The sequence below is a fragment of the Pseudomonas mendocina genome, assembly GCF_900636545.1.
Taxonomy (GTDB): Bacteria; Pseudomonadota; Gammaproteobacteria; order Pseudomonadales; family Pseudomonadaceae; genus Aquipseudomonas; species Aquipseudomonas mendocina.
In genome coordinates this window covers 2059071-2116054 of sequence record NZ_LR134290.1, presented here as the reverse complement: position 1 = coordinate 2116054, position 56984 = coordinate 2059071, and the positions used below count along the sequence as shown (strand labels likewise).

Genomic DNA, 56984 nt, shown 5'->3' with positions numbered 1-56984 from the left:
AATCTGTTCCTGTTCCATCTGCAGCGCCATTCCGACCACCACGCCTATGCCAAACGTCGTTACCAGGTGCTGCGCCACTTCGACGACAGCCCACAACTGCCCAATGGCTATGCAGGAATGATCGTGCTCGCCCTCTTCCCGCCACTCTGGCGCGCGGTGATGGACCCCAAGGTGCGCGCCTACTACGCAGGCGAAGAGCATCAACTGAGCGAATCGCAGTTGACCTGAACCCTCTCCTGTTCGAACACTCCCAGAAACCCCGGCAGTGCAGGCTCCCGGGGTTTCGTTTGCCTTCCAGAACGCACCTTGCGCACCAGCCAATCGGCGCCAGAGATCGGCGCGCGCGATCTAGGCGACCCTGCGACACATTGCACAAGCCCCACAGCAGAGCCCCTTACTGGCACGAAAGTCGCTACTCTCAGGTCATGACCGAACCCGTCGCGCTCATAACTGAAACGCACGGCGAGTAGCTGACCACAAGGTCAAATATTTGTTGACCCAAAAGTCAGAAAACCCTAGATTGCCTCCATGGCCAATCACGCCCGGGCCTTGCAACGCGTGCGCAGTACCCGGCGAGCCACCGATTCATAACAATAAAGTGCCTGGAGGTCGTCCTTGATCCAGTTTTTACTCAACCGGGAGCTGCGCACAGAGCATGCCCTGGACCCCAACGTCACCGTGCTCAACTACCTGCGTGAGCACGTCGGCAAAACCGGAACCAAGGAAGGCTGCGCCTCCGGCGACTGCGGTGCCTGCACCGTTGTGGTGGGCGAGCTCGAGGGCGAGCGCGTACGCTACCGCACCCTCAATTCCTGCCTCACCTTCGTCTCAAGCCTGCATGGCAAGCAACTGATCACCGTCGAAGACCTCAAGCATCAGGGCAAGCTGCACAGCGTGCAGCAGGCGATGGTCGATTGCCATGGCTCGCAGTGCGGCTTCTGCACCCCGGGCTTCATCATGTCGCTGTTCGCCCTGCAGAAGAACTCCACGGGGTACGACAAGGGCCAGACCCTGGAAGCCCTGGCCGGTAACCTGTGCCGCTGCACCGGCTACCGCCCGATCATCGATGCCGCCGAGCAGGCCTGCTGCCAGAAGCAACCGGATCAGTTCGATGCCTTCGAGAGCAACACCGTGGCCCAGCTCAAGGCCATCGCCCCGCGTGAAACTGCCGAGCTCAACAGTGGCGACAAGCGCTGCCTGGTGCCGCTGACAGTCGCCGACCTGGCCGACCTCTATGCCGCCAACCCCGAAGCCCGCCTGCTCGCCGGCGGCACCGATCTGGCCCTGGAAGTCACCCAGTTTCACCGCGAACTGCCGGTGATGATCTACGTCGGCCATATCGAAGACATGAAGCGCATCGAGGTGACCGACAGCGCCATCGAGATCGGCGCGGCCGCGGCCCTGTCCGACTGCTACGAAGCGCTGTCGCGCGAGTACCCGGACTTCGGCGAGCTGCTGCACCGCTTCGCCTCCCTGCAGATCCGCAACCAGGGCACCCTGGGCGGCAATATCGGCAACGCCTCGCCCATCGGCGACGCCCCGCCGCTGCTGATCGCCCTCGGTGCGCAGATTGCTCTGCGCCAGGGCAACACCCGGCGCATCCTGCCGCTGCAGGACTACTTCCTCGACTACAGGGTGACCGCGCGCCAGGAAGCCGAATTCATCGAGAAGATCATCGTGCCGCGCAAGCAGGCGAACCAGGCGTTCCGCGCCTACAAGGTGTCCAAGCGCCTGGACGACGACATCTCCGCCGTCTGCGCGGCCTTCAACCTGACCATCGTCGACGGCGTGGTCACCGAAGCGCGCATCGCCTTCGGCGGCATGGCCGCCATCCCCAAACGCGCCAGCGCCTGCGAAGCGGCTCTGGTCGGCTCGGCCTGGTATCCGGGCGTGATCGAACGTGCCTGCGACGCGCTGGGTGAGGACTTCACCCCGCTGTCGGACTTTCGTGCCAGCAAGGAATACCGCCTGCTCACTGCCCAGAACCTGCTGCGCAAGTTCTTCCTGGAGCAGCAGTCGCCCGAGGTCGAGACCCGGGTTACCGCTTACGCCTGATGGCGCAGTGAATTGATTCGCCACCGGCACGTCCGGCGGCATGCGAAGTTTTGGAGGCGAAGATGTCCAGTCATATCGAACACAAATCCCAGGAAGAGCTGGCCGCCCTGTTCCGCGCCGGCATGACCAGCGGCGTCGGCCGCAGCGTCAAGCACGAGAGCGCGGACAAGCATGTGTCCGGCGAAGCGGTCTATGTCGACGACCGCCTGGAATTCCCCAACCAGTTGCATGTCTATGCGCGCCAGTCAGACCGTGCCCATGCGCGCATCGTGCGCATCGACACCAGCCCCTGCTACGAGATTCCGGGTGTGGCCATCGCCATCACCAAGGATGACGTACCGGGCCAGCTGGACATCGGCCCGGTGGTCGCCGGTGACCCGCTGCTAGCCGATGGCAAGGTCGAGTACGTTGGCCAGGTGGTGCTGGCGGTAGCCGCTGACAGTCTGGAAACCGCGCGTAAGGCGGCCATGGCCGCCATCGTCGAATACGAAGACCTGGAGCCGGTGCTCGACGTCGTCGAGGCCTACCGCAAGAAGCATTTCGTGCTCGCCAGCCACACCCACCGCATCGGTGACTCGGCCAGCAAGCTGGCCAGCGCCCCGCGTCGCCTGCAGGGCACCCTGCATATCGGCGGCCAGGAGCACTTCTACCTGGAAACCCAGATTTCCTCGGTCATGCCCACCGAAGACGGCGGCATGCTGGTCTACACCTCGACGCAGAACCCCACCGAGGTACAGAAGCTGGTGGCCGAAGTGCTCGGCGTGCCAATGAACAAGATCGTCATCGACATGCGTCGCATTGGCGGCGGTTTCGGCGGCAAGGAAACCCAGGCCGCCGGCCCGGCGTGCCTGTGCGCAGTGATCGCCCATCTCACCGGCCGGCCGACCAAGATGCGTCTGCCGCGCATGGAAGACATGAGCATGACCGGCAAGCGTCACCCCTTCTACGTCGAGTACGACGTCGGCTTCGATGACGACGGCCTGCTGCACGGCATCGAGATGGACCTGGCCGGCAACTGCGGCTACTCGCCGGACCTGTCCGGCTCCATCGTCGACCGCGCCATGTTCCACTCGGACAACGCCTACTTCCTCGGCAACGCCACCATCAACGGTCACCGCTGCAAGACCAACACCGCCTCGAACACCGCCTACCGTGGTTTCGGCGGCCCACAGGGCATGGTCGCCATCGAGGAAGTGATGGACGCCGTGGCCCGCAGCCTGGGCAAGGACCCGCTGGAAGTGCGCAAGCTCAACTACTACGGCAAGACCGAGCGCAACGTCACCCACTACCACCAGACCGTCGAGCACAACGTCATCCACGAGATGACCGCCGAGCTGGAGGAAAGCGCCGAGTACGCCAAGCGCCGTCGCGAAATCATCGAGTTCAATCAGAAAAGCCCGGTGCTGAAGAAGGGCTTGGCCATGACCCCGGTAAAATTCGGCATCAGCTTCACCGCCACCTTCCTCAACCAGGCCGGCGCGCTGATCCACATCTATACCGACGGTTCGATCCACCTCAACCACGGTGGCACCGAGATGGGCCAGGGCCTCAACACCAAGGTGGCGCAGGTGGTGGCCGAGGTGTTCCAGGTCGATATCGAGCGCATCCAGATCACCGCCACCAACACCGACAAGGTGCCCAACACCTCTCCAACCGCCGCCTCCAGCGGCGCCGACCTCAACGGCATGGCGGCGAAGAACGCGGCCGAGACCATCAAGCAGCGCCTGGTCGACTTCCTGGTGCGCGAGTACAAGGTCACCCCGGAAGACGTCGAATTCCGCAACGGCCAGGTGCGCGTGCGTGATCACTTCCTGTCGTTCGAAGAGATGATCCAGAAGGCCTACTTCGGCCAGGTCTCGCTGTCGTCGACCGGCTTCTACCGCACCCCGAAGATCTACTACGACCGCGACAAGGCAGCCGGCCGCCCCTTCTACTACTACGCCTACGGCGTGGCCTGCGTGGAAGTGCTGGTCGACACCCTGACCGGCGAATACCGCATGCTGCGCGGCGACATCCTGCACGACGTCGGCGACTCGCTGAACCCGGCCATCGACATCGGCCAGGTCGAAGGTGCCTTCGTACAGGGTATGGGCTGGCTGACCATGGAAGAGTTGGTATGGAACGCCAAGGGCAAGCTGATGACCAACGGCCCGGCCAGCTACAAGATCCCGGCAATTGCCGACATGCCTATCGACCTGCGCGTGAAGCTGGTGGAGAACCGCAAGAACCCGGAAGACACCGTTTTCCACTCCAAGGCCGTCGGCGAACCGCCGTTCATGCTCGGCATCGCAGCCTGGTGCGCCCTGAAGGACGCAGTGGCGAGCCTGGCCGACTACAAGGTGCAGCCTCAGATCGACGCGCCGGCCACGCCTGAGCGCGTGCTCTGGGGTGTGGAGCAGATGCGCAAGCTGAAGGCTCAGGCCAAGGCAGCCAGCACTGCCGAGGTCGAACCGGCCTGATTCGTAGCCCGGATGAAATCCGGGGAACCCTGCCCCGGATTGCATCCGGGCTACGACCCAAAGCAAAGAGGTGTACAACAATGACAAGACACACCGAACCGAATAATCCACCCGCTCGCCCGGTACCGGAGCCGATTCTGGCCCCTTCGCCGAGCAACTGGCGCCTACCGCGCCCGGGACAGACCACACCTTCCTGGAGGCTGAGCAAATGAGCTGGATCAGCGCCCTCGCCGACCTGCAACAACAAGGTGAAGCCTGCGTTCTGGTGACCATCATCGAAGAGCGCGGCTCGACGCCACGTAATGCCGGCTCGAAGATGGTGGTCACCGCCGAGCGCATCTTCGAGACCATCGGCGGCGGTCATCTGGAATACAAGGCCATGGAGATGGCGCGCGAGATGCTCGCCAGCCGCAGCCAGGACACCCGCCTGGAGCGCTTCTCCCTTGGCGCGAGCCTTGGCCAATGCTGCGGTGGCGCCACCGTGCTGCTGTTCGAACCCATGGGCCAGCCACAGGCGCAGATCGCGGTGTTCGGCGCCGGCCATGTCGGTCGCGCACTGGTGCCGCTGCTCGCCAGCCTGCCGTGCAAGGTGCGCTGGATCGACTCGCGGGAGAACGAATTCCCCGAGCATATCCCCGCCGGCGCGCAGAAGATCGTCAATGAGGATGTGGTCGACGAGGTGGAGAACATGCCGCCTGGTAGCTATTACATCGTCATGACCCACAACCATCAGCTTGATCTGGAGCTGACCGCGGCGATCCTCAAACGCGGCGACTTCGCCTACTACGGCCTGATCGGCTCGAAGACCAAGCGCGTCAAGTTCGAACACCGCCTGCGCGAACGCGGCTTCGAGGAAACGTTGATGTCACGGATGCGCTGCCCCATGGGCCTGGCCGAAGTGAAAGGCAAACTGCCGGTGGAAATTGCCGTATCCATCGCCGGCGAAGTGATCGCTACCTACAACGCAAACTTCGGCCAGGACGTGAAGAAAGGCGAATCCAGCGTAGCCAAGCTGCTGCCGGCCTCGCGCCGGTCCTGATTATTGGTGCGCTGTGCGCACTACCCATTTTTTTGGTGCACCCAGCGCACCCCACTGATTGAGATTCACACGATGAGCAACACCCGCAAAGCCTACCGCGCAGCCATCCTGCACAGCCTTGCCGACCCGACCGTGGTCGGTATCGAGCAGTCCTATCAGTATTTCGAGGACGGCATTCTGCTGATCGAAAACGGCAAGGTCGCCCAGGTTGGTGCAGCTGCCGAGCTGCTGTCCAAGCTGACCGACGTCGAGGTCCAGCACTACCGCGATGCGCTGATCACCCCAGGCTTCATCGACACCCATATTCACTACCCGCAGACCGGCATGATCGCCTCCTATGGCGAGCAGTTGCTGGACTGGCTCAACACCTACACCTTCCCCACCGAGAAACAGTTCGAAGACAAGGCGCATGCCAGCGACGTGGCGGCGATCTTCCTCAAGGAACTGCTGCGCAACGGCACCACCACCGCCCTGGTATTCGGCAGCGTGCACCCGCAGTCGGTGGATGCCTTCTTCGAGCAGGCCGACAAGCTCAACCTGCGCATGATCGCCGGCAAGGTGCTGATGGATCGCAATGCCCCCGACTACCTGACCGAAACCGCCGAAACCGGCTATGCAGAAAGCAAGGCACTGATCGAACGCTGGCACGGCAAAGGCCGCCTGCACTACGCCGTCACCCCGCGCTTCGCCCCCACCAGTACACCGGAGCAGTTGGATCTGGCCGGTAAGCTGTTCGGTGAGTATCCGGACCTGTACATGCACACCCACATTTCCGAAAACAAGGCCGAGGTCGCCTGGGTCAAGGATCTGTTCCCGGCACGCAAGGGCTATCTGGACGTCTACGACCACCACAAACTGATCGGCCCGCGCGCAGTGTTCGCCCATGGCGTGCACCTGTGCGACGACGAGTGCAAGCGCCTGGCCGAGACCGGCTCGGCTGTCGCCTTCTGCCCGACCTCCAACCTGTTCCTCGGCAGCGGCCTTTTCGACCTGAACAAGCTGGAAGAACATGGCGTACGGGTAGGCCTGGGCACCGACGTCGGCGCCGGCACCAGCTTCAGCCAACTGCAATCGCTGAACGAGGCGTACAAGATCATGCAGCTACAGGGCAAGAAGCTCGATCCGTTCAAGTCGTTGTACCTGGCCACCCTGGGCGGCGCCAACGCGCTGTATCTGGACGACAAGCTGGGCAACTTCATGCCCGGAAAGGACGCCGATTTCCTGGTGCTGGACTACAACGCCACGCCGCTGATCAGTTACCGCATGCAGCAGGCCAAGAGCCTGGAAGAACGCCTGTTCGCCCTGACCATGCTTGGCGATGACCGCACCGTGAAAGAGACCTTCGCCGCCGGTGTCTCGGTGCACCAGCGCGATTGAAGACGACGATCTACGCACCTCGTAGAAGGGGATTTATCCGCGATCAGGCTGTAGGTATGCTTGAAAGCTTCGCGGCTGAAGCCGCTCCTACACAAACGTGCCCTGCCTCAGCCACATAGTCTCCCCAACCAAAAAGCCCCGAGGCGCGAGCATCGGGGCTTTCTTATTACACGCAGTCGGTCAGCGATTGGCAGCGCTGCGGCCGGTTTTCTTCTTGGTCTGAAGCAGGTGGGAGAACACTGCATGCAGGTCGTCGGAGGCGCTTTCCTCGTCCAGGTTCAGCTTGCTGTCGATGTGATCCATGTGATGCATCATCAGGTGCACCGCACGTTCGGCATCGCGAGCCTCGATGGCGTCGATCAGTTGATTGTGTTCGTCGTAGGAGCAATGCGAGCGGCTGCCGCTTTCGTACTGGGCGATGATCAGCGAGGTCTGCGACACCAGGCTGCGCTGGAAACTCACCAGCGGTGCATTACGCGCAGCCTCCGCCAGTTTCAGGTGGAACTCGCCGGACAAACGGATACCCGCACCACGATCACCACGGGAGAAGCTGTCCTGCTCGTCCTTGACCATCTGCCGTAGCTCAGCGAGCTGCTCAGCAGTGGCGTGCTCGACGGCCAGCTCGGTGATGGCACGCTCGACCAGACGACGCGCATAGAAGATCTGCCGGGCTTCTTCGACGCTCGGGCTGGCCACTACCGCACCGCGGTTCGGGCGCAGCAGTACCACACCCTCGTGGGCCAAACGTGACAGGGCGCGACGAATGATGGTGCGGCTGACGCCAAAGATCTCACCCAGCGCCTCTTCGCTCAGCTTGGTGCCGGGCGCCAATCGCTGCTCAAGAATGGCATCGAAAATGTGGGCATATACGACATCGTCCTGAGTCCCGCTACGGCTGCTTTTACCCGTGCGCGGCTGCTTCTTGAGAGGCTGCAATTGATCGTTCATTCTGGCTCGCGTCAATGAGAGTCGGCGACACTGCGACTCTACTGTGTTCTACCCGGTAGCTGACAAGCACCGAGCGAAAAAACATCAGAAAAAAATTGGGGCAATTGTACACAAATCAATCAGCCACTACACCATGCGTTGTATGACGTCATAGCTGGCGTTTGTCAGTTCGCCAACCTGACCTTGAGCGCAAGCAACAAATTCTTTCCTTATATATAGCTACCTTTTCAGTTCATAAGCAGCTAACAGCTTTTCTCGATCGAAGTATCGGCACATGCACGGTTGCTGGCATCAAATCCGCGAAAACCCTATCTCATTGTTTTTTAAAGTCTTTCTATCCTTATAAAAGAGGATTGTCGCCCAATCCGTTCGCATTCGGGCCAGGTCGGCCGACTGGTGCGATTAACGCAACATTAAAAACATTAATTGCATTTTTTGTATACAACATCATAATCGCGCCTGAGTGACTTCTTGACCGCTCGGTCAACAACTTAGCCAGGAAGCACCACCGAAGACACCGCCTGCCTCAGAGAGCATTGTTCTTGCGCAACGCTCTGGGCGGTACACAACAAGAGAGATGAGGAGTACCCGCTGTGGAAAGCGTCAAACAAGAACAACACGCGAATCAACTGGCAAGAGGTGGCCTGCTCGACCGCTTCTTCAAACTGACCGAGCACCGCACCACCATCAAAACCGAGCTGCTGGCCGGCCTGACGACCTTCGTCACCATGGCCTACATCATCTTCGTCAACCCCAACATCATGGCCGGCGCCGGCATCGACCACGGTGCCGCCTTCGTCGCCACCTGCATCGGCGCAGCCCTCGGCTGCTTCCTGATGGGCCTTTACGCCAACTGGCCGGTCGGCCTGGCACCAGGCATGGGCCTGAATGCCTTCTTCACCTACACGGTCGTTGGCGAGATGGGTTACAGCTGGCAGATCGCACTGGGCGCCGTGTTCATCTCCGGCGTGCTGTTCATGATCATGAGCCTGTCGAAGATCCGCGAATGGCTGCTCAACAGCATCCCGATGAGCCTGCGCTTCGCCATGGGTGCCGGGGTCGGCCTGTTCCTCGGCCTGATCGGCCTGAAGACCGCCGGCATCGTCGTCGACAGCCCGGCTACCCTGTTGACCATGGGCTCGTTCGGCAATCCGTCGGCGCTGCTCGCCGCCGTATGCTTCCTGCTGATCGCCGTGCTCAGTCATCGCAATGTGTTTGGCGCCATTCTCTTCAGCATGCTCGGCGTTACGGCCATCGGTTGGGCCCTGGGCCTGGTGGAGTACGGCGGTCTGGTATCGATGCCACCGAGCCTGGCTCCGACCTTCCTGGCGATGGATATCACCGGTGCCTTCAACGTGGGCATGATCAGCGTGATCCTGGCCTTCCTGTTCGTGAACATGTTCGACACCGCCGGCACCCTGATGGGTGTGGCCCATCGCGCCAACCTGGTGGACGAAGACGGCAAGATCCAGAACCTGTCCAAGGCGCTGAAAGCCGACTCCACTTCCAGCGTCGTCGGTGCCGTAGTCGGTTGCCCGCCAGTGACCAGCTATGTGGAAAGCGCTGCAGGCGTCGCTGCCGGTGGTCGCACCGGCCTGACGGCGATCACCGTAGGATTCCTGTTCCTTGCCGCGATGTTCTTCGCCCCGCTGGCCGGCATGATTCCCGCCTATGCCACTGCTGGTGCCCTGATCTACGTGGCAATGCTGATGATGAGCGGCATGGCACACATCGATTGGAAGGATCACACCGACACCATTCCGGCCATCGTCACCGTGGTGATGATGCCGCTGACCTTCTCCATCGCCAACGGCATCGCCCTGGGCTTCCTCACCTACGCCACGCTGAAGCTGCTGACCGGCCAGGGCGACAAGGTGTCACTGAGCCTGTACGCCCTGTGCATCATCTTCATCGCCAAGTTCGCTTTCCTCTGAGGGCCAACACCAGGCGTTGAACGAAACCCCGGCCTTGTGCCGGGGTTTTCGTTTGTCCCAGCAACGCCAGGCACGCGAACTTCAAGCACCCCGCCAGCTCATTCCCGGATTTCATCCGGGCTACGCACCGAAGACCGCTCGGTAGGGTGCACCGCTTGCACTCGTCCTATTGAGGCACCTCGAGTTCGGCGCGCACGGCACACCCTACGCTTACCCGTGACACCAATCGCAATAGACGCGGCATCGATGGGCCGTGATGCTGGATCACCCAGCAACAGCCCCCCCCGAAATGCAGGCCAAAAAAAAGCCCGCAGTGTGAGCGGGCATAAGGACTCAAACGAGTCTGAGGGTGACAAGCATTCATCTAGCGGGTAGCCCGCCAGTCATCAGCTACCGCGGTAGGTGGAGTAGCTGTAGGGCGAAATCAGTAGCGGGACGTGGTAATGCTCCTGCCCGGCATCGATGCCGAAGCGCAGGACGACCACGTCGAGAAAGGCCGGCTCAGGCAGTGTCACGCCTCGGGCGCGGTAGTAGTCGCCGGCATGGAAGTGCAGTTGATAGACACCCGTACGGTAGTCATCGCCCTGCAGCACCGGCGCATCGCAACGGCCATCGTGGTTGGTGGTAACGGTGTTGATCAGTTCCAGCTGCGCGCCTTCGACGCGGTACAGCTCGACCTTGATATCACTCCCTGGGCAGCCATGTGCGGCATCCAGTACATGCGTAGTCAAACGTCCCATGGGTCTCGGATGCTCGTGGCGGCCAGCGCCCGGCAAGCATCACACCTCCTCTACTCTGTTGAAATCGGCTCGTCGCAGTGCTCCGACGCGATGGCAGGATAGCACGCAGCCTGAATATAAAACACTTTACTCAAAAATTGTACACAATAAATTTGGCAGCCACGCCCACAGCACACCTGGGAGGTTCATACTACATATCGTCTTAAGCTAGCTATCACGGCTCTACCAGCATAGATTGCTGGCCACTCGGTCAACTTCAGCGTCGCAGCCTATAGTGAAGAAAAGGGTGAAAAGTCGATTTACAAACGCCAAGTAACTTTGTATACAATTAGCCATCCCGGTCGCGTGCCAGTCGATTATCCGGCACGCAGTGACCGCAACGCTCCAGATAGGAAGACTGCAGTGAACGCTGATTACCCACGCGATCTGATCGGCTACGGCGCAAACCCACCCCATCCCCATTGGCCGGGCGATGCCCGTATCGCCCTGTCCTTCGTGCTCAATTACGAGGAAGGCGGCGAGCGCAACATTCTTCATGGGGACAAGGAATCCGAGGCTTTCCTCTCCGAGATGGTCGCCGCCCAGCCGCTGCAGGGTCAGCGCAACCTGTGCATGGAGTCGCTCTACGAATATGGCAGTCGCGCTGGCGTATGGCGCCTGCTCGATCTGTTCAAGAAGCACGACATCCCGCTGACTATCTTCGCCGTGGCCATGGCCGCGCAGCGCCATCCAGAGGTGATCCGGCAGATGGTCAATGCCGGTCACGAGATCTGCAGCCATGGCTACCGCTGGATCGACTACCAGAACATGGACGAAGCCACCGAGCGTGAGCACATGTTCGAAGCCATCCGTATCCTCACCGAGCTTACCGGTGAACGTCCACTGGGCTGGTACACCGGCCGCCTGGGCCCGAACACCCGACGCATTGTGCGCGAGGAAGGCGGTTTCCTCTACGACTCCGACACCTATGACGACGACCTGCCCTACTGGGACCCGGCCAGCACCGCAGAAAAGCCGCATCTGGTGATTCCCTACACCCTGGACACCAATGACATGCGCTTCACCCAGGTGCAGGGCTTCAACAAGGGCGACGACTTCTTCGAATACCTCAAGGATGCCTTCGACGTGCTCTACGCCGAAGGCGAAGCCGGTGCGCCGAAGATGCTATCGATCGGCATGCATTGCCGCCTGCTCGGTCGCCCGGCCCGCTTGGCCTCGCTGGCACGCTTCATCGAGTACGTGAAGCGCCACGACAAGGTCTGGTGCGCCCGCCGCGTCGACATCGCCAGGCACTGGCACGCCACTCACCCCTTCCGCGCGACCGAACAAGAGAGCCGCCCATGAGCCGTTTCCAGACCCTGACCCCTTCCAAGCTGAGCCGCGACGAGTTCATCAAAGCCTTCGCCGACATCTACGAGCACTCGCCCTGGGTCGCCGAGAAAGCCTACGACCTCGGTCTGGACCAAAGCGTGGACGATATCGACGGGCTGCAGCAACGCATGGCCGACATCTTGCTATCGGCCAGTCATGAAGCGCAGTTGGCCCTGATCAACGCCCACCCGGACCTGGCCGGAAAGGCTGCCGTGCGCGGCGAGCTGACTGCCTCCAGCACAGCCGAACAATCCGGCGCCGGTATTCATGAATGCACCGCCGAGGAATTCGCACGTTTCACCGAGCTCAACGACACCTACAAGGCGAAGTTCGGCTTCCCGTTCATCAAGGCCGTCAAAGGCAGCAACCGCCACCAGATCCTGGCGGCCTTCGAAGAGCGAATCCACAACACGCCGGAGCAGGAATTCGCCACCGCCCTGGCCGAGATCAACAAGATCGCCCTCTTCCGCCTGCAGCAGCTTTGAGCTTCGTCGGCGTATCAGTCCCGGCCCTCCATTCGGCCGGCTCATAACCAATGAATAAGTAGAACAGCCATGCGTAGCCTGACCATCGAGCCCCTGAGCAAAGAAGCCTTCTCCCCTTTCGGTGACGTGATCGAAACCGACGGCAGCGACTTCTTCATGATCAACAACGGTTCCACCCGCCGCTATCACAAGCTGGCCACCGTGGAGACCGCACAGCCGGAGGACAAGGCAATCATCAGCATCTTCAGTGCCGAGGCGCTGGAAATGCCGTTGACCATCCGCATGCTGGAACGCCATCCGTTGGGCAGCCAGGCTTTCATCCCGCTGCTCGGCAACCCCTTTCTGATCGTGGTCGCGCCACTTGGCGATGTACCTGTATCAGGGTCCGTCCGTGCCTTCCTCAGCAATGGCAGGCAGGGCGTCAATTACCATCGCGGCGTCTGGCACCACCCGGTGCTGACGATCGAAAAGCGGGATGACTTCCTGGTGGTTGATCGCAGTGGTTCCGGTAACAACTGCGATGAGCATTTCTTCAATGAGGACGAGCTCCTTCTCCTCGAACCCCACCAATAAGAGAAGCCCGGGGCTGGCGTGCCTCCCCCGGGAAGAGGTACGAATCGTGGAAGCACATTTCACCGAATGGCTAAACCTGGGCATCCGCTGGATCCATATGATCACCGGTATCGCCTGGATCGGCGCATCCTTCTATTTCGTCTGGCTGGAGAACAACCTCAACCGTAGCAACCCACGCGAGGGCCTGTCGGGCGACCTCTGGGCCATTCACGGCGGCGGTATCTACCACCTGGAAAAGTACAAGTTGGCTCCGCCGAAAATGCCGGAGAATCTGCACTGGTTCAAATGGGAGGCCTACTTCACCTGGCTCTCGGGCGTCGCCCTGCTGCTGGTGGTGTATTACCTCAACCCCAGTCTGTACCTGGTCAAGCCGGGCGTCGATCTGGCGCCAGCTGCGGCCATCGCCATTGGCCTCGGCTCCATGGCACTCAGCTATGTGATCTACCACTTCCTCTGTGATTCGCCACTGGGCAAGCGCCCCGCCCTGCTCGGCGCCGTGCTCTTCGTGCTGATCATTGCTGCCGCCTACGGCTTCAGCCAGATTTTCAGTGGTCGCGCGGCCTACATCCATGTTGGCGCCATCATCGGCACCATCATGGTCGGCAACGTGTTCTTCACCATCATGCCGGCCCAGCGTGCGCTGGTTAAGGCGATCGAAACCAACACGACGCCCGATCCGCTGCTGCCGGCCAAAGGCCTGCTGCGTTCTCGGCACAACAACTACTTCACCCTGCCGGTGCTGTTCATCATGATCAGCAACCACTTCCCGAGCACCTACGGCAGCCAGTACAACTGGGCGATCCTGGCCGGCATCGCGATCCTCGCAGTGCTGGTGCGTCACTACTTCAACACCCGCCACGACAGCAGCAAGTACGTCTGGACCTTACCGGCCACGGCCTTGGGCATGATCTGCCTGGCTTACGTCACGTCCCCGGCGCAGCGCGCACCGACAGCCGCTCCAGTAGCAGCCGTCGAGCAACCGTCCAGTGCCGCAAAGGCCAAGGTGGAGGAGCCAAGCCCTGCAGCCCCTGCCGAGCAAGCCGCCAGCACGAATGGCACACCAGCCGCCAACGCGGGTGCGAGCGACTTCGCCAAAGTTGAAAGTGTGATCCACGAGCGTTGCACCGTGTGCCACTCGGCCAGCCCGACCAGCCCGATGTTCAGTGCGGCACCGGCCGGCCTGATGCTCGACACCCCCGAGCAGATGAAGGCGCAGGCTGCGAAGATCCACGCGCAGACCGTGGCCTCGCAGATCATGCCGCTGGGCAACATCACCCAGATGACCCAGGACGAACGCGACCTGATCGGCAGCTGGATCGCCGAGGGCGCCCAGATCAACTGATTGCCACACATGTCGCGCCCATGCCGGGTGCGGCATCTTTTTACACCCATGAACCGCCGGCAGCGCGAGCTGACCGGCGGTTCATTTTTGTGCACAATCCAGAATTAAATTGTTTTTAACCATGTCCACAAGTTGCTATAGTCGGGACATCCTGACCGAGCAGACAGGTTTCTGCCGGACAGGACAGAGGTGCCGTGAAGCCTCGTGCAAGCCCATGACCGTATAAAAACAAATGGCAGGCTCTGACATGACCACAGACAGCAACACCCAAGCTCCAGCTACGCCCGTCGTCAACAACGACCTGATCTACCAGCTGGACGACACCCCAGCTTTCGCCCCTGCCATCTTCGCGGCGCTGCAGCATGTGCTGGCCAGCTTCGTCGGCATCATCACCCCCACCCTGATCGTCGGCAGCGCCTTGGGCCTTGGCGCCCATGTGCCCTATCTGGTGAGTATGGCGTTGTTCGTCTCCGGCCTTGGCACCTTCGTCCAGGCCAAACGCATCGGCCCGATCGGCTCCGGCCTGCTGTGCCTGCAGGGCACCAGTTTCGGTTTTCTCAGCGTGGTGCTCAGCGCAGGCTTCATCGTCAAGGGACGAGGTGCCAGCGAGGAGGAAATACTCGCCACGCTATTTGGCATCTGCTTCTGCGCCGCCTTCGTCGAGATCGCCTTCAGCCAGTTCATCAACAAATTGCGCAAGGTCATCACCCCGGTGGTGACCGGTACCATCATCTGCCTGATGGGCCTTTCACTGATCAAGGTCGGCATGACTGACCTGGCCGGAGGTTACGGCGCCGCGGACCTCGGTGCGTTGCACCATCTGGCTCTCGGCGGCCTGGTGCTGGGTACCATCGTCCTGCTCAACCGCGCCTCGTCGCAGGTGCTGCGCCTGTCGGCAGTGATCATCGGCCTGACACTCGGCTTCGCCGTCGCCTGGTTCACCGGCCGGGTGGATTTCGCCAACATGGCCGAAGTGCCACTGATCAGCGTGCCGCAGCCGTTCAAGTACGGCTTCGGTTTCGACTGGATCGCCTTCGTCCCCATCGCCGTGATCTTCCTGATCACTCCGCTGGAAACCGCTGGCGACCTGACCGCCAACTCGATCATCTCCAGGCAGCCGGTCAAGGGCCCGCTGTACATGCGCCGGATCAAGTCCGGTGTGCTGGCCGACGGTTGCAACTCGGCAGTCGCCGCCATGTTCAACAGCCTGCCAATGACCACCTTCAGCCAGAACAACGGGGTAATTCAGCTCACCGGCGTGGCGAGCCGCCACGTAGCCTTCTACATCGCCGGCATCCTGGTCCTGCTCGGCCTGTTCCCGGTGGTCGGCGCGGTACTGCAACTGATGCCCAAGCCGGTACTGGGCGGTGCCACCCTGATCATGTTCGGCACCGTCGCGGTCGCCGGCATCAAGATTCTCAGCGAAGCCGGTCTGCACCGCCGCAACGTGCTGATCGTTGCCATTTCCCTGGGCCTGGGCCTGGGTGTAGCCGGCGTGCCGGATGTGCTCTCGCACATGCCCGACGTGCTGAAGAACATCTTCGGCTCACCGATCACCATCGGCGCCTTCAGTGCCATCGTGCTGAACATTTTCCTGCCAGACGAACAGCAGGAAGTGGAAGAGGACGACTATGATCCCGAGGCGCACCTGCACACCGTGCTGCAGAACCGCCAGGACGACGATAGCGTCGACGACAGCAGCCTCAAGACCCTGAGCCGCGACCTTACCCCGGACGCGCGCACCAGCTGACCCGCATTAACCACTCGATCCACTCCCGGCAGCCTGCTGCCGGGAGGCACCTGCTTGCACCTCAAAAACAAGGACAATTCATGAAACTCAAGCATCTGCCTCACTGCCTGACCCTCTCTGCCGGACTGTTCTGCGGCCAGCAAGCGCTCGCCGGCGACCTGCTCTACTGGCAGGACAACAGTCTGTCGTACCTGTATGGCGAGAACTTCCAGCGCATGAATTTCAATGCTGAAGAGCAGCGCACCCAGACCACCTTCACCTTCGAACACGCCAGCGGCTGGGCCTGGGGCGACATCTTCTACTTCCTCGACTACATCCGCGCCGACAACGTGCAGACGCGCGGCAGCTTCGATAATGGCACCTTCCGCCAGCACGACCGTAACTCCTTCTACTACATGGAGTTCTCGCCACGCGTGAGCCTGAGCTGGCTGACCGGGCAAAAGCTCGCCGCCGGCCCGGTCAAGGATGTATTCGCGGCCTTCACCTACGAGAAAGGTGAAGGCGGCCCAGGGCCTGAGAACTACCTGTACGGCATCGGGCTGGACTGGGAAGTGCCCGGCTTCACCTACTTCAAGACCAACCTGTATCAGGTGAAGATCAACAACCACACCTTCTTCAACGACGCAGACGGCAACGGCTACGCCACCCAGCTGACCGTCAGCGCCGCATACCCCTTCAGCCTGGGTGATCAGGACTTCCTCGTCGACGGCTTCCTGGACTGGCGCTCGCCGTCTCGCGACGCTGGCACCCAGACTTCGGTCGGCTCCTCGATCCAGCTCAAATGGGACGCCGGCAAGGCGCTGTTCGGCAAGGAACGGCAGCTCTACGTCGGCACCGAGATCAACATGTGGCGGGCCAAGTACGGGGTCAAGCCGGTGGATGGCTCGGGAGACCGCTTCGACCAGACGGCGGTACAGGCGCTGGTCAAGTACCACTTCTGATCAGGACCACAACGAACCTCGCCAACGTCGGGTAGGGACGATGGCCAGGTAAAAGGGGGATGGGCGTTCGCGCCCTCCCCCTTTTTCTTTGAACGGTAAATGGCTGGTACGCACGGCGCGCCCTGCAGACACCATCCGTAAGCTGCGCCGCGCCCCTTTGGCGAAGCGACCTGGGCGCACCAACCAAGCGCCCAAGAAGCAGATCCGGCACCACCTCGGTGCACAATCGGAAGCAGCCAAGCCTTCTCCTGATCAACAACTTGCAATCACACAACTGACCGCAAGGTCAAGTTTTTGATCACAAAAAAACAGTTTTTTGTGTGCAATTTATCCGAAAGCCATATTCAGCAACGAATTTTATGTGTACAACACAAACTGGTTCCTACCGAAACACTGTTGAAATGGCTGTATACATGGAATCAGTCATACAACGAATACAAAATCGGAACGAAACCTGCAGACAAATCTCCTCATAGATCGCCGCGGCGCAAGAACAAAACTGGGAGCTGTCCATGTCCAACACCGAAGACTTTCGTATCAAGAACATCGACCCCTCGCTACACAACGAGGACCTCGCCCCATTGGCTCCCGAGAAACGCACCTGGGGCTGGTTCGAGATTTTCAACGTTTGGTCGAATGACATTCAAAGCCTGTTCGGCTACACCCTGGCGGCGACGCTGTTCATTTCCTACGGCCTCAATGGCTGGGCGGTACTGGCGGGTATCGTGCTCGCCGGCTTCATCGTCATGGGCCTGGTGCAACTGACCGGTAAACCCAGCGTCAAGTACGGCATCCCCTTCCCGGTATTCGCCCGTGCCAGCATGGGCGTGCGTGGCGCCAACTTCCCTGCCCTGGTGCGCGGTATCGTCGCCATCTTCTGGTATGGCGTGCAGACTTACTTCGCCTCCACCGCCGTGGCGCTGCTGCTGAACTCGCTGCTTGAGCCACAGGCTCCGGCCGTGTACATGGGCCTGACTGCCATCGGCTGGCTGTCCTACGTGATCGTCTGCCTGTTCCAGGTGGGGCTGTTCGTCTGCGGCATGAGCTGGATAACCCGCTTCCTCAATTGGGCCGGACCGCTGGTCTACGTGGTGATGATCGCGCTGATGGGCCTGATCTGGTACAAGGCCGGCCCGAGCCTGCTCAGCGAGCTGGGCAACATCTTCAGTGGCTCGGGCGAATACAAGGCCGGCCCGGTGGCCGCCTTCTTCGCCGTGGTCGGTACCATGGTCGCCTACTTCGCCGCGGTGGTGATCAACTACGGCGACTTCGCCCGCTTCGTCAAAAGCGAAAAACAGATGACCATCGGCAACTTCCTCGGTTTGCCGGTGAGCCTGGCGTTCTTCTCGCTGATCGCCCTGGTGATCACCGCCGGCACCGTGGTGGTGTTCGGCGAGACGCTGACCAACCCCACCGACATCGTCGCGCGCGTCGACAACCTGACCCTGACCATCATCGCCGCACTGACCTTCTTCGCCGCGACCGTGGGCATCAACCTGGTGGCCAACTTCATCCCGCCAGCCTATGACCTGGCCAACCTGGCACCGGCACATATCAGTGCCCGCACCGGGGGCTTCATAACCGCCGGCATCGCCTTCTTCATCGGCGCGCTGTGGGTGGCCTTCATTAGCAGCGTCGGGATCGCCGCTTTCGTCGACACCCTGGGCGCCGTGCTCGCGCCGCTGTACGGCATCATCGTCGCCGACTATTACCTGGTGCGCCGGCGCAAGCTCGACCTGCAGCAGCTGTTCAGTGCCGAAGTCGGTTCGACGTACTACTTCGATGGCGGCTGGAACCGCAAGGCGATGCTGGCCTTCGCCATCGGCTCGATGTTCTCCGTCGCTTCGGTATGGGCGCCAGCCCTGAGCCAACTGTCGGGCTATGCCTGGCTACTCGGCGCCCTGCTTGGTGCAGTGCTGCACTATGGCCTGATGCACGGCCAGGCGCAGGCACTGAAGCGTGCCGACGCCACCGTCTAACCCCTCAGCGAGTGGACGAAGCCGGCGCCTGTGCGCCGGCTTTGGCTTTCTGGCGCTCGAGAAAATCCACTTTCCACTGTTCGACACCCATGTATTCGCTGTCCAGGTTGGCCTCGACGCGATGGTCCGCCTTGAGTGCCGCCACCTGGGCAGAGCGCTCGGCAAGAAATTGATCGAAGCGGGCGATCAGTTGCGGATGACGCTGGCTCGACAGGTGAAAACTGCCACGGGTGTGCGGCAACCGGGGGTCGAACACCAGTGCACCGGGCCGCGCGCGGATGTTGTCCAGATAATGCGTCGCCACCACCACATTGAAGTAGGCACCATCGGTGTCCTGCTTCAAGGCCTGACGAATCATCTGGCGCAGGTCGTCGCTGTAATTCAGCTGGATCTGCCCGCTGTCGATGGAGCTCTCGTAGCCCCGCGGCGTCCAGCCCTGCACCATCGCCAGGCGGTGAATGCTCTCCAGCGCCATGCCCTGACGTTGCGGCGCTACCAGTACACCATCGACGTAATCGACCACGGCCCGGCTGTAATGCAACGCCATGCCCGCCTTTTGCGCGCCGGCCCAGTGTGGGCTGTCGGGATACTTGAAGTCGATCTCGCCGCGCTGCAGGGCCGGCAGCAGCTGATCCACCGGCAACGCTTTGTAGCTCAGGCTGACGCCGCTGTCTGCGGCGAAGGCGTCCAGGACCTCACGTGCGAAGCCGCGGTATTGCCCATCGGCATCAAGGCTGTAATGCGGCGCGAACGGCAGGTCCTCGACACCGACCACATAAGTCTGGGCCAGGCCATTCGGGCTCAGTAAAACGGTAGATAGCAGACACAGTCGTACGGGCTTCATGCAGAGCCTCCTTATTGTTCTTTGTGGAAATGCGAAAGCGGGTCTATCCGCCGGTCATGCTCATGAAGCGCACCACCTGGACCTGCTCGTCGGTGGCGAAGTGATGTCGTTCGGGCTTCAGGCGCAACGCCTCGACCAGCGCCTGACGCAAGCGCTCGCCGTCACCCGGATAGGCGCGTAGCAGACGCTTGAGATCCAGCGCATTGTCATGGCCAAGGCAGAGCACCAGCTTGCCCTCGGCAGTAACCCGCACACGGTTGCAGTCACCGCAGAAGTTGTGACTGTGCGGCGAGATAAAGCCGACTCGCGTATCGCTACCGACCACCTGCCAGTAGCGCGAGGGACCGCCGGTTACCGTGCTGCTGCGCACCAGCGAGTGCCGCTGTTCGATGCGCTGACGCACCTCGTCACTGGAGCAGAACGTCTGCTCGCGACTGTGGCTGACCACACTGCCCAGCGGCATTTCCTCGATGAAGCTGATATCCAGGCCACGGTCGATGGCGAACTCGACCAGATCGAGCACCTCGTCGTCGTTACGCCCGCTTTGCACCACGCTGTTGAGCTTGATCCTGTCGAAGCCGGCAGCACGTGCCGCCTCGATGCCTGCCAACACCTGGTCGAGCTTGTCGCGCCGGGTGAATGCGGCGAAACGCTCGCGCTGCAGAGAGTCCAGGCTGATGTTCAGACGGCGTACACCGGCCGCACGCAATTGCGGCGCCAGCTCGCCGAGTTGCGAACCATTGGTGGTGATTGCCAGGTCATCCAGCTCGTCACGTGCGCCCAGGCGCTGCAGCAGGCTGAGCAGGTTCTTGCGCACCAGCGGCTCGCCACCGGTGATGCGAATACGCCTTACGCCCAGGCCGATGAAGGCATCGGCCACGGCGTAGAGCTCTTCCAGGCTGAGAATCTGTGCACGCGGTGCGAACTGCATGTCTTCGCTCATGCAGTAGGTGCAGCGAAAATCGCAGCGGTCGGTCACCGACAACCGCAGGTAGGTGATGCGTCGACCGAAGGGATCGACGAGCTGACTGGTATTCACGTTGGTCTCCTGCAGCGTCGCGCGCCGAGACTTTTGCTCATGGAGGTAGCTGTACGGGATAAGAACAGAAAAGCGATTTCCTGTATACAGAAATTTGACCCGCAAGTCAGTTAAGCGCTGCGCAGCCCGTGGCCGCTGGCTTGAGCCTCGCGCAAAGCCGGTGCTACCATGCCCGACCGCCGCTCGGCGGCAGAGAAAAACACAGGGCCTTATGACCAGCATTCGCGAGCGCAACAAAGAGCTCATCCTGCGCGCAGCCAGCGTGGAGTTCGCCGACAAGGGCTTCGCCGCCACCAAGACCAGTGACATCGCGGCCAAGGCAGGCCTGCCCAAGCCCAACGTCTACTACTACTTCAAGTCCAAGGAAAACCTCTACCGTGAGGTCCTGGAAAGCATCATCGAGCCGTTGCTGGCTGCCTCTGCCCCCTTCAACCAGCCAGGCCACCCGAGCGAAGTCCTGGCTGCCTACATCCGCTCGAAGATCCGCATCTCCCGCGAACTGCCGCATGCTTCCAAAGTGTTCGCCAGCGAGATCATGCACGGTGCGCCACATCTGTCACCGGAACAGACCGAACAGCTCAACGCCCAGGCCAAACACAATATCGCCTGCATCCAGCGCTGGATCGACCAGGGCCTGATGGCCAAGGTCGACCCTCATCATCTGCTGTTCAGCATCTGGGCCGCGACCCAGACCTACGCCGACTTCGACTGGCAGATCTCCACCGTCACCGGCAAGGCCAACCTGGACGACGCCGACTACGAAGCCGCCGCACAGACCATCATTCGCCTGGTACTCAAGGGCTGTGAGGTCAACCCGATGCCATCGACAGCGTCCGAGCTGGTGACCAGCGCCTAAGTGGCTGTTCCGTTGTAGGGTTTCCCCACATCCGTCACCGTAGGGCGTGCATACGCCGCGCTCCAGCGCAGTACGCCGTTCCAGGTAATGGCGGACTGCTCGCCAGCGATCGCTGAGTCCGCCCTACGCCAGCCCTGAGATATCACGCCCATTCGGCCTTCAGGCCACATCCCGTAGGGCGTACTCGCGCAGCAGTACGCCGTTGCAATGGATGACTGTTCGCGTCGCTAAGAGCGGCCAGCGATCCGGTCAGCCTTACGGCTGCTCTGGAACCCTATACCCCAGCATCCGCCTGCAGACCCAGCGACTCCAGCGCACTCACTGCACACTGCTCATCGATATCCGAGGTATCGCCGGTGATGCCGACGGCACCGATCACCTGCCCCTGTTCATCACGAATCAAAACCCCACCCGGGGCCGGCACCAGGCTGCCTTGAGCCAGATTGTTCACCGCACCGATAAAGGCCGGGCGCTGCTGCGCATCGGCGGCGATCAAGCGCGAGCCCTTGCCGAGCGCCAACGCCCCCCAGGCCTTGCCAATAGCGATCTGCGGACGCAGCAGGCTGGCACCATCCTCGCGCTGCAGGCTGATCAGATGCCCGCCAGCATCCAGCACCGCCACCGTCAGCGGCGCAGCGCGAAGCTCACGCCCGACGGCGAGCGCGTTGTGGGTGATGCTCACGGCTATGGACAGGTTAAGCGCATTCATAAGGATTTCTCCGAAAAACGAACAGGAAGTCACCGCACGCACCAATGACGGCGTGCGACATGAGAAAGCGCCTTATGCAATAGCCGAACAGGAGGATTGTTTCAACAAAAAAGAACAAAAATAATAAAAAATGTACACAATTAATTTTTCTTTGAATAACAAGATAAGTATCGAATAACCCCGTCAACTACCTCGCTCTTCCCAGTACCCCGGCGCGTTGTAGATGTCCTTCAGGTAGTCGATGAAAAAGCGCACCTTGGCCGGCAGGTAACGTTGCTGTGGGTATACCGCCTGGATGTCATAGGCCGGGATTTCGTAATCATCGAGCACCGTGACCAGCTCGCCGGCCTTCAACTCCGCCTGGATTTCCCAGGTCGAGCGCCAACCGATTCCCAGTCCCTGCTTGACCCAGTCGTAGAGCAGTTCGCCGTCGTTGCAATCGAGATTACCGGCCACCTTCACCGCCACCTGGCGCCCGTCGCGCAGGAAGGTCCAACCGCGCTGCTGACCGCCCTGCAGGTTGAACGCCAGGCAGTTGTGCCGCGCCAGGTCTTCGAGGGTGCGCGGCACGCCATGCAGCTCGAAGTAACTGGGCGCACCACAGACCACACGGCGATTGGGGAAGAGCTTGACCGCAACGTAGTTGGGGTCGGTCACCTCGCCGATGCGAATGCCCATGTCGTAGCCCTGGCGCACCAGGTCGACCAGACTGTCGGTGAAGTTGAACGACAGCTTCAGGTCCGGGTAACGCTTGAGAAAAGCAGGCGCATGCGGCGCGATATGCCGCCTGCCGAAAGCCGCAGGCGCGGATACCACCAGGTGCCCGCGCACCGACCTGCCCCCACGGGCCACGCTGGCGTCGGCCTCGTCGAAGTCCTTGAGCAGGGCTCGGGCGCGATCGAGGTACTGCTCACCGAGGTCGGTCAACTGCAGGCCACGTGTGGAGCGATGCATCAACTTGACGCCCAGGTGGCGCTCCAGCGCGTCCAGACGGCGCCCCATGACCACCGGGGTGACACCTTCGCTCAGCGCAGCTGCGGCGAAGCTGCCGTTGTCGGCTACCAGAACGAAACTGCGGATGAGGGTATGACGGTCCATTCGGTACTCCAAGTATCGACAGAACTGAAGTATCCAACAATTCCGCCGCACCGGTACAGCCGTCATCCTTGTTCCCAAGAAGAAAAAACCACTGACTCGGAGAACAATGGTCATGGCCAGAATGAGAGCAATCGAGGCAGCCGTACTGGTGATGCGCCGCGAAGGCGTCGATACCGCGTTCGGCGTCCCCGGCGCTGCCATCAACCCCCTGTATGCCGCACTGAAGAAACTCGGTGGCATCGATCACGTCCTGGCCCGCCACGTCGAAGGCGCTTCGCACATGGCCGAGGGCTACACCCGCACCAACGCCGGCAACATCGGCGTGTGCATCGGCACCTCCGGCCCGGCTGGCACCGACATGGTCACCGGCCTGTATTCGGCCAGCGCCGACTCCATTCCGATCCTCTGCATCACCGGCCAGGCGCCGCGTGCACGCATGCACAAGGAAGATTTCCAGGCGGTGGACATCACCAGCATCGTCGGCCCGGTGACCAAGTGGGCCACCACCGTGATGGAGCCCGGCCAGGTGCCGCGCGCCTTCCAGCGGGCCTTCCATGAAATGCGCAGCGGCCGCCCCGGTCCGGTGCTGATCGACCTGCCGTTCGACGTGCAGATGGCCGAGATCGAATTCGATATCGACGCCTACGAACCGCTGCCGGTGGCCAAGCCGAGCACCAGCCGCGTTCAGGCCGAAAAAGCCATCGCCATGCTCAATGACGCCGAACGTCCGCTGCTGGTCGCCGGGGGCGGCATCTTCAATGCCGATGCGGCGGACAAGCTGGTCGAATTCGCCGAGCTGACCGGCGTGCCGGTGGTGCCGACCCTGATGGGCTGGGGCGCGATTCCGGATGATCACAAGCTGATGGTCGGCATGGTCGGTCTACAGACTTCGCATCGCTACGGCAACGCCACCCTGCTCGCTTCCGACCTGGTGTTCGGCATCGGCAACCGCTGGGCCAACCGCCACACCGGCTCGGTCGACGTCTACACCGAAGGCCGCAAGTTCATCCACGTCGACATCGAACCGACGCAGATCGGCCGCGTGTTCAACCCGGATCTGGGCATCGTTTCCGACGCCGGCAGCGCACTGGACGCCTTTCTGGAAGTCGCCCGCGAGTGGAAAGCCGCCGGCAAGCTGAAGGACCGCAGCGCCTGGGTCGAAGCCTGCCGCGAGCGCAAGCGCACCCTGCAGCGCAAGACCCACTTCGACAACGTGCCGGCCAAGCCGCAGCGCGTGTACGAAGAGATGAACGAAGCTTTCGGCAAGGACACCTGCTACGTCAGCACCATCGGTCTGTCGCAGATCGCCGGCGCGCAGTTCCTGCACGTGTACAAGCCGCGTCACTGGATCAACTGCGGCCAGGCCGGCCCGCTGGGCTGGACCATTCCGGCAGCCCTCGGTGTAGTCAAGGCTGACCCGAGTCGCAATGTGGTGGCGCTGTCCGGCGACTACGACTTCCAGTTCATGATCGAGGAGCTGGCCGTCGGCGCGCAGTTCAACCTGCCCTATATCCACGTGCTGGTGAACAACTCCTACCTGGGCTTGATCCGTCAGGCCCAGCGCGGCTTCGACATCGATTACTGCGTGCAGCTGGCGTTCGAGAACATCAACGCGCCGGAGCTCAATGGGTATGGCGTCGACCACGTCACCGTGGTCGAGGGCCTGGGCTGCAAGGCGATCCGCGTGTTCGACCCGAACGAGCTGCAGAACGCCTTCGCCGAAGCCAAGCGCCTGATGGCCGAGCACCGCGTGCCGGTGGTGGTGGAGATCATCCTGGAGCGTGTTACCAACATTTCCATGGGCACCGAGATCAACGCCATCAACGAGTTCGAGGAACTGGCCGAGCGCGGCGTCGACGCCCCGACCGCCATCTCGCTGCTCGACTGACGCAACCAATCCCCTCTCCCATCTGCGGAGAGGGGAGACAAACACAAGGAGCCAACCATGCCCCGTTTTGCTGCCAACCTGTCCATGCTGTTCACCGAAGTGGACTTCCTGGACCGTTTCGCCGCTGCCGCCGAAGCCGGTTTCAGCGGCGTGGAATACCTCTTTCCCTATGACTTCCCGGTCGAAGAGATCAAGGCCCGCCTGAACGCCAACAAGCTTGAGCAGGTGCTCTTCAACCTGCCGGCCGGCGACTGGGGCAAGGGCGAACGCGGCATCGCCTGCCACCCGGATCGCGTTGAGGAATTCCGCGCTGGCGTCGACAAGGCCATCGCCTACGCCAAGGTACTGGGCAACCAGCAGATCAACTGCCTGGCTGGCATCCGCCCGCAGGGCGTGGACTGCGCGACCGTGGAAAAGACCTTCGTCGACAACCTGCGCTACGCCGCTGACAAGCTGGCCGGCGCCGACATTCGCCTGGTCATGGAAGCCATCAACACACGCGACATCCCCGGCTTCTATCTCAGCACCACAAAGCAGGCCCTGGACATCCGCGACAAGGTCGGCAGCACCAATCTGTACCTGCAGTACGACATCTACCACATGCAGATCATGGAAGGTGACCTGGCCCGTACCGTGGAAAACAACCTGGCCGCGATCAACCACGTGCAATTGGCCGACAACCCGGGCCGCAACGAGCCGGGCACCGGCGAAATCAACTACCGCTTCCTCTTCGAGCACCTGGATCGCATCGGCTATCAGGGCTGGATTGGCTGCGAATACAAGCCGGCTACCACCACCGCTGCCGGCCTCGGCTGGATGAAGGCGCATAACGCAATCTGAGGAGACTCATCTCATGGCAAAAATCGGATTTATCGGCACCGGCATCATGGGCAAACCCATGGCGCAGAACCTGCAGAAAGCCGGTCACACCCTGTTCCTTTCCGAGCATCACGACCCGGCTCCGGCCGACCTCGTAGCGGCCGGGGCCGTCGCGCTGGCCAACCCGCAGGAAGTCGCCCAGGAAGCCGAATTCATCATCGTCATGGTGCCGGACACCCCGCAGGTCGAAGACGTGCTGTTCCGCGCGGACGGTGTTGCCAGCGGTGTTGGCAGCGGCAAGATCGTGATCGACATGAGCTCAATCTCGCCCTCCGCCACCAAGGCCTTCGCCGAGAAGATCAAGGCCACCGGCGCCGCCTACCTGGACGCCCCGGTGTCCGGCGGCGAAGTCGGCGCCAAGGCCGCGACCCTGTCAATCATGGTCGGCGGCTGCCCGAACGCCTTCGAACGTGCCCTGCCGCTGTTCCAGGCCATGGGCAAGAACATCACCCGCGTCGGCGGCAATGGTGACGGCCAGACCGCCAAGGTGGCCAACCAGATCATCGTCGCACTGAACATCCAGGCAGTGGCCGAAGCGCTGTTGTTTGCTGCTAGGAACGGTGCCGACCCGGCCAAGGTGCGCGAGGCGCTGTCCGGTGGTTTCGCCGGCTCGAAAATTCTCGAAGTGCACGGCGAGCGCATGATCAAGGGCACATTCGATCCGGGCTTCCGCATCAGCCTGCACCAGAAGGACCTCAACCTGGCGCTGTCCGGTGCTCGCGAGCTTGGCCTGAACCTGCCCAACACCGCCAACGCCCAGCAGGTGTTCAGCACCTGCGCGGCCCTCGGTGGCAGCGGCTGGGACCACTCTGCCCTGATCAAGGGTCTGGAGCATATGGCCAACTTCAATATCCGCGGCGAGTAACAGAGCGCCCTCTCCCCCGGCCCCTCTCCCGCATGTGGGAGAGGGGAGACGAGCCGCTCGGCGTTGCACGGACTTCCGGCGTACGCCAAGCCAGTCCCCTCTCCCATTTATGAGAGAGGGTTAGGGAGAGGGACTTTGCTTCTGGCCCACCCTTTCGACCTTCCTGGCAGGAGGTGTCACGGCCCGATTGCCAGGTTGGTCGATTCCACTCCCCAGATGCTGCGCGCGGCATCTGCGGACTGGAATCGATCTGCAAGAGACCACCACCATGACCTTCGACCCGCAAAGCCTGCTGCGCGACCTGTTCGCTACCGCCATCGCCGCTGCACACCCACGCCAGGTACTGGCCGATCACCTGCCTGCCGACCGTAGCGGCCGCGTCATCGTCATCGGTGCCGGCAAGGCCGCTGCAGCCATGGCCGAGGTAATCGAGCAAGAGTGGCAAGGCGAAGTCAGCGGCCTGGTGGTGACCCGCTACGAGCACGGCGCCGATTGCAAGAAGATCGAAGTGGTCGAAGCCGCGCACCCGGTGCCGGACGATGCCGGCGAGCGCGTCGCCCGCCGCGTGCTGGAGTTGGTGTCGAACCTGGCCGAAGACGACCGCGTGATCTTCCTGCTCTCCGGTGGCGGCTCCTCGCTGCTGGCGCTACCGGCCGAGGGCATCAGCCTCAAGGACAAGCAGGCGATCAACAAAGCCCTGCTCAAATCCGGCGCCACCATCGGCGAGATGAACTGCGTGCGCAAGCACCTCTCGGCCATCAAGGGCGGCCGCCTGGCCAAGGCCTGCTGGCCAGCGACCGTTTACACCTATGCCATCTCCGACGTGCCCGGTGACGAAGCCACGGTAATCGCCTCCGGCCCCACCGTGGGCGACCCGACCACCTCGGCCGACGCCCTGGCGATTCTTGCCCGCTACGCCATCGACATCCCGGCCAATGTGCGTAGTTGGCTGCAGGATCCACGCTCGGAAACGGTAAAACCGGGCGACCCCGTACTCACGCGCAGCCACTTCCAGCTGATCGCCACGCCGCAGCAATCGCTCGACGCCGCCGCAGCCAAGGCCGAAGCCGCCGGTTTCCCGGTGCTGATCCTCGGCGACCTGGAAGGCGAGTCGCGCGACGTGGCCAAGGTACATGCCGGTATTGCCCGCCAGGTGCAGTTGCATGGCCAGCCAATCAAACCGCCGTGCGTGATCCTCTCCGGCGGCGAAACCACCGTCACCGTGCGCGGCAAGGGCCGTGGCGGGCGTAATGCCGAATTCCTCCTCAGCCTCACCGACAGCCTCAAGGGCCTGCCCGGTGTCTACGCGCTGGCCGGTGATACCGATGGCATCGACGGCTCCGAAGACAACGCCGGCGCCATCATGACGCCCTACAGCTACGCCCGTGCTGGCATCAAGGGCCTGAGCGCCCGCGACGAACTGGACGACAACAACGGCTATGGCTACTTCGCCGCCCTCGACGAGCTGATCGTCACCGGTCCGACGCGCACCAACGTCAACGACTTCCGCGCCATTCTGATCCTCGCAACCTTGGAAACTGCAGGTGCAGAACCACCGGGCTCCTCCCTGTAGGGCGGGTGCAACCCGCCAAAGCGTTGGTGGCGGGTTGCACCCGCCCTACGCCGCAACGCCATCAACAAAACTCATGACCAAGGCCTGCCAGATGACTCCCGACAAGAAAGTGAAAATCCTCGCCACCCTCGGCCCGGCCATCCGCGACGCCGCGCATATCCGCCAATTGGTGGAAGCCGGGGTCAACCTGTTTCGCCTCAACTTCAGCCACGGCGAACACGCCGATCACGCCCAGCGCTACCAGTGGGTGCGCCAAGTCGAGCGCGAGCTGAACCAGCCTATCGGCATCCTCATGGACCTGCAGGGGCCGAAACTGCGCGTCGGCCGCTTTGCCGAAGGCAAGGTGCAACTGGTCAACGGCCAGAGCCTGCGCCTGGATCTGGACAAGACGCCCGGTGACACCAGCCGGGTCAACCTGCCCCACCCGGAAATCATCGAAGCCCTGCAGCCGGGCATGAGCCTGCTGCTGGACGACGGCCGCCTGCGCCTGAAAGTGACTGCCAAGCAGAATGATGCCGTGATTACCGAAGTGATCGCCGGTGGCGAACTGTCCGACCGCAAGGGCGTCAACGTACCTGAGGCCGTGCTGCAGCTATCGCCGCTGACCGAGAAAGACCGCCGCGACCTGACCTTCGGCCTGCAGCTGGGTGTGGACTGGGTGGCGCTTTCCTTCGTGCAGCGCCCGGAAGATATCGTCGAAGCCCGAGAGCTGATTCAAGGCAAGGCCTTCCTCATGGCCAAGATCGAGAAGCCGTCGGCGGTGACCCACCTGGAAGAAATCGCCAAGCTGTGCGACGCCATCATGGTGGCGCGCGGAGACCTGGGCGTGGAGGTGCCGGCCGAAAACGTGCCGCGCATTCAGAAGGACATCGTGCGCACCTGCCGCCAGCTCGGCCGCCCGGTAGTGGTGGCCACGCAGATGCTCGAATCCATGCGCTTCTCTCCGGCGCCGACCCGCGCCGAGGTCACCGACGTAGCCAACGCCGTGGCCGAAGGCGCCGATGCAGTGATGTTGTCGGCCGAGACCGCCTCCGGTGACTACCCGCTGGAAACCGTGCAGATGATGAGCAAGATCATCCGCCAGGTGGAAAATGGCCCGGACTACCAGACTCAACTCGACGTCGGTCGCCCTCAAGCCGAAGCCACCGCCAGCGACGCCATCAGTTGCGCTATTCGCCGCATCAGCTCGATCCTGCCGGTGGCGGCATTGGTCAACTACAGCGAGTCCGGCGCCAGCAGCCTGCGCGCCTCGCGCGAGCGGCCCAAGGCGCCGATCTTGAGCCTCACCCCGAGCCTAACCACCGCCCGCCGCCTGACAGTGGCCTGGGGCATCTACTCGGTGGTCAACGAGCGCCTGCGCAGGGTCGAGGAGGTCACCAGCACCGCGCTGGAGATTGCCCAGGCCCAGGGCATGGCCAAGCGCGGCGAAACCGTGGTGATCACCGCCGGCGAACCCTTCGGTCAACCTGGCAGCACCAACAGCCTGAGGATCGAAACGCTGCATTGAGCCGTAGGGTGTCGCGGGGCCGCCTAGGCCTTGCGCACCTTGCGACCAGTTAGCGGTGCGCACGGCGCACCCCACAGGACTCCTCCAAGCGACACGGACGGCGCCCCTCTTCCGCTTGGGGGAGAGGACTCTTGGCACAGACATCATGCCTCCACTACCAACCTCACACCCTGCCCTGCAAAGCCTGCGCGCCCTGCTCTGCGGCTTCGCCCAGATTTTCCTGCAACAGCACCCAGGCTGCGGCGTGCTGGTGCTGCTGGCGATCCTCATCGGCGCCCCTCATCTGCTGCCCGGCGCCCTGCTCGGCGGCCTGACCTCGATGCTGGTCGCGCAACGCCGTAACTACCCGCAAGCGGACATCGCCATCGGCCTGTACGGCTACAACGGCATCCTGATCGGCCTGCTACTCTGCCTGAAACTGCCATGGACACCGCTGTTGCCCGTGCTGATCAGCGCCAGCGCTGCCCTTTCCAGCCTGCTGCTTGCGCCTTGGATGCGGCGCATGCGCCAGCATGGTTGGCTGCCCGCCTTCACCTTTCCCTTCGTGCTGCTCGGTTGGCTGTTGCTGGCACTGATCGTCCAACTCGAGCTGCCAGTTGCGCAGCCCAGCCATGCCCCCGAACAGCCGCAGCTGAGCGTCCTGCAGTTGATGCTCGCGGTGCTGCGCGGCCTGGGCCAGGTCATCTTCCTCGACTCGCCATTGGCCGGCCTGTGCCTGCTGTTCGGTTTGCGTTTGGCTGACGGCCGTACAGCGCTCTGGGCACTGCTCGGCTCCAGCGCAGGACTTGCCCTGATGCTGTTAAGCGGCTGGCCCAGCGATGCTGCCCTGGCCGGTCTCTACGGCTACAACGCCACACTCGCCGCCATCGCCCTGGCCCAGGTCTATCGCTGCCCATTGATCCCCGCAGTGGGAATCCTGCTTGCCCTGATCCTGCAACCAGGTTTCAGCGCACTGGGCCTGCCCGCCCTGACCATGCCCTTCATACTCGCCTGCTGGCTGATCAGAGCCGGCGCACAAAGCTGGCTTCGCGCAGTAAAGGACGGCACGCCCACAGGCTAATATCGCCCTGCGAACACATCAGCGAGCGCAAGGAGCCTGACTCGCATGTAGGTAGCCAGAATTGGGAACGCTGCCCAGACCGGCGAACGCTGGATTGGTTTATGTTTAAAACGTGGCCTGCTCCCGAGAGCGTTGGGAGACATCAGGAACTCGTGTCTTCGAGTGCGACTCAGAGTCTGCAAGCACCCTGTTTCCTAGTGAAGGACCATGGCTGAGCCGGTGAAATAAATAGCCAGGGCCAGCCCGCGTTTCACAACAACCAATATCGACACGGAGAGTTGCCCAGTGAGCGCACAAGACACTTCAATACGGTTACCCGCTTTGGCTATTACCGTATTGGCGTGCTGGCTGTCGCCAATTTCAGCCGCTACGGGAGCCGAGTTAAACGCCACGCTTTCCGAAGCGGCCAGTCGGGTGATGACGGCGCGAACGATCAAAGCATTTTGCGACGAGCGCAGTCCTGACAGCGAAAGCATGCGACGCGATGCGCTGGCGAGTTGGAGCCACCGCAACGATATTGCCGAATACGATAAGGTCATAAACGCGCTCTCGCGCAATAGTGATGCGTTTCGCAAAGAGATGGAGAGCAATCTCACCCGCGCGCGCTCGCAGATAGCACAGGCACTCGCAGAGGACTCCACACACTGCACGGACCTGGCGACCTTCCTGGCCGATGAAAAGTACGCAATCAAACCCGTAATACGAAAGCTGCGCCGCCTGGTAGGTAATTTCGGGTTGGATATAGCAGAGAAACCATCGAGCACATCACCCACAAAAGTGAAGCCCGTGGGCCTGGCTCACCTGACGGTTCTGGCCGACGCGGAAATGGCCAACGTAGGTTCCTACGAAGGAGCACTCAAGGATCGCAATCTGCGCAATGCCCGCGAGGACCGCCTGCAAACGTACCTGAAGAACCAGGGGCTGGTCGCAGGCTACGGCCGCGTTGTTTCCGACAATCGCTTGCGCGAGTGGCGCGGGGCGCAGCAATCACGCTTCTCACTGTCCTGCCGGAGCTTCCAGGACAAAGCGCAGGAGACGCAAATGAAGAATGCCCTCGGCCAGAACATGGTCGTTGTCGGCCAGCCTCGCAACGTCATCGATGGCAAGAATGCCGAGATATCGCTTCGCGATTGCCAGCTCCTCACGCTGGACCAGGCGAAGGAGCCCCTTGCCCGGGCAAATGACGAAGCCGGCCTCGTGCACAGGCCTCCAGAAGCCGCCGAGGTCTACGCCGGGCCGGGCAAAGGTATCGCCATGAACAAGGTTGATCGCGTGCTCTACGTGGCGGATTTTCAGAATCGTATGGACGGCTTTGGCAACGGCTACACCAGCCGAGAAGAAGATATCTACGTCCTGCTTTTGGACGGGACGGCCTATCACCACACCTGGAATTTCCCCTTCACCGACCTCGATGTAACCGCCTCGAAGACACGTGAATCGGAGCACTGGCTGACCTGGTCGAAAGGCTGGACAGGCAAGATCACGCTATCGCGTGATGGCAGCGAGATCGATCTTTCCAAAGCCCAGGAGCTCGCATCGCTATCGCCTGATACACGTCTTGATCAAAGTTATTACTTCCTCAATGTTGGTATGGGCGGCTCTCGACGGGACCGGTCTTTCATATTCCGCCCGGATGGCACCGTCACGCACAAGCGAGGCGGTTTCTTCGCCGGGAATTTCGGCACCAGCTACATCATCGCCACCAACAATCGCGACGATAGTGTCACCTCGACCTATCGCTTCGAGGACTACGCCCTCGTGCTCTCGACTGCGCAAGGAGAAGAGCGCCGTTTCTTTGCAGTATTGGAAGATTCAGACAAGGCCAAACCAGAGGATGTCATCGTCGACGGCGAGGTTTACTGGACACGCAAGAAAGAGCAGTAGCGTTCGACGGTTTGAAAAGCTGAGAGCTTCAAAGGCCATGCGGCGACTGCCGACTCTGTGCGCTTCGATCCCCAGGCTCGAGCGACTGGAGAGACACAAAGATCAAGCTCCGGTTTTCCGCTGGTAAAGAGTGAACTCCTACCTCGTTAGGTGGGCTAATTCATATCTGCCACGACGAGCGACGCCAATGTCCGACGTTGTCCTCTGCCTTGCTAACGCCCTTTCGCCTTTCGTCTTTGCGCACCATCGGGAGATGCGTCAATGAGCCCAGTGCCTGGCGATATCGATCTACCGCCCGACCTGCGCTATGTCGACGACAGCATGCCGGGCATCAGCCGCCGCAAGCTACGTGGCAAGTTCTGCTATTTCGACAGCCAGGGCCAGCGTATCCGCGACAAACAGGAGGTGGCTCGCATCGATGCACTGGCTGTGCCGCCCGCCTATACCGACGTGTGGATCTGCCCATTTCCCAACGGCCACCTACAGGCAACAGGCCGCGATGCCCGCGGGCGCAAGCAATACCGCTACCACCCGCGCTGGCGCGAAATCAGGGATGCGGACAAGTACGCCAGCCTGCTGGCATTCGGCAAGGCACTGCCAGCACTGCGTGTAGCCCTGCGGCAGCACCTGAGCCTGCGCGAACACCGCCGTGAGAAAGTGCTGGCCACCGTGATCATGCTGCTGGATAACACCCTGATCCGGGTCGGCAACGCCCGTTACGCGCGGGAGAATCGTTCCTATGGCCTGACCACCCTGCGCAACCGTCACGTCGAGGTGCAAGGCAGCACAATTCGCTTTCACTTCCGTGGCAAGAGCGGCATCGAACACGAGGTGCAGGTCAGTGACCGCCGCCTGGCCCGCATCATCCAGCGTTGCCTGGAATTGCCCGGGCAACACCTGTTCCAGTACCTGGACGAGGATGGCGAACGTCGCGCCGTGACCTCCACCGACATCAACGACTACCTGCGTGAACTGACCGGCGCCGACTTCACCGCCAAGCACTACCGCACCTGGGCCGGCAGCGCGCTGGCCCTGACGCTGCTGCGCGAGCTCGAGTGGCAGCCGGAAAGCGCGGCCAAGAAACATGTGGTGGCCATGGTCAAACAAGTGGCTGAGCAATTGCGCAATACGCCGGCCGTCTGCCGCAAGTGCTACATCCATCCCGCCTTGCTCGAAGCCTTCCAGGCCGGCGAGTTGGCCGGCATTCGCATGGCAACGCCGCGCAAGGGCCTGCGCGCGGAAGAAAGCCTGTTGATGCGCTTTCTGGAGAAACTGCCACCCGCTTGAGACCGCACGCTCCCCCAATGCCAGGCCCACCTTGCAGCCGAAGCCGCGCTTAGGAAAAGACCGCACAACTGCAGGTAGGACGTTTCCCTGGCAACCGATGTCGCAGCCACGACTGGCCCACTTATTCGACCCTGCTAGCGTGCATGGCCTCTTCAGCCCCTTATCGAGCGAGAACGACATGCTGCACAGCATCAAGCAAGGCATCACCCTGGACGAACTGGAACTGTCCGGCACCCTGGAGGACATCGGTGTCGAGATGCTCGACGGCGACAACGCCATGTTCGCCCTGACCACCTTTGCCACCGAGGACGAGTCGGTCAGCGCCGGCTACTTTGGCGTGCGTCGCAGCCGTTTCCGCCTGCCCTACACCTTCCACGAACAGGCAGTGGTAACCCTCGGCGAGGTGAAGATCACCAACGAGGCCACTGGCGAAACCGCGCACTACAAAGCCGGTGACGCCTTCTTCGTCGCCAGCGGCACCAGCACCCTCTGGGAGGTCGTGAGCGACAGCTTCACCAAGCATTACCTGGCTGTCGACTGAACCCACGGCGGCGTGATCGGCGACTGATGCGGGGCTGGTTGAAAGACCCTACGCGCCGCTTCAGCAGGTATGATCGGGACCGAACCACGCCAGAAAGCCCCGATGAACATAGCGCTCGCTGATCTCGCCAACCGCACGCCACACCGTCCATGAATACCGGCTGGCAAGGACGACTGTGGCTGGCCAGGGACTATTGCCTGCTCGACGGATACGCTGGCGATACCCACGCGCATGCTCATTACGCACACCAGTTGATGCTGGCCCATGACGGCGAGCTGCGCCTGATGGTCGATGGCGAGCGGGTGCAGGGCCGTCGCCTGCTGGTCCCCTCGATGCAGCCACATGCCTTTATCGAATCGGGCCAGCCGATGTTGGCGCTGTATGCCGAACCCCTTTCATTCCGCCTCGAGCAGCTACAGGCCCTGCAAGACGAAGCCCCGACAGCCCCACAGGCCCTCGTCGAACACCTGCGCCACTGGCCGCGACCGGCTCTGGATCGGCGCGTGGAGCAGGCGCTGCTCGACATCGACGCGCTGTTGCTGGAAAAGATCGACGCCCTCGACCTGGCGAGCCGGGTTCGCTTGTCACTGAGCCAGCTGGAGCGCCTGTTCGGCGATCAGGTCGGTCTCTCCATCCGCCGCTTGGTGCTCTGGCGGCGCCTGCGCCTGGCGCTGGCCATGGTGCTACGCGGCAACAACCTTACCGATGCCGCCCACGCAGCGAATTTCGCCGACTCGGCACACTTCTCCCGCACGGTGCGTAGCATGTTCGGCATCCAGGCGCGGGCATTGCACAACCTGCAACCGCAACTAGTCGACTGAGCGGCGCAAACCGCGCGGCAGAACGGGGGCGGCCACATGCTCCGCGCGAGCAACGAAGGGTTCGGCCAACTGCGCCAGATAATCGTCAGGGTAGTCCGGCTGACTGCCGATCCCCAGATCATCACTGGCCACCTGGTAATCGGCGTGAAACGCCGTGCCCAGCAGACGATCCCAGACGCTGAAGAACAGCGCGAAGTTCACGTCCCCCGCCCGGCCATAACGCAAGTGGTGAAAGCGATGCACCGGCGCCCAGGCAAACAGGTAACGCAATGGGCCGATACGCATATCGACATTGCTGTGCTGCAGCAGCAGTTGCACGCCGATGGCAAAGGCCAGAACGCCTGCAATATCCACCGGCATGCCCAGCACTATCAGTGGCAAGGTGCCCGCCAGCGCTTCCAGCCCCAGGTGCAGCGGATGCTTCATCAGGCCGTTGAGGCCGTACATACGCCGCACCGAGTGATGCACGGCATGCAGACGCCATAGCCAGGCACTGCGGTGACTGAGCCAGTGCATCAGGGTGATGCCAAGGTCGGCGACGATGATCGCCATAAGCACCTGCAACCAGAACGGCCAGGCATGCGGCCAGGGGTCACGGACAGGCAGCAGTGTCGCCAGCAGAGGAATACTCAGCACGCCAAGGCTGTTCAGTGTTTCGTTGATCACGGCATGTATGCGGTCGCGCCATGCATCGCGGCGCGGCTGGTTCCATTCGGGCTGATAAGGCACTTGCGCTTCGACCAGCGCGGACAAGCCGATGGCCAGCAACAGCAGAAACGCGAGGCACCACAATCCCAGGTGCCAGTCGCCCACCAGAACGATCGCCAGCGCGATCAGGCCGAAGCCGAAACAGGGGGCATAGAGATAACGCAGCAGTGCATCGAGCATGGTGTTCTCCTTGAGGTCGGAGCCCATAGCCTGCTGCCAGGCACCCCTCTCAGGCTTGAACAAACCACGCATCCTTGACGCTGTTCATACCGAAAGCAGCCCGCGCCCTCTATAGTCGCGACTACCACTTGAAAGCTGCCAGCAAGGAACGATGTACACATGAAAGGATGGATTCTGGGTCTGAGCCTGCAACTACTGGCCACACCGCTGCTGGCTGACGAACTGATGACGGTGATCGGGCCGGTTGAACGGATCGAAGTTATCGAGATCGGCCAGGGCCCCAACACGGCCCTGGACAACTGCAAGGACTACAGCGTGAGCGCGGAGGAAGTCGCCGAGTTCCTCCGCCACGCCATCGTCATCACCCACCGCCAGGAACACGACTGGTATCTCTACGGCCCCTGCTACGCCACCGGCACGCTGACCAGCCGCTACGGCCAATGGCACTGGTTGCTGCGCAACATGGGTACCGGCTGGCTAACGGCAGTCACCGGTGAAACCTTCGTGCTCGGTGATCCCAGGCAGGAGTCGTCGCTGGAAGACGAGTAAGAGCGGCAAGCACGCCTTGCCCTCGCTGCGCCTTCCTGCCTAGGCTGTGCCCTTTCGCTTGACTTGGACCTTGCCATGGAAAACCGGCAAAGCTGGCGCCAGCGCCTGTACATCATCATCTTCGAAACCAGCACACCGGCTGCGCAGCGCTTCGACAACTGGTTGCTGGTGACCATCCTCGCCAGCCTAGTAGTGGTGATGCTCGACAGCATCGAACGCATCCACAATCAGTACGCCGGGCTGTTCAGCGTGCTGGAGTGGGGCTTCACCGTCCTCTTCGCCATCGAATACGGCTTGCGTCTGTACAGCTCGCCAAAACCTATTCGCTATGCCTTCAGCTTCTTCGGGCTGGTGGATCTGCTGGCAGTGCTGCCGGCCATCCTGGCGTTGCTGTTCGCCGATGCGCAGTACCTGATGATCGTCCGCGTCATCCGCATGATTCGCATCTTCCGCGTACTCAAGCTGCGCCCTTACCTGACCCAGGCCAACTTCCTGCTGGTGGCACTGCGCGGCAGCAAGCAGAAGATCGTGGTGTTTCTGGTCAGCGTCTCGACCCTGGTCACGGTGTATGGCGCACTGATGTACGTCATCGAGGGGCCGGCCAACGGTTTCACCAGCATCCCCCCACCAGCATCTACTGGGCAGTGGTGACGCTGACCACCGTAGGCTTCGGCGACATCACCCCGCAGACACCCATCGGCCAGATGCTCGCCACCATGGTGATGATCACCGGCTACTCGATCATCGCAGTGCCGACCGGCATCTTCACAGCTGAACTGGCCAACGCCATGCGCCAGGACGGGCTGATGGAACACGATTGCCCGCACTGCAGAAAGAACCGCCACGAGTACAGCGCGGCGTTCTGTAGCCGCTGTGGTGGGCCGCTGTTCAGCAGACAGGCCGAGCCCTCATCGCCAGCGCGAAGCGCGCCTGAAACAGACTGAAGCAAAACCGATTGGCCATCGCGTGGTCATAAAGTCGCCCTGTGGGCTATAAAGCCCGACTTTTTAGCTGAAGGAAGCGCGCCATGGCCGTTACCACCAATGAATCCACGGCACCCGCCAAGGCAGCCTGGATTGGTCTGATCCTGGGCCCATTGTTATTGCTCGTGTGTCTGCTCACCGAGCCGCCAGCCGGGCTGTCCAGCGCCGCCTGGGCCACCATCGGTCTGACCCTGCTGATGGCCACCTGGTGGTCGACCGAAGCCATTCCGATTCCGGCCACCTCGCTGCTGCCAATCCTGCTGATCCCGGCGCTGGACATCGACAGCCTCAACGCCGCAACCGCGCCCTATGCCAACCCTACCATCTACCTGTTCCTCGGTGGTTTCGTCCTGGGCCTGGCGATGGAACGCTGGAACCTGCACAAGCGCATCGCCCTGATGACGCTGCTGGCCATGGGCAGCAAGCCGAGCAGGCAGATCGCCGGGTTCATGATGGCCACGGCCTTTCTCAGCATGTGGGTGAGCAACACCGCCACCACCATCATGATGCTGCCTATCGGCCTGTCGGTGATTGGCATGCTCACCGGCGAGAAGAGTGCGAGCGACGCCGACCGTGAACGCTTCGCCACCGCCCTGCTGCTGGCGATTGCCTATGCAGCCAGCGTCGGCGGCATCGCCACGCTGATCGGCACACCACCGAACGCATTGCTCGCTGCCTTCCTCGCCGACAACTACGACGTGCAGATCGGTTTCGGCCAGTGGATGCTGCTCGGCGTGCCAGTGGCCGTACTCATGCTGGCATTCATCTGGTGGTGGCTGACCCGCGGCGGCTTCAACCTGGCCGGACATGACAGCACGCAGCTGATCCGCAGCGAACTGGCCGAACTGGGCCCGCTGAGTCGCGGCGAGAAGCTGGTCGCCCTGGTATTCGTGGTTACCGCACTGGCCTGGGTGTTCCAGCCGCTGATCGGCGAATGGGTATCGGGCGTCAACGACACCAGCATCGCCATCGCCGCGGCGCTGGCACTGTTCATCATCCCGGTGGACACCAAGCAGCGCGTGTTCCTGATGGACTGGGAAAGCGCCAGCAAACTGCCCTGGGGCGTGCTGCTGCTGTTCGGTGGCGGCCTGTCGCTGGCTGGCGTGATCCGCAGCACCGGCCTTGCCGAATGGATCGCCCAGAGCCTCGGCGCGCTCGGCGCATTGCCGGTGATCGCGATGATCGGCGTTGTGGTACTGGTGATCATCTTCCTCACCGAGGTCACCTCCAACACCGCCACTGCCGCTGCCTTCCTGCCCCTGCTTGGCGCCCTGGCAGTGTCGCAGGGTATGCCGGCCGAACTGCTGGCGATTCCTGCGGCCATCGCTGCCAGCTGCGCCTTCATGATGCCGGTGGCGACGCCACCCAACGCCATCGTGTTCGGCACCGGACATATGAAGATACAGTCGATGATCAAGGCGGGCTTCGCCCTCAACCTGTTCGGCGTAGTGCTGGTGACGCTGATCTGCTACTTGCTGGTAGGCATTATCTGGGCGCATTGAGCCTGGATCGCACGAACAAGAACGGCGCCTTCGGGCGCCGTTTTTTATGATTCTTCACTTTTGTCGAGGGAAAGATACGTTTGATACCGGACGCTTCCCAAACTATTCGAAGCACCTTAAAAAATACTGTCCCAACTTCGAGTGGTAAATGCGCTGATCGCTATATATTCGCCGCTCCAGGACTTGAACGTCAGCGTGCCATTAAAATCCGGGTAGACCGTCTTTTTTTCATTCAGCAACCACAGCTGCACATTTTCAATCGGCTTCGAGGTCACGTTTAAATCACCAATCTCTGGTGCCATATGCGGCAGGCTATAAACAGCACGCTTTAGCTGCCCGCGATAGCGATAAATCATCGGACTGCGATAATCCTGCGTTTTTGGCCGGTAATACTGGTTATACCCAACAATACTGATTTCATTACCGCTAAAGCTGACCAACATGAAATTTGGCGTCTCACTGGTAATCAGGCTGTTATCCGCCAGCATTCTCGACGCCTCTTCACGACTTAGCAGGCTGTTATCTCTGTGATCAAGGCCGGTGTAAACATGAAGACCCTGCAGATCGGTCATGGCTTGCAACAACAGCTCTTTCGAGGGCGTCGGGTGCATCCAGCGCACCGAACGAGACGTACAGCCGCTGGCAATCAACAAAACGATCAGAAAGATCGCTAACCGGCCAGCCGTAGCGGGAATTAAATACGAAGGCCTCAGCACAGTACCAACCCTCGCTGTTGTAATTGCAGGTTCAGTTGCTCGATTTCAGGCTGGCCAGTGGTGACACAAATGAAACGCGGGTTTTCATGCAGATAGACATTGCCATCACGCTGCAGCATGCCGACTTCCAGCAGTTGCAACCCGGCCTGTTGCAATTGCTGCTGTAACACCGGTAGGTAAAAGCCACCGGCATCGTACATAAACTCTTCACGACTGATTGCCTGAACCGGAAAACCCTGCTCGTCATAAAGACTGTCGGTGGACAGGGTAATGCCGGCCTGCTGAACCGGCACTAAGGCATTCAATCCATCAACGCCCCAGGGATCAAATTCCTTCCATTCGACATAACAGAGATAACGTTCACCCAACAACGCGTCCAGCCAATAGATGTGCTTGTAATCGCCTTGCCGTTCATCAACTCCTGGCACCGTTATGGATTCCTTCGAGAACCCCGGAATGGCTTGTGCCAAAGCCGTTAAAAGTGCTCCATCACTCATGTCTTGTCCCTTAGTTATACAGGTGAAGTGTTCTTGCTCTTTCAAGATGCTGAAGTGCGCAGTCAATCATTGCGGCAAGGGAGTATGCGGCCATGTGAACCGAGATGCATCCCGAAGAGGCTGACGGATTAATGGAAAACGGCGCCCAAGGCGCCGTTGAAGGACAAGGCAGATGCCTCACCGAGATTGATAGTGCCGGTACAACCCCGGTGGGATGCCCGAGCTGTCGGTATCCTTCCATGGGCCTCCGGCTTGTGGCGACCAGCTCCAGCCACCGTCCCAACGGTAGAAGATGCGCTCACGGTAATAGAGATCCCTCGTACCTTCGACCACATAGACGCCCAACGCCGGGTTCCAATGGCTTTTCACGCCAGGCGGCGGTGCGTAGCGCGGGTGCGATGGCTGCTGCACCGGCGGAAGATCGCCGCCTGGCGCACTCGGCTGCTGCAGTACACAGCCACTCAGACCAAGTCCGAGTGCGCAAACCAACGCCAGGCGCCTCACTGTGCCTGCCCGTCGCGGCGGTCGATCAACAGCGTCTGTACGCCGCGGGCGGTATTGGCCACCGGGCCGGTCTGGCCCGTCCACTCACCCTGGGTAGCATTGCCAGCGCGGGAGACCCGCGCCACCAATTGCACCTGGTCGAATTGCGAAATTTTCAGTTCCGGCATCATCGCATCCACATCCGAGAGACTGATCTGCACCGGTAGGTCGGAGACCTTCAGGCGCTTGGCCGCCAGGGGCATCGGCGGGCCGCTGAGTGCGCGGGCGAAGACGAACACGGCATCGTCCGGCTGAACGTTCTGCTGCACCTCGGGCGACAACGACACGCTGACTTCGAGGGCATGCACCTTGGCGCTCGGCTCGGCGGCAGCACTGCTCTGCTCGCCCTCGCCCATCTGCTGCCGGGCGCGCTCGATGCCGCCGGCGATGGCCGCGCGGGACGGGTCCTGCTCCGGCAGCACGGCGACCAGACGCTCCCAGTAGCGCACTGCATCAGCATAGCGCTGACTTTCATAGGCGGCGATACCCAGCAGGCCCAAGCTGGTGACCTCTTCCGGATCGGTCTTCAACGCCTCGTCGGTGAGCCCCTGCAACTGCTCGTTCCACTGTTTGCCTTCGGCGAAATACAGCGCCTGCGCCCATTGACCGAGCAGTTCCGGGGCGCGCCCGGCGATCTCCACGGCGCGCTCGAAGGCCTTGGCGGCGTCGCCGGCACGCTCCTGCGCCATATAGGTACGGCCAAGGAAGTACCAGCCTTCGGCGGAGTCCGGCTGCTGCTTGACGGTCTGCTCCAGGCGCGCGGTCATTTCCTCGATGCTCTGCGGCTGCATGGCCGCCAGCTGACGTGTCTGCTCCACCTGATCGAGCGCGCCCCAGTGCAGGTACAGGGCCACGCCGAGCACCGGCACCAGCAACGCCGAGACCAGCGGGATCTTGCCGCCGAGCACACCGCTGCGGCGCTGCACGCCTTCGGTATCGTCGAGCAGCTCGCGCGCCGCTTCGGCACGACCGGCCTGCATCTGCGCATCATCGAGCACACCGGCCTGGCGCTGGGCTTCCAGCTCCTGCAGGCGTTCCTGATAGAGGGTGACGTTGAGTGCGGTACGGTCTTCTTCGGCCTGCAGCTTGCGAATGCGCAGTACCGGAATCAGCAGAAACGCCAGGGCAGTCAGCAAAAGCAGCCCGGCGGGCAACCAGAAATCGATCATTGGTCTTTCTTGTCCTGAGAGGCTTGGGCGAGCAGCGCGTCGAGGCGCGCCTGCTCATCAAGGGAGAGGCCAGCGGCGGAGCGATCCTTCTGCTGGCCACGGCGGCGCAAGACGATCACCCCAAGCACGCCGAAGCCAATCAGCAGCAGGCCGGCAGGGCCGTACCAGAGCAGCAGCGTGCGGCTGGTCAGCGGTGGCTTGTAGAGCACGAAGTCGCCATAACGAGAAACCAGAAAGTCGATGATCTCCTCGTTGCTCTTGCCCTCTTCGAGCATGCGATAGATTTCGCCACGCAGGTCCATGGCGATCGGCGCATCGGAGTCGGCGATGTTCTGGTTCTGGCATTTCGGGCAGCGCAGCTCTTCGATCAGGTTGCGATAGCGCTGACGCTCGGCCTCGTTGGCGAATTCGAAGGTATCGATGGCGGCATGCGCGCTGGCCAACAGGCCCAACGCCAGACCGGCGGACATCAGCAAACGCTTCATGGCTGGGCCTCGTCGACCAGTTCCTGATAGATCGGCGCCAGTTTTTCGCGCCAGATGCGCTCGTCGATGGCACCGACGTACTTGTGGCGAATGATGCCCTTGGCGTCGATGAAGAAGGTCTCCGGTGCACCATACACTCCCAGGTCCAGGCCCAGGCTGCCCTTGGCATCTTCGATATTGAGCTGATAGGGATTGTGCAGGTCACGCAGCCACTTCTGCGCCGGCTCGCGCTGATCCTTGTAGTTGATGCCGTGGATCACCACACCTGCCTCGGCCAGCTTGTTCAACACCGGGTGCTCGTGGCGGCAGGCCGGGCACCAGGTGGCCCAGACGTTGACCAGCGCGGGCTTGCCCTTGAGATCGTCAACGCCCAGGGTGCGCTCGGGGTTGTCCAGCGCCGGCAGGCTGAAAGCCGGGAACGGCTTGCCAATCAGCGCCGAGGGCAGCTCGGAGGGGTCGAGGAACAAGCCACGGTAGAGAAATACGGCAATCGCCAGGAATGCCAGCAGCGGCAACAGCAGGAGAAGACGTCTCATGCGCTGGCCTCCTGCAAGCCCAGGGCGTCGCGCACGCGGGTGCGGACCTTGATCCGGTAGCGCTTGTCGGCCGCGGCAAGGAAGCCACCGAAGGCCATCAGCAGACCGCCGAGCCAGATCCAGCGCACGAAGGGCTTGATGTGAATACGCACGGCCCAGGCGCCCTGCTCCAGCGGCTCGCCCAGGGCAACGAACAGATCGCGAGTGAAACCGGCGTCGATGCCCGCCTCGGTCATGGTCGACTGCTGCACGGTATACAGGCGCTTCTCCGGATGCAGCACCTTGATCTGCCGCTCACCATCGAAGACACGCACCGTGCCCTTGTCGGAGATAAAGTTGGGGCCTTCGTGATGCACGGCGCCGTCGAACTGGAAGCGATAGCCTGCCAGCTCCACCGACTCGCCCGGTGCCATGCGCAGGTCGCGCTCATAGCTGCCCAAGCTGGTCAGGACCACGCCCAGGGCGCATACGGCGAACCCCAGGTGCGCCATCTGCATGCCCCAGTAGCTGCGAGTCAGGCTCGGCAGGCCCTTGATCAGCCCCTTGTGTCGTGTCTTGTCGAGAATGTCGCGCACACCGCCAAGCACCACCCAGAAGGCCAGCAGGCAAACGGCCAATACAGCCCAATGGAAATCACCATGCAAGTAGGTCGCGGCTACCGCCAGCACCACGCTGGCGACCAGCACCGGCGTCAGCATGCTGCCCAGCCACTTCAGCGGCGTATCCTTCCAGCGCACCAGCACGCCGACGCTGATCACCGCCATCAGCAGCGCCATCAGCGGCAGGAACAGCGCATTGAAGTAAGGAGGGCCGACCGACAGCTTGGCGCCGGTCAGGGCATCGAGCACCAGCGGGTAGAGGGTGCCGAGCAGGATCATCGCAGCCGACACCACCAGTACGATGTTATTGACCAGCAGCAGGGTTTCACGCGACCACAGGCCAAAGCCGACTTGGCTCCTGACCACCGGTGCGCGCACGGCGAACAGCGTCAGCGAACCGCCGACCACCACCAGCAGGAAGGCGAGGATGAACACGCCGCGCTCCGGATCGGTGGCAAAGGCATGCACCGAGGTCAGCACGCCGGAACGCACCAGGAATGTCCCCAAGAGGCTGAGGGAGAACGCGGCGATGGCCAGCAGCACCGTCCAGCTCTTGAACACACCGCGTTTTTCCGTCACGGCCAATGAGTGGATCAGCGCCGTGCCCACCAGCCAGGGCATGAACGAGGCATTTTCCACCGGGTCCCAGAACCACCAGCCGCCCCAGCCCAGTTCGTAGTATGCCCACCAGGAACCGAGGGCGATACCGATGCCGAGGAAGGCCCAGGCAACGATGGTCCATGGACGCGACCAGCGCGCCCAGGCGGCGTCCAGCTTGCCGCCGAGCAGCGCGGCAATGGCGAAGGCGAAGGCCACCGAGAAGCCGACATAGCCCATGTACAGCATCGGCGGATGCACGATCAGGCCGAAGTCCTGCAGCAGCGGGTTGAGGTCGCGGCCGTCGACGGGCGAGTTCGGCAGCAGACGCTCGAAGGGGTTGGAAGTGACGATCAAAAACAGCAGGAAGCCGACGCTGATCATGCCCATCACCGCCAGCACGCGGGCGAGCATCTCTTCCGGGAGGTGGCGCGAGAAGATCGCCACGGCGAAAGTCCAGCCGGCCAGGATCAAAGCCCACAGCAGCAGAGAGCCTTCGTGCGCGCCCCATACCGCGCTGAACTTGTAGTACCAGGGCAGCGCGCTGTTGGAGTTGTTGGCCACGTAGGCGACGGAGAAGTCGTCGACCATGAAGGCATAGGTCAGGCACAGGAAGGAGAACAACAGGAAGGCGAACTGACCCCAGGCGGCCGGCTGCGCCAGGCTCATCCACTGGTGGTCACCGCGCCAGGCACCGATCAGCGGCAATGTCGCCTGTACCAGGCACAGGCACAGCGCCAGAATCATCGCCAGATGGCCGAGCTCGGGAATCATTGCGCGCTCTCCTGTTGGTAGCCTTGCTTGGCGGCTTTGGCCTCATCGTGCTTTTGCATCATCCCGCTCTTTTCCAGCGCCTGCATGACTTCAGGCGGCATGTAGTTCTCGTCGTGCTTGGCCAGCACCTCGTCGGCCACCAGCACGCCCTCTTCATTGACGCGGCCCAGGGCAACGATGCCCTGCCCTTCACGGAACAGGTCCGGGAGGATGCCGCTGTAGCGGATGGTCACGCCGTGGGCGCCGTCGGTGACGACGAAGTCCACCTCCAGCGAATCGGCCGAGCGCTTCACAGAACCCTCTTCTACCAGGCCGCCGGCACGAATGCGGGTATCGACCGGCGCCTCGCCATTGGCGATCTGGCTCGGGGTGTAGAACAGGTTGATGTTCTCCTGCAGCGCGGTCAGCGCCAGCGCAACAGCGATGCTGACACCACAGAGGATGGCCAGAACGATATACAGGCGTTTCTTGCGAACCGGATTCACTTCGACTTCTCCCGGCGCAAACGACGCGCCTCGTCTTGCAGGTAACGGCGGCGAGCCAGAATCGGCAGCACCACATTCAACGCCAGGATCGCCAGGCTGATACCGTAAGCGCTCCAGACATAGGCGCCATGGGTGCCCATGGCGAGGAATTCGGAAAAGGACGAGAAGCTCATGCCTTGCCCTCCACCAGGTTCTGCACTTCGGTCTTCACCCAGCTGCTGCGCGCTTCGCGCTTGAGTACTTCCAGGCGCATGCGATAGAGCAGCACGGCGCCGAAGAAGCAGTAGAAACCCAGCACCGCCAGCAGCAGCGGCAGCCACATTTCCACCGGCATCGCGGGTTTTTCGGTGACCTTGAAGGTGGCAGTCTGGTGCAGCGAGTTCCACCACTCCACCGAGTACTTGATGATCGGGATGTTGATCACACCGACGATGGCCAACACGGCGCAGGCCTTTGCGGCGCTGTCGCGATTGCTGATGGCATTGCCCAGGGCGATGACGCCGAAGTAGAGAAACAGCAGGATCAGCATCGAAGTCAGGCGTGCGTCCCAGACCCAGTAGGTGCCCCAGGTCGGCTTGCCCCAGATGGCTCCGGTAAGCAGCGCGATGGCCGTCATCCAGGCACCGATGGGCGCTGCCTGCTGCAAGGCGACGTCGGCCAGCTTCATTTTCCACACCAGGCCGACCAGGCCGGCGACGGCCAGCGTCACGTAGATGGATTGAGCCAGGAAAGCGGCAGGAACATGAATGTAGATGATGCGAAAGCTGTTGCCCTGCTGGTAGTCCGGCGGCGCGAAGGCCAGGCCCCAGACCAGGCCAGCGACGGTCAGCAACACGGCAGCGATGCTGAGCCAGGGCAGCCAGCGGCCACTCATCTCATAGAACCACTTGGGCGAACCCCATTTGTGAAACCACGTCCAGTTCATGCTCGACTCATCATTCAGGCCTGGCTCGACTGCTGTCGGTCAGGTATCACGGTTCGTTCTTATTCGCCGACACTGATGGTCAGGCCAGCGGCAATCGCAAAAGGTGTCAGGGTCACCGCCAGGGCGGTGAGGCTCGCCAGCCACAACAGGTGACCAGTAGCCGGCAATCCTTGCAGGGCCGCCTGCAACGCCCCGCTGCCGAGAATCAGCACCGGGATGTACAGCGGCAGGATCAGCAGCGCGAGCAGCAAGCCGCCACGCTTGAGACCGACGGTGAGCGCCGCGCCCACCGCGCCGAGCAGGCTCAGCACCGGGGTGCCGAGCAACAGCGAAATCAGCAGTACCGGCAGGCAACGCCCGGGCAGACCGAGCATGAGTGCCAGCACAGGTGCCAGCAAAACCAGCGCCAGACCGCTGAACAGCCAGTGTGCCAGCACCTTGGCCAACACCAGAAGAGGCAGGGGGTGCGACGAAAGGACCCACTGTTCGAGTGAGCCGTCCTCGAAATCACTGCGGAAAAGCCCGTCCAGCGAGAGCAACACGGCCAAAAGCGCGGCGACCCACACCAGGCCAGGGGAAAGGGTTTGCAACAATTGGGTTTCCGGGCCTACCGCCAGCGGGAACAACGCGATGACGATGGCGAAGAACACCAGGGGGTTGGCCAGGTCGGACGGACGCCGAGCGAGCAAACGCATTTCGCGCGAAAGCAGCTGTGTGAAGACGTTGCTCATGCTGCGTACTGCCCCAGGTCCAGGTCGCGATAGGTGGCCGGCGTGCGTTGCAGGCTATGGTGGGTGGTCAGCACCACTACACCGCCACCCTCGCAGTGAGCAGCCAGGTGCGCCTCGAGTTGCGCCACGCCGCTCTTGTCCAGCGCGGTGAACGGCTCATCGAGCACCCATAACGGTGGCGTGTCCTCCAGATACAGGCGCGCCAAGGCCACACGGCGCTGCTGGCCAGCCGACAGGGTGTGACAGGGAACGTCCTCGAAACCGCGCAAGCCGACCGCCTCCAGCGCCTGCCAGATCGCCTCGCGGCTCGCCGGACGATGTAGGGCGCAGAGCCACGCCAGGTTCTCCTCGGCACTCAACAGCCCCTTGATACCGGCGGCATGGCCAATCCACAGGAGGTTGCGCGCCAGCTCACTGCGCTGCTCGGCCAGAGCCTGGCCCTGTAGGAGAATGTCGCCGGAGGTCGGTTGACGCAGACCGGCGATCAGACGCAGCAGGCTGGTCTTGCCGCTGCCATTGGGGCCGCTGATCTGCAGCATGTCGCCTGGTTGCAGGGCGAAATGCAACTGCTCGAAGAGCATGCGCCAGTCCCGCTCACAGCTGAGCGCCACGGCTTCGAGAAGAGGAACGGGACGGGTCATCGATACCTGGCTGGGTTAAAGTCGACGGTGCTCCGGCCGCTATACTGACGCGTGCCGGAAGTGTGGTGCGCAGCGGGCCGGCATTATACATGGCGCACCACTGTCCCCGCAGTCAGCATTTTCGACAGGGTGTTAATCGCGTAGGGTGTCTCAAACGCACCAACAGTTGAAACCGGCGCAGCACCAGCAAAGGACGGAGCCTCAGTAAAGCCCATGAGCGAAATCAGCAGCCCACGTCCGCTTCCGCCTTCCGCACCGGTGATTCGCAGTACTGCGACCGCTGCCGATATGGCTGTGCGTCTGCTGCAGCCGTTGGAAGGCATGCTGGCAGCCGGCGAAAGCGCCAAGGCCGAAGTGGTCGCGGTTCGCGAGCAGGCGCAGAGCTTCCAGCTGCTGCTGAAACTGACGCTCGAAGGCGGCAAGCAGGCGACCCTGCAAGCCGAAAGCCCTAGGCCGCTGGCTCAAGGCAGCGCGCTGGTGGTCACAGCACTGTCCGACACCCGTCTGGCGCTGGCCCTGCAGGCTGGCGGTGACAAGCCGCTGACCAGCCTCGATCTGCAGCAGCTGCCGCCCGGAACCCTGGTCCAGGGCAAAGTCGTCAGCCGCGACGTTTTGCCGCCGCAAGGCGCGCAGACGATCTATCGCCTGGTGGTGAATCTGCTCAACACTCCGCTAGCCGGCAAGCAGATGGCGCTCGACAGCCCGCTCGCCTTGCCGCTCGGCAGCCTGCTCAGCGCTCAGGTTCAAGGCAGCCAGAGCCTCGCTTTCCTGCCGCTCAGTGGCCGCCTCGATCAACTGGTGTTGGGTCAGCAGCTTGCCGCACAGCAGAACCGCCAGGCTTCGCTGGAAGGTTTGTTCAAGGGCCTGCAGAACCTGAGTGGCGGCGATGAGGCGCTACGGGGCAGCATCGACAAACTGCTCGGTGCACTGCCCGACAGCACCCAGCTCAGCACTGCCAAGGGCCTGGCACAGGCACTGGAAAGCAGCGGCGTACTGCTCGAGGCCAAGCTGCTGCAGGGCCAGACCAGCGCCTTGCCACACGACCTGAAAGCCAATCTGCTGAGACTGATCGCTCAATTGGTGCCGCAGCTGCCTGGTGGCAGCGCTACCCTCGCTGGCCTGCAGAATGCGCTCAACCAGAATCTGCCCAACCTCGCCCGACAACTGCTCGGCGTCAACGCGGCCGGCACGTCTCGTCAGCAGGCGCTGACCTTTCCCCTGCCCTCACGCCTGCTGCAGAACATGGATGGCGAGGCCGACCTGGAAACCCTGCTGAAACTCGCTGCAGCAGCCGTTTCACGACTGCAGACCCACCAGCTGTCGAGCCTGGCGCAAACCCAGGTGGATGCCAACGGCAATCTGCTGACCACATGGCAGCTAGAGCTGCCCATGCGCCATCAGCACGAAGTGATTCCCCTGCAAGTCAAATTGCAGCGCGAAGACAGCGGCAAACCAGAGAAAACGGAACAGAAGGAAACGCTCTGGCGCGTGGAGCTAGCCTTCGAACTCGATCATCTCGGCCCCTTGCAGGTACGCGCCCAACTGCTGCGTGGCAGTCTGTCCAGCCAACTGTGGGCCGAGCGTGCCGAGACCACCCACCTGATCAATGCCGAACTGGGTCACCTGCGTGAACGCCTGCAAGCCGCCGGGCTGGAAGTCGGAGAGCTGGCCTGCAGCCAGGGCATGCCACCGCAGGGACTGAAAACCTCGTTGGAACAACGCTGGGTGGATGAAACCGCATGAGCCGCAAATCGCAGCCCGAAGCCCGCCAGGCCATTGCCCTCAACTACGATGGTCAAAGCGCACCGGTACTGAGCGCCAAGGGGGACGACGAACTGGCCGAAGCTATCCTCGCCATCGCTCGCGAATACGAAGTGCCGATCTATGAGAACGCCGAACTGGTGCGTCTGTTGGCACGCCTGGAGTTGGGCGACGCGATTCCCGAAGCGCTGTATCGCTGCATCGCCGAAATCATCGCCTTCGCCTGGTACCTGCAGGGCAAGACCCCGCCTGGCTTCGAGGCAGACGCAGAACGCGACGTGACTCCGCCACTGCCCCTGCTCAAGGGACCGGCGAACTGAAAGCCAGCCGCTAAACCGGGCACGTTACCAACAGCCAGCAGAGGTTTCGGGCAGGCAGCCTGCCAGGAACACGCACCGACGATGCACTCAAGCGCAGAGCGTTATTGCGCCTGGCCCGCCTTGGGTTTGTGCAGACGACTGATCAGCTCCGCCTCGGCCTTGCTCAGGCCACAGGACTGGGTCAGATCCTCGACACTGGCGCCCATGCCCACCAGACGCGCCGCCTGGGTAAAGGACAGGCTACTGGGGTCGCGCTGCTCGATCTGGCTGACCTTATCTGGCAGCGGTGCTACCACGCGGCGCAGCTCATGCAGCTCCTCACCCATGCGGATACTGCCGGTCAGATAGGTATCGAGGCGCTTGCTCAGCTCCTTGATCCGCGCATCGCGCGCGGCATCACGCTTGGCCTGCTCGGCCAGCAGACGCTGCTGGTTGCGATACAGGCCATTGCAAACGATGCCCAGTGCCACGCATAGCAAGGCCACGAAGGCCAGGGCCGCAGCGAGCATGGCAAACTCGGACATGGCTCAGATGCTCTCCAGCTCCGACCACTCTTCCTCGGACATCATCTTGTCCAGCTCGACCAGGATCAGCAGCTCGCCGTTCTTGTTGCACACGCCCTGGATGAACTTGGCCGACTCGTCGTTACCGACGTTCGGTGCGGTCTCGATCTCGGACTGACGCAGGTAGACCACTTCGGCCACGCTGTCGACCAGGATGCCGACCACTTGCTTGTCCGCTTCGATGATGACGATACGGGTGTTGTCGGTCACCGGCGCCGAACCCAGGCCGAAACGCTGGCGAGTATCGATCACGGTCACCACGTTGCCACGCAGGTTGATGATGCCCAGCACATAGCTCGGCGCACCCGGTACCGGGGCGATCTCGGTGTAGCGCAGGACTTCCTGCACCTGCATCACATTGATGCCGTAGGTCTCGTTGTCCAGGCGAAAGGTCACCCACTGCAGAATCGGATCTTCGGCACCTTGTGCAGAACTTTTCTTCATGTCCCTAGCCTCGTCAAAAACCGCTCAGTGCGGCATGTGCGGGTCGACCCGCTTGTCATCAACTATAGAGCCCGTTGGCACAGGCCCACCAATTCTCAATGCACTTTTCCGCCATTCAGGCGTTTCGCCGCACCGCTGGCGATCAGCTCGGCCAATGCTGCCACATCGAGCAGCGCGCACATGTGCTCGATCACCGTACCGGCCAGCCAGGGCCGCTGGGTACGCTGACTGCGCCACTTGACCTCGCTGGGGTCCAGGCGAATCGAGCGACTGACCTGATGCACCGCCAACCCCCACTCGTAGCCCTGCACGGAAATCACGTACTGCAGGCCTTCGCGGAAGTCTTCGCGATAACGATCGGGCATCACCCAGCGCGCAGTGTCCAGCACCTTCAGGTTACCGGCCTGGCTCGGCAGGATGCCCAGGAACCAATCGGGCTGACCGAACAGCGGCGTCAGCTCCTGGCCTTCGAGCGGATAGATCGAGCCCAGGCAAATCAGCGGCACGGCCAGGGTCAACCCGGCCACGTCGAACAACAGGCACTCGAAGGGCTCCTCGGCCCAGGTCGGACGACCATCGGCCAGCAAGGCAGCCGGTTGCGGCGCCAGCTCGGCAAGGATGGCAACTTCCGGCGGTGCCTCTTCGATCACCGGCGCAAGCAACTCCACCGGCGCAACGGCAACCTGCACCTGCGGTTCGACCACCACAGCGAGAGCAACAGGCGCAGCGACCGGTGCGACCGGCTCGACCAGGCGTGCATCGCGCACCTGCTCCTCGAGCACCGCGGCCTCGAACTCGTCCAAGCTGACGGACATTTCCAGCTCGGCAGCAGCCTCCTGCAGCAACCCGTCGAGATAGGACTGCAGGGCCAGCTGGGAACGCGTGGCGGTGGCGAGGTTACGACTCATGACAGGAACCCGAGATAAGATCTTGACAGCCTATCGGCCGCAGCATGCTCCGACTTGAGTGACGCAGTTCAACACAGACGTTCATTTCAAGCCACCTGCGCCGCCGGCTGATGACTGAGCAGATGCTTGAGCAGCGCCCGGTAGGCGATGACGCCACGGCTGTTCGTATCGAACTGCGAAGGCGTGCGCCCAGCCCGACTAGCGTCGCGCAAGCGCGTATCGACCGGAATGTAGGCCGGCCACAAGTGCTCGGGATAGGTATTGCGCAGCACCCGCAGCGTGCTCATCGACGCCTGGGTACGACGGTCGAAGAGCGTCGGTACGATGGTGTAGGGCAGCGCCTGTTTGCGCGAGCGGTTGATCATCGCCAGCGTGGTGATCATGCGCTCCAGGCCTTTCACCGCCAGGAATTCGGTCTGCACCGGTATCGCCAGTTGCTGGCTTGCCGCCAGGGCGTTGACCATCAGTACGCCGAGCAATGGCGGGCTGTCGATGATGGCGTGATCGAAGTCCTCCCACAGCTGCGCCAGGCTCTTGGCGATCACCAGCCCCAGGCCGTTCTGCCCCGGCGACTGGCGCTCGAGCGTGGCCAGCGCGGTGCTCGACGGCAGCAGCGAGATATTCTCGTGGCTGGTACTGTGCAAAAGCTGCTTGGGCAGCCCTTGCGGCACATTGCCCTGATGCAGGAACAGATCGAAGCAACTGTGCTCCAGCGTATCGGGATCATGACCGAAATAGCTGGTCATCGACCCATGCGGGTCGAGATCGACGACGATCACGCGCTTGCCGGCATCGGCCAACAGGCCTGCCAGCGCGATGGAGGTGGTGGTCTTGCCGACCCCGCCCTTCTGATTGGCTACTGCCCAGACTTTCATCTTCTCTCATCCTCCCGGCAAGAGGCGCTCAGGCCGAGAATGGCTGTCGCACGCACGCAGCAGGCGACTAGGATTTGACGGCTCACGACTGTGGAACCCCCGACGCAGACACCGGTGCAGGTTGCGTGCCAGCATCGGACTGCTGGGTTGCGGCGCTGCCAGCGCCACGTCGCGTGTCGAGATTGCGGGAAATCACTAGCACGACCCGACGGTTTCGCCCCCTACCCTCTGCAGTAGCATTGTCGGCCACCGGCTGGAATTCGCCATACCCCACTGCGGCCAGGCGCGAAGGGTCGACGCCATCCATAGCCAGCATACGCACGATGCTCGAGGCGCGCGCCGAAGACAGCTCCCAGTTGGTCGGATACTGGGCAGTCTGGATCGGCAAGTTATCGGTGAACCCCTCGACCTTGACCGGATTCTGGTAAGGCGCCAGAATTTTGGCGACCTTCTCGATAATATCGAAAGCCTGGTTGTTGGGAATCGCATCGCCGCTGGGAAAGAGCAGGCTGGAGCTGAGCTCGATCTCGATCCACATCTCGTTGCCGCGCACGGTCAGCTGATCGCTCTGGATCAGGTCGCCAAAGGCCTCACGCACGCTGGAGGCGATACTCTGCAGGGTCGAGTCCGAGCTCGGGTCATCCATCGAGGTGTTGTCCGGCTCGCTGGTGCGCGGCCGTTCCTCACCGACCGGAATCGGCTTGATCGAGCGATCCGGCTGGTTGAATACCCCGGTCAGCGACTCCGAGAGGATCTTGTACTTGCCTTCGTTGATCGAAGAGATGGAGTACATCACCACGAAGAATGCAAAGAGCAAGGTGATGAAGTCAGCGTAGGAAACCAGCCAGCGCTCGTGGTTCTCGTGCTCCTCATGTTGCCGCCTGCGTGCCATGCCATGCCTCCATCAGTCCATGAAGCCTTGCAGCTTCAGTTCGATGGAGCGCGGGTTCTCACCCTCGGCGATGGACAGGATGCCTTCGAGGAGCATCTCGCGGTAACGCGACTGGCGCAGCGCGATGGACTTGAGCTTGTTACCAGCCGGCAACAGCAACAGGTTGGCAAAACCGACGCCGTAGATGGTGGCGACGAACGCCACGGCAATACCGCTGCCGAGCATGCTCGGATCGGCCAGGTTGCCCATCACGTGGATCAGGCCCATCACGGCACCGATGATGCCGATGGTCGGCGCGTAGCCGCCCATGCTCTCGAATACCTTGGCGGCCTGTATATCACGCGCTTCCTGGGTGTAGAGGTCGACCTCCAGAATGCTGCGAATGGACTCGGGCTCGGCCCCATCGACCAGCAACTGCAAGCCTTTGCGCGCATAAGGATCCGGCTCGGCATCCGCCACCGACTCCAGGCCCAGCAGGCCCTCCTTGCGTGCCACCATGCTCCAGCCAACCACGCGGTTGATGCCACCGATCAGGTCGATGCGCGGCGGAAAGAAGATCCAGCGCAGGATACCCATGGCACGCTTGAACACCTGCACGGGGGCTTGCAGGAACGCGGCCCCCAGCGTTCCGCCAATGACGATCAGCGCTGCCGGGCCGTTGAGCAGCGCCCCGGCATTACCGCCCTCCAGATAATTGCCGCCCAGAATGGCAACGAACGCCAGGATGACGCCGATCAGGCTCAGTACATCCATACGCATGTTCCCGGCTTAAGCATCGTCACTGGCAGGCCTCGGTCAGGTGTCGACCGATATCGTCCAGGCCGTAGACCGCATCAGCCAGATTGGCTTTGACCACCGCCATGGGCATGCCGTAGATCACGCAACTGGCCTCATCCTGAGCCCATACCTGGCTGCCGCCCTGCTTGAGCAGACGCGCACCTTCGCGACCATCGGCGCCCATGCCGGTCAGCACCACGGCCAGGACCTTGTCGCCATAGGACTTGGCGGCAGAGCCGAAGGTGATATCGACACAGGGCTTGTAGTTGAGGCGTTCATCGCCCGGCAGGATTTTCACCGCGCCGCGCGCATCGACCATCATCTGCTTGCCGCCAGGTGCCAGCAGCGCCAGGCCAGGGCGCAGGATATCGCCGTCCTCGGCTTCCTTGACCTGGATACGGCACAGCTTGTCCAGTCGCTCGGCGAAGGCCTTGGTGAAGGCGGCCGGCATGTGCTGGATCAGTACCAGCGGAGCCGGAAAATTGGCCGGCAGCTGTGTCAGTACGCGCTGCAACGCCACCGGGCCACCTGTGGACGTACCGATGGCCACCAGCTTGTAAGCCTTGCGCTTGGGCGCAGACGAAATCGCAGCCCCACCACCGCTACGTGCAGGAGCTGCGGGAGCGGGGGCGGGAGCCGCAGGTCGCGTCGAAACGGCCGGGCGACTAATCGGCGCCACGCTCGGGCTGGCCACAGTCGGCGCCGGAGCTACCGCAGCCGAACTGAAACGACGGTTGCTGCGTGCGATGCTGTGCACCTTCTCGCAGAGCATCTGCTTGACCTTCTCGGGGTTGCGCGAAATGTCTTCGAAGTTCTTCGGCAGGAAATCCACCGCGCCGGCGTCCAGCGCATCGAGGGTTACCCGCGCGCCTTCATGAGTCAGCGAGGAGAACATCAGTACTGGCGTCGGGCAGCGCTGCATGATGTTTCGAACTGCGGTGATGCCGTCCATCATCGGCATCTCGTAATCCATGGTGATCACGTCGGGCTTGAGTGCCAACGCCTGATCGATGGCTTCCCGCCCGTTGGTAGCCGTGCCCACGACCTGAATGCTGGGGTCAGCAGACAGGATTTCCGAGACACGCCGGCGGAAGAAGCCGGAGTCGTCCACCACCAGAACCTTAACAGCCATACACACTCCTAGACGGCGCGAAGCCATGGCCCGCGCCGCGAAACATCAGAAACGTCGAGCGTAGCGCTTGAGCATGCTCGGTACGTCGAGAATCAATGCGATGCGTCCGTCGCCAGTGATCGTGGCGCCAGACATGCCGGGCGTGCCTTGCAGCATTTTGCCCAGCGGCTTGATTACCACTTCTTCCTGACCGACCAATTGATCGACGACAAAGCCGATGCGTTGACTGCCAACGGTGAGGATCACCACGTGGCCTTCGCGCTGCCCTTCTTGGAAGGCTTGCGGCACCAGCCAGCGCTTGAGATAGAACAGCGGCAACGCCTTGTCGCGCACGATCACCACTTCCTGGCCGTCGACCACATTGGTGCGCGACAGATCAAGGTGGAAGATCTCGTTGACGTTGACCAGCGGGAAGGCAAAAGCCTGATTCTCCAACATCACCATCAGGGTCGGCATGATCGCCAGGGTCAGCGGCACCTTGATGATGATCTTCGAGCCCTGCCCCTTCTGCGAGAACACGTTGACCGTGCCGTTGAGCTGGGAAATCTTGGTCTTCACAACGTCCATACCGACACCGCGGCCGGACACGTCGGAGATCTCGGTCTTGGTCGAGAAGCCCGGGGCGAAGATCAGGTTGTAGCATTCGAACTCGTTGAGGCGATCGGCCGCATCCTTGTCCAGCAGGCCCTTCTCCACGGCCTTGGCGCGCAGCACGTCGGCGTCCATACCCTTGCCGTCATCGGTGATCGACAACAGGATGTGGTCGCCTTCCTGCTCGGCGGACAGCACCACGCGACCAGCGCGTGCCTTGCCGGCCTTCTCGCGCTCTTCCGGGGTTTCCACGCCAT

General features: G+C 62.1%; 55 protein-coding genes and 1 pseudogene (2 of these 56 cut by a window edge). 29 read left to right on the top strand and 27 right to left on the bottom strand.

The features are described 5' to 3' along the window. The 5 genes from EL191_RS09730 to guaD all read left to right on the top strand — a co-directional run. Positions 1–228, top strand: the final stretch of a protein-coding gene (locus EL191_RS09730) for an alkane 1-monooxygenase (RefSeq protein ID WP_013715056.1). 906 nt of this gene lie to the left of the window's left edge; the window shows 228 of its 1134 coding nt (coding positions 907–1134); its start codon lies beyond the left edge, outside the window; the stop codon is at positions 226–228. Positions 229–615: 387 nt separating this feature from the next. Continuing rightward, entirely contained in the window at positions 616–2055 is a 1440-nt protein-coding gene (gene xdhA / locus EL191_RS09725) for a xanthine dehydrogenase small subunit (RefSeq protein ID WP_041978424.1), read from the top strand. Between the two features lie 62 nt (positions 2056–2117). Further along, positions 2118–4514, top strand: a complete 2397-nt coding sequence (xdhB, locus tag EL191_RS09720) for a xanthine dehydrogenase molybdopterin binding subunit (protein ID WP_041978422.1) — start codon at positions 2118–2120, stop codon at positions 4512–4514. Positions 4515–4722: 208 nt separating this feature from the next. After that, the gene (xdhC, locus tag EL191_RS09715) at positions 4723–5553 is read left to right on the top strand and encodes a xanthine dehydrogenase accessory protein XdhC (protein ID WP_013715053.1); all 831 of its coding nucleotides are present in this window, start codon (positions 4723–4725) and stop codon (positions 5551–5553) included. Between the two features lie 72 nt (positions 5554–5625). Beyond that, positions 5626–6930, top strand: a complete 1305-nt coding sequence (guaD, locus tag EL191_RS09710; RefSeq protein WP_041978420.1) for a guanine deaminase — start codon at positions 5626–5628, stop codon at positions 6928–6930. Between the two features lie 180 nt (positions 6931–7110). Here guaD and EL191_RS09705 read toward each other — a convergent pair whose 3' ends face one another. Beyond that, entirely contained in the window at positions 7111–7878 is a 768-nt protein-coding gene (locus tag EL191_RS09705) for a GntR family transcriptional regulator (protein WP_013715051.1), read from the bottom strand. A gap of 593 nt (positions 7879–8471) precedes the next feature. Between EL191_RS09705 and EL191_RS09700 the strand changes: the two genes are divergently transcribed. Beyond that, a complete protein-coding gene (locus tag EL191_RS09700; protein ID WP_041978418.1) occupies positions 8472–9812 on the top strand; it encodes an NCS2 family permease in 1341 nt (446 codons plus the stop codon). A 386-nt stretch (positions 9813–10198) separates the two neighbouring features. Here the strand turns inward: EL191_RS09700 and uraH are convergent, their stop codons facing one another. Continuing rightward, positions 10199–10552: a hydroxyisourate hydrolase gene (uraH, locus tag EL191_RS09695; RefSeq protein WP_013715049.1), complete on the bottom strand. Its 354-nt coding sequence runs from the start codon at positions 10550–10552 to the stop codon at positions 10199–10201. 402 nt (positions 10553–10954) lie between these two features. Here uraH and puuE point away from each other — a divergent pair, with 402 nt between their 5' ends. From puuE to EL191_RS09660, 7 genes are all read left to right on the top strand, one after another. After that, complete coding sequence (gene puuE, locus EL191_RS09690) at positions 10955–11896, top strand: allantoinase PuuE (RefSeq protein WP_013715048.1); 942 nt, start codon at positions 10955–10957, stop codon at positions 11894–11896. Continuing rightward, the gene (gene uraD / locus EL191_RS09685; RefSeq protein ID WP_013715047.1) at positions 11893–12408 is read left to right on the top strand and encodes a 2-oxo-4-hydroxy-4-carboxy-5-ureidoimidazoline decarboxylase; all 516 of its coding nucleotides are present in this window, start codon (positions 11893–11895) and stop codon (positions 12406–12408) included. The genes puuE and uraD overlap by 4 nt, the downstream gene beginning before the upstream one ends. 69 nt (positions 12409–12477) lie before the next feature. Further along, complete coding sequence (locus tag EL191_RS09680; protein WP_041978414.1) at positions 12478–12981, top strand: ureidoglycolate lyase; 504 nt, start codon at positions 12478–12480, stop codon at positions 12979–12981. A 46-nt stretch (positions 12982–13027) separates the two neighbouring features. Continuing rightward, complete coding sequence (locus tag EL191_RS09675; protein ID WP_041978411.1) at positions 13028–14323, top strand: urate hydroxylase PuuD; 1296 nt, start codon at positions 13028–13030, stop codon at positions 14321–14323. Positions 14324–14555: 232 nt separating this feature from the next. Continuing rightward, positions 14556–16073, top strand: coding sequence for a nucleobase:cation symporter-2 family protein (locus EL191_RS09670; RefSeq protein ID WP_041978409.1), 1518 nt, complete (start codon positions 14556–14558; stop codon positions 16071–16073). Positions 16074–16153: 80 nt separating this feature from the next. After that, positions 16154–17014, top strand: coding sequence for an outer membrane protein OmpK (locus EL191_RS09665; protein WP_041978406.1), 861 nt, complete (start codon positions 16154–16156; stop codon positions 17012–17014). A gap of 512 nt (positions 17015–17526) precedes the next feature. Then, positions 17527–18993 (top strand): NCS1 family nucleobase:cation symporter-1, encoded by a 1467-nt coding sequence (locus tag EL191_RS09660; RefSeq protein ID WP_013715042.1) that lies wholly within the window; start codon positions 17527–17529, stop codon positions 18991–18993. A 4-nt stretch (positions 18994–18997) separates the two neighbouring features. On the opposite strand, the gene EL191_RS09655 is transcribed toward EL191_RS09660, so the two are convergent. Together EL191_RS09655 and moaA are read right to left on the bottom strand one after the other, a co-directional pair. Next, positions 18998–19837 (bottom strand): substrate-binding periplasmic protein, encoded by an 840-nt coding sequence (locus EL191_RS09655; RefSeq protein WP_041978403.1) that lies wholly within the window; start codon positions 19835–19837, stop codon positions 18998–19000. Between the two features lie 43 nt (positions 19838–19880). Next, entirely contained in the window at positions 19881–20876 is a 996-nt protein-coding gene (gene moaA, locus EL191_RS09650; RefSeq protein ID WP_041978400.1) for a GTP 3',8-cyclase MoaA, read from the bottom strand. A gap of 211 nt (positions 20877–21087) precedes the next feature. Between moaA and EL191_RS09645 the strand changes: the two genes are divergently transcribed. Next, the gene (locus tag EL191_RS09645) at positions 21088–21732 is read left to right on the top strand and encodes a TetR/AcrR family transcriptional regulator (RefSeq protein ID WP_013715039.1); all 645 of its coding nucleotides are present in this window, start codon (positions 21088–21090) and stop codon (positions 21730–21732) included. 274 nt (positions 21733–22006) lie between these two features. Here the strand turns inward: EL191_RS09645 and EL191_RS09640 are convergent, their stop codons facing one another. Together EL191_RS09640 and EL191_RS09635 are read right to left on the bottom strand one after the other, a co-directional pair. Then, positions 22007–22441, bottom strand: a complete 435-nt coding sequence (locus EL191_RS09640) for a GlcG/HbpS family heme-binding protein (RefSeq protein ID WP_041978397.1) — start codon at positions 22439–22441, stop codon at positions 22007–22009. Between the two features lie 183 nt (positions 22442–22624). After that, on the bottom strand, positions 22625–23539 hold the full coding sequence (locus EL191_RS09635) for a LysR family transcriptional regulator (protein WP_041978395.1): 915 nt from the start codon (positions 23537–23539) through the stop codon (positions 22625–22627). A gap of 112 nt (positions 23540–23651) precedes the next feature. On the opposite strand from EL191_RS09635, the gene gcl reads away from it, so the two are divergent. The 10 genes from gcl to EL191_RS09585 all read left to right on the top strand — a co-directional run bounded on the left by gcl (position 23652) and on the right by EL191_RS09585 (position 35844). After that, positions 23652–25427 carry a glyoxylate carboligase gene (gene gcl, locus EL191_RS09630; protein WP_041978534.1) on the top strand — a complete coding sequence of 592 codons (1776 nt, stop codon included), beginning with the start codon at positions 23652–23654 and terminating at the stop codon, positions 25425–25427. 57 nt (positions 25428–25484) lie between these two features. Continuing rightward, complete coding sequence (hyi, locus tag EL191_RS09625; RefSeq protein ID WP_041978393.1) at positions 25485–26267, top strand: hydroxypyruvate isomerase; 783 nt, start codon at positions 25485–25487, stop codon at positions 26265–26267. Between the two features lie 13 nt (positions 26268–26280). Further along, on the top strand, positions 26281–27171 hold the full coding sequence (locus EL191_RS09620) for a 2-hydroxy-3-oxopropionate reductase (protein ID WP_013715034.1): 891 nt from the start codon (positions 26281–26283) through the stop codon (positions 27169–27171). 268 nt (positions 27172–27439) lie between these two features. Continuing rightward, a complete protein-coding gene (locus EL191_RS09615) occupies positions 27440–28744 on the top strand; it encodes a glycerate kinase type-2 family protein (RefSeq protein WP_041978389.1) in 1305 nt (434 codons plus the stop codon). Positions 28745–28835: 91 nt separating this feature from the next. Further along, positions 28836–30251, top strand: coding sequence for a pyruvate kinase (pyk, locus tag EL191_RS09610; protein ID WP_041978530.1), 1416 nt, complete (start codon positions 28836–28838; stop codon positions 30249–30251). A 145-nt stretch (positions 30252–30396) separates the two neighbouring features. Next, positions 30397–31311 carry an urea transporter gene (locus EL191_RS09605; RefSeq protein WP_041978386.1) on the top strand — a complete coding sequence of 305 codons (915 nt, stop codon included), beginning with the start codon at positions 30397–30399 and terminating at the stop codon, positions 31309–31311. A gap of 285 nt (positions 31312–31596) precedes the next feature. After that, complete coding sequence (locus tag EL191_RS09600; RefSeq protein WP_232005522.1) at positions 31597–33195, top strand: hypothetical protein; 1599 nt, start codon at positions 31597–31599, stop codon at positions 33193–33195. Positions 33196–33456: 261 nt separating this feature from the next. Further along, positions 33457–34482 (top strand): DNA topoisomerase IB, encoded by a 1026-nt coding sequence (locus tag EL191_RS09595; protein ID WP_041978385.1) that lies wholly within the window; start codon positions 33457–33459, stop codon positions 34480–34482. 178 nt (positions 34483–34660) lie between these two features. Beyond that, the gene (locus tag EL191_RS09590; RefSeq protein WP_041978383.1) at positions 34661–35023 is read left to right on the top strand and encodes a cupin domain-containing protein; all 363 of its coding nucleotides are present in this window, start codon (positions 34661–34663) and stop codon (positions 35021–35023) included. 149 nt (positions 35024–35172) lie between these two features. After that, positions 35173–35844: a helix-turn-helix transcriptional regulator gene (locus tag EL191_RS09585; RefSeq protein ID WP_041978381.1), complete on the top strand. Its 672-nt coding sequence runs from the start codon at positions 35173–35175 to the stop codon at positions 35842–35844. Here the strand turns inward: EL191_RS09585 and EL191_RS09580 are convergent. Continuing rightward, positions 35833–36732, bottom strand: a complete 900-nt coding sequence (locus EL191_RS09580; RefSeq protein WP_041978524.1) for a sterol desaturase family protein — start codon at positions 36730–36732, stop codon at positions 35833–35835. The genes EL191_RS09585 and EL191_RS09580 overlap by 12 nt on opposite strands. Positions 36733–36891: 159 nt before the next feature. Here EL191_RS09580 and EL191_RS09575 point away from each other — a divergent pair, with 159 nt between their 5' ends. The 3 genes and pseudogenes from EL191_RS09575 (at position 36892) to EL191_RS09565 (ending at position 39766) form a co-directional block, all read left to right on the top strand. Continuing rightward, on the top strand, positions 36892–37281 hold the full coding sequence (locus tag EL191_RS09575; RefSeq protein WP_013715024.1) for a hypothetical protein: 390 nt from the start codon (positions 36892–36894) through the stop codon (positions 37279–37281). A gap of 75 nt (positions 37282–37356) precedes the next feature. After that, positions 37357–38225 (top strand): annotated as a pseudogene (locus EL191_RS09570) (ion transporter). Between the two features lie 83 nt (positions 38226–38308). Continuing rightward, positions 38309–39766: an SLC13 family permease gene (locus EL191_RS09565; RefSeq protein ID WP_041978379.1), complete on the top strand. Its 1458-nt coding sequence runs from the start codon at positions 38309–38311 to the stop codon at positions 39764–39766. 116 nt (positions 39767–39882) lie between these two features. On the opposite strand, the gene EL191_RS09560 is transcribed toward EL191_RS09565, so the two are convergent. From EL191_RS09560 to ccmA, 12 genes are all read right to left on the bottom strand, one after another. Then, the gene (locus EL191_RS09560; protein WP_080764264.1) at positions 39883–40338 is read right to left on the bottom strand and encodes a hypothetical protein; all 456 of its coding nucleotides are present in this window, start codon (positions 40336–40338) and stop codon (positions 39883–39885) included. A gap of 137 nt (positions 40339–40475) precedes the next feature. After that, positions 40476–40979, bottom strand: coding sequence for a hypothetical protein (locus EL191_RS09555; RefSeq protein ID WP_232005521.1), 504 nt, complete (start codon positions 40977–40979; stop codon positions 40476–40478). A 177-nt stretch (positions 40980–41156) separates the two neighbouring features. Beyond that, complete coding sequence (locus tag EL191_RS09550) at positions 41157–41483, bottom strand: hypothetical protein (protein WP_080764263.1); 327 nt, start codon at positions 41481–41483, stop codon at positions 41157–41159. After that, positions 41480–42691, bottom strand: coding sequence for a c-type cytochrome biogenesis protein CcmI (ccmI, locus tag EL191_RS09545; RefSeq protein WP_041978375.1), 1212 nt, complete (start codon positions 42689–42691; stop codon positions 41480–41482). The genes EL191_RS09550 and ccmI overlap by 4 nt, the downstream gene beginning before the upstream one ends. Further along, complete coding sequence (locus EL191_RS09540) at positions 42688–43176, bottom strand: cytochrome c-type biogenesis protein (protein ID WP_013715017.1); 489 nt, start codon at positions 43174–43176, stop codon at positions 42688–42690. Before EL191_RS09540 ends, ccmI begins: the two co-directional genes overlap by 4 nt. Beyond that, a complete protein-coding gene (locus EL191_RS09535; protein ID WP_013715016.1) occupies positions 43173–43712 on the bottom strand; it encodes a DsbE family thiol:disulfide interchange protein in 540 nt (179 codons plus the stop codon). The genes EL191_RS09540 and EL191_RS09535 overlap by 4 nt, the downstream gene beginning before the upstream one ends. Continuing rightward, positions 43709–45682 carry a heme lyase CcmF/NrfE family subunit gene (locus EL191_RS09530; protein ID WP_013715015.1) on the bottom strand — a complete coding sequence of 658 codons (1974 nt, stop codon included), beginning with the start codon at positions 45680–45682 and terminating at the stop codon, positions 43709–43711. Before EL191_RS09530 ends, EL191_RS09535 begins: the two co-directional genes overlap by 4 nt. Further along, positions 45679–46167, bottom strand: coding sequence for a cytochrome c maturation protein CcmE (gene ccmE, locus EL191_RS09525; RefSeq protein ID WP_013715014.1), 489 nt, complete (start codon positions 46165–46167; stop codon positions 45679–45681). The genes EL191_RS09530 and ccmE overlap by 4 nt, the downstream gene beginning before the upstream one ends. Then, positions 46164–46340: a heme exporter protein CcmD gene (gene ccmD, locus EL191_RS09520; RefSeq protein WP_013715013.1), complete on the bottom strand. Its 177-nt coding sequence runs from the start codon at positions 46338–46340 to the stop codon at positions 46164–46166. The genes ccmE and ccmD overlap by 4 nt, the downstream gene beginning before the upstream one ends. Next, the gene (locus EL191_RS09515; protein WP_041978373.1) at positions 46337–47092 is read right to left on the bottom strand and encodes a heme ABC transporter permease; all 756 of its coding nucleotides are present in this window, start codon (positions 47090–47092) and stop codon (positions 46337–46339) included. Before EL191_RS09515 ends, ccmD begins: the two co-directional genes overlap by 4 nt. Positions 47093–47151: 59 nt before the next feature. After that, positions 47152–47823, bottom strand: coding sequence for a heme exporter protein CcmB (gene ccmB, locus EL191_RS09510; RefSeq protein ID WP_013715011.1), 672 nt, complete (start codon positions 47821–47823; stop codon positions 47152–47154). Beyond that, positions 47820–48464, bottom strand: a complete 645-nt coding sequence (gene ccmA / locus EL191_RS09505) for a cytochrome c biogenesis heme-transporting ATPase CcmA (protein WP_026042024.1) — start codon at positions 48462–48464, stop codon at positions 47820–47822. Before ccmA ends, ccmB begins: the two co-directional genes overlap by 4 nt. A gap of 213 nt (positions 48465–48677) precedes the next feature. Between ccmA and fliK the strand changes: the two genes are divergently transcribed. Together fliK and EL191_RS09495 are read left to right on the top strand one after the other, a co-directional pair. Continuing rightward, positions 48678–50207: a flagellar hook-length control protein FliK gene (gene fliK / locus EL191_RS09500; RefSeq protein WP_041978371.1), complete on the top strand. Its 1530-nt coding sequence runs from the start codon at positions 48678–48680 to the stop codon at positions 50205–50207. Beyond that, complete coding sequence (locus tag EL191_RS09495; protein WP_013715008.1) at positions 50204–50545, top strand: EscU/YscU/HrcU family type III secretion system export apparatus switch protein; 342 nt, start codon at positions 50204–50206, stop codon at positions 50543–50545. Before fliK ends, EL191_RS09495 begins: the two co-directional genes overlap by 4 nt. A 101-nt stretch (positions 50546–50646) precedes the next feature. Here the strand turns inward: EL191_RS09495 and EL191_RS09490 are convergent, their stop codons facing one another. The 8 genes from EL191_RS09490 to EL191_RS09455 form a co-directional block, all read right to left on the bottom strand. Beyond that, positions 50647–51069 (bottom strand): DUF2802 domain-containing protein, encoded by a 423-nt coding sequence (locus tag EL191_RS09490; RefSeq protein WP_013715007.1) that lies wholly within the window; start codon positions 51067–51069, stop codon positions 50647–50649. Between the two features lie 3 nt (positions 51070–51072). Then, positions 51073–51552, bottom strand: coding sequence for a chemotaxis protein CheW (locus EL191_RS09485; RefSeq protein ID WP_003243242.1), 480 nt, complete (start codon positions 51550–51552; stop codon positions 51073–51075). A gap of 95 nt (positions 51553–51647) precedes the next feature. After that, positions 51648–52460 carry a CheW domain-containing protein gene (locus EL191_RS09480; RefSeq protein WP_041978367.1) on the bottom strand — a complete coding sequence of 271 codons (813 nt, stop codon included), beginning with the start codon at positions 52458–52460 and terminating at the stop codon, positions 51648–51650. Between the two features lie 86 nt (positions 52461–52546). Next, a complete protein-coding gene (locus tag EL191_RS09475; RefSeq protein ID WP_041978364.1) occupies positions 52547–53335 on the bottom strand; it encodes a ParA family protein in 789 nt (262 codons plus the stop codon). An 82-nt stretch (positions 53336–53417) separates the two neighbouring features. Next, entirely contained in the window at positions 53418–54227 is an 810-nt protein-coding gene (motD, locus tag EL191_RS09470; RefSeq protein WP_041978362.1) for a flagellar motor protein MotD, read from the bottom strand. A gap of 12 nt (positions 54228–54239) precedes the next feature. Further along, a complete protein-coding gene (locus EL191_RS09465) occupies positions 54240–54980 on the bottom strand; it encodes a flagellar motor protein (RefSeq protein ID WP_013715003.1) in 741 nt (246 codons plus the stop codon). Positions 54981–55005: 25 nt separating this feature from the next. After that, positions 55006–56136, bottom strand: a complete 1131-nt coding sequence (locus EL191_RS09460) for a protein-glutamate methylesterase/protein-glutamine glutaminase (protein ID WP_041978360.1) — start codon at positions 56134–56136, stop codon at positions 55006–55008. A 45-nt stretch (positions 56137–56181) separates the two neighbouring features. After that, positions 56182–56984, bottom strand: partial view of a chemotaxis protein CheA gene (locus tag EL191_RS09455; RefSeq protein ID WP_041978358.1) — the end only. Its footprint extends 1426 nt past the window's final position; 803 of the gene's 2229 nt are visible here — the last part of the coding sequence; the start codon falls outside the window, past its right edge; its stop codon occupies positions 56182–56184.

What these genes read in the sequence shown, in the direction of transcription:
- xdhB (WP_041978422.1), top strand. Translation starts at nt 2,118, where the DNA reads ATGTCCAGTCATATCGAACACAAATCCCAGGAAGAGCTGGCCGCCCTG.
- xdhC (WP_013715053.1), top strand. Translation starts at nt 4,723, where the DNA reads ATGAGCTGGATCAGCGCCCTCGCCGACCTGCAACAACAAGGTGAAGCC.
- guaD (WP_041978420.1), top strand. Translation starts at nt 5,626, where the DNA reads ATGAGCAACACCCGCAAAGCCTACCGCGCAGCCATCCTGCACAGCCTT.
- EL191_RS09705 (WP_013715051.1), bottom strand. Translation starts at nt 7,878, where the DNA reads ATGAACGATCAATTGCAGCCTCTCAAGAAGCAGCCGCGCACGGGTAAA.
- uraH (WP_013715049.1), bottom strand. Translation starts at nt 10,552, where the DNA reads ATGGGACGTTTGACTACGCATGTACTGGATGCCGCACATGGCTGCCCA.
- uraD (WP_013715047.1), top strand. Translation starts at nt 11,893, where the DNA reads ATGAGCCGTTTCCAGACCCTGACCCCTTCCAAGCTGAGCCGCGACGAG.
- EL191_RS09680 (WP_041978414.1), top strand. Translation starts at nt 12,478, where the DNA reads ATGCGTAGCCTGACCATCGAGCCCCTGAGCAAAGAAGCCTTCTCCCCT.
- EL191_RS09670 (WP_041978409.1), top strand. Translation starts at nt 14,556, where the DNA reads ATGGCAGGCTCTGACATGACCACAGACAGCAACACCCAAGCTCCAGCT.
- EL191_RS09665 (WP_041978406.1), top strand. Translation starts at nt 16,154, where the DNA reads ATGAAACTCAAGCATCTGCCTCACTGCCTGACCCTCTCTGCCGGACTG.
- EL191_RS09660 (WP_013715042.1), top strand. Translation starts at nt 17,527, where the DNA reads ATGTCCAACACCGAAGACTTTCGTATCAAGAACATCGACCCCTCGCTA.
- EL191_RS09655 (WP_041978403.1), bottom strand. Translation starts at nt 19,837, where the DNA reads ATGAAGCCCGTACGACTGTGTCTGCTATCTACCGTTTTACTGAGCCCG.
- EL191_RS09645 (WP_013715039.1), top strand. Translation starts at nt 21,088, where the DNA reads ATGACCAGCATTCGCGAGCGCAACAAAGAGCTCATCCTGCGCGCAGCC.
- EL191_RS09640 (WP_041978397.1), bottom strand. Translation starts at nt 22,441, where the DNA reads ATGAATGCGCTTAACCTGTCCATAGCCGTGAGCATCACCCACAACGCG.
- EL191_RS09635 (WP_041978395.1), bottom strand. Translation starts at nt 23,539, where the DNA reads ATGGACCGTCATACCCTCATCCGCAGTTTCGTTCTGGTAGCCGACAAC.
- gcl (WP_041978534.1), top strand. Translation starts at nt 23,652, where the DNA reads ATGGCCAGAATGAGAGCAATCGAGGCAGCCGTACTGGTGATGCGCCGC.
- hyi (WP_041978393.1), top strand. Translation starts at nt 25,485, where the DNA reads ATGCCCCGTTTTGCTGCCAACCTGTCCATGCTGTTCACCGAAGTGGAC.
- EL191_RS09620 (WP_013715034.1), top strand. Translation starts at nt 26,281, where the DNA reads ATGGCAAAAATCGGATTTATCGGCACCGGCATCATGGGCAAACCCATG.
- EL191_RS09615 (WP_041978389.1), top strand. Translation starts at nt 27,440, where the DNA reads ATGACCTTCGACCCGCAAAGCCTGCTGCGCGACCTGTTCGCTACCGCC.
- pyk (WP_041978530.1), top strand. Translation starts at nt 28,836, where the DNA reads ATGACTCCCGACAAGAAAGTGAAAATCCTCGCCACCCTCGGCCCGGCC.
- EL191_RS09605 (WP_041978386.1), top strand. Translation starts at nt 30,397, where the DNA reads ATGCCTCCACTACCAACCTCACACCCTGCCCTGCAAAGCCTGCGCGCC.
- EL191_RS09595 (WP_041978385.1), top strand. Translation starts at nt 33,457, where the DNA reads ATGAGCCCAGTGCCTGGCGATATCGATCTACCGCCCGACCTGCGCTAT.
- EL191_RS09590 (WP_041978383.1), top strand. Translation starts at nt 34,661, where the DNA reads ATGCTGCACAGCATCAAGCAAGGCATCACCCTGGACGAACTGGAACTG.
- EL191_RS09585 (WP_041978381.1), top strand. Translation starts at nt 35,173, where the DNA reads ATGAATACCGGCTGGCAAGGACGACTGTGGCTGGCCAGGGACTATTGC.
- EL191_RS09580 (WP_041978524.1), bottom strand. Translation starts at nt 36,732, where the DNA reads ATGCTCGATGCACTGCTGCGTTATCTCTATGCCCCCTGTTTCGGCTTC.
- EL191_RS09575 (WP_013715024.1), top strand. Translation starts at nt 36,892, where the DNA reads ATGAAAGGATGGATTCTGGGTCTGAGCCTGCAACTACTGGCCACACCG.
- EL191_RS09565 (WP_041978379.1), top strand. Translation starts at nt 38,309, where the DNA reads ATGGCCGTTACCACCAATGAATCCACGGCACCCGCCAAGGCAGCCTGG.
- EL191_RS09560 (WP_080764264.1), bottom strand. Translation starts at nt 40,338, where the DNA reads ATGACCGATCTGCAGGGTCTTCATGTTTACACCGGCCTTGATCACAGA.
- EL191_RS09555 (WP_232005521.1), bottom strand. Translation starts at nt 40,979, where the DNA reads ATGAGTGATGGAGCACTTTTAACGGCTTTGGCACAAGCCATTCCGGGG.
- ccmI (WP_041978375.1), bottom strand. Translation starts at nt 42,691, where the DNA reads ATGATCGATTTCTGGTTGCCCGCCGGGCTGCTTTTGCTGACTGCCCTG.
- EL191_RS09540 (WP_013715017.1), bottom strand. Translation starts at nt 43,176, where the DNA reads ATGAAGCGTTTGCTGATGTCCGCCGGTCTGGCGTTGGGCCTGTTGGCC.
- EL191_RS09535 (WP_013715016.1), bottom strand. Translation starts at nt 43,712, where the DNA reads ATGAGACGTCTTCTCCTGCTGTTGCCGCTGCTGGCATTCCTGGCGATT.
- EL191_RS09530 (WP_013715015.1), bottom strand. Translation starts at nt 45,682, where the DNA reads ATGATTCCCGAGCTCGGCCATCTGGCGATGATTCTGGCGCTGTGCCTG.
- ccmD (WP_013715013.1), bottom strand. Translation starts at nt 46,340, where the DNA reads ATGAGCTTCTCGTCCTTTTCCGAATTCCTCGCCATGGGCACCCATGGC.
- EL191_RS09515 (WP_041978373.1), bottom strand. Translation starts at nt 47,092, where the DNA reads ATGAACTGGACGTGGTTTCACAAATGGGGTTCGCCCAAGTGGTTCTAT.
- ccmB (WP_013715011.1), bottom strand. Translation starts at nt 47,823, where the DNA reads ATGAGCAACGTCTTCACACAGCTGCTTTCGCGCGAAATGCGTTTGCTC.
- ccmA (WP_026042024.1), bottom strand. Translation starts at nt 48,464, where the DNA reads ATGACCCGTCCCGTTCCTCTTCTCGAAGCCGTGGCGCTCAGCTGTGAG.
- fliK (WP_041978371.1), top strand. Translation starts at nt 48,678, where the DNA reads ATGAGCGAAATCAGCAGCCCACGTCCGCTTCCGCCTTCCGCACCGGTG.
- EL191_RS09495 (WP_013715008.1), top strand. Translation starts at nt 50,204, where the DNA reads ATGAGCCGCAAATCGCAGCCCGAAGCCCGCCAGGCCATTGCCCTCAAC.
- EL191_RS09490 (WP_013715007.1), bottom strand. Translation starts at nt 51,069, where the DNA reads ATGTCCGAGTTTGCCATGCTCGCTGCGGCCCTGGCCTTCGTGGCCTTG.
- EL191_RS09485 (WP_003243242.1), bottom strand. Translation starts at nt 51,552, where the DNA reads ATGAAGAAAAGTTCTGCACAAGGTGCCGAAGATCCGATTCTGCAGTGG.
- EL191_RS09480 (WP_041978367.1), bottom strand. Translation starts at nt 52,460, where the DNA reads ATGAGTCGTAACCTCGCCACCGCCACGCGTTCCCAGCTGGCCCTGCAG.
- EL191_RS09475 (WP_041978364.1), bottom strand. Translation starts at nt 53,335, where the DNA reads ATGAAAGTCTGGGCAGTAGCCAATCAGAAGGGCGGGGTCGGCAAGACC.
- motD (WP_041978362.1), bottom strand. Translation starts at nt 54,227, where the DNA reads ATGGCACGCAGGCGGCAACATGAGGAGCACGAGAACCACGAGCGCTGG.
- EL191_RS09465 (WP_013715003.1), bottom strand. Translation starts at nt 54,980, where the DNA reads ATGGATGTACTGAGCCTGATCGGCGTCATCCTGGCGTTCGTTGCCATT.
- EL191_RS09460 (WP_041978360.1), bottom strand. Translation starts at nt 56,136, where the DNA reads ATGGCTGTTAAGGTTCTGGTGGTGGACGACTCCGGCTTCTTCCGCCGG.